The organism is Corallincola luteus, assembly GCF_004336975.1.
Lineage (GTDB): Bacteria > Pseudomonadota > Gammaproteobacteria > Enterobacterales > Neiellaceae > Corallincola > Corallincola holothuriorum.
In genome coordinates, this window is sequence record NZ_SJXE01000005.1 from 115,343 (window position 1) to 173,013 (window position 57,671).

At 50.1% G+C, this 57,671-nt stretch carries 52 protein-coding genes, 5 tRNA genes and 1 riboswitch (1 of these 58 cut by a window edge); of the genes, 20 read left to right on the forward strand and 37 right to left on the reverse strand.

The features are described from left to right. Positions 1-726: the final stretch of a putative bifunctional diguanylate cyclase/phosphodiesterase gene (locus EZV61_RS11605; RefSeq protein ID WP_165569590.1), read on the forward strand. Its footprint begins 864 nt before the window's first position; the window shows 726 of its 1,590 coding nt (coding positions 865-1,590); its start codon lies off the left edge, out of view; it ends in the stop codon at positions 724-726. Between the two features lie 19 nt (positions 727-745). Here the strand turns inward: EZV61_RS11605 and EZV61_RS11610 are convergent, their stop codons facing one another. Further along, complete coding sequence (locus EZV61_RS11610) at positions 746-1,141, reverse strand: hypothetical protein (protein WP_131415767.1); 396 nt, start codon at positions 1,139-1,141, stop codon at positions 746-748. A 243-nt stretch (positions 1,142-1,384) separates the two neighbouring features. Between EZV61_RS11610 and EZV61_RS11615 the strand changes: the two genes are divergently transcribed. From EZV61_RS11615 to EZV61_RS11630, 4 genes are all read left to right on the forward strand, one after another. Then, positions 1,385-3,292, forward strand: a complete 1,908-nt coding sequence (locus EZV61_RS11615) for a sensor domain-containing diguanylate cyclase (RefSeq protein ID WP_131415769.1) — start codon at positions 1,385-1,387, stop codon at positions 3,290-3,292. A gap of 209 nt (positions 3,293-3,501) precedes the next feature. Then, the gene (locus tag EZV61_RS11620; RefSeq protein WP_131415771.1) at positions 3,502-5,106 is read left to right on the forward strand and encodes an ABC-F family ATPase; all 1,605 of its coding nucleotides are present in this window, start codon (positions 3,502-3,504) and stop codon (positions 5,104-5,106) included. Positions 5,107-5,311: 205 nt separating this feature from the next. Then, entirely contained in the window at positions 5,312-5,974 is a 663-nt protein-coding gene (locus EZV61_RS11625) for a class I SAM-dependent methyltransferase (RefSeq protein ID WP_158538099.1), read from the forward strand. A 118-nt stretch (positions 5,975-6,092) separates the two neighbouring features. Beyond that, positions 6,093-6,335 carry an HP1242/YdcH family protein gene (locus EZV61_RS11630; RefSeq protein ID WP_114339508.1) on the forward strand — a complete coding sequence of 81 codons (243 nt, stop codon included), beginning with the start codon at positions 6,093-6,095 and terminating at the stop codon, positions 6,333-6,335. 127 nt (positions 6,336-6,462) lie between these two features. Here EZV61_RS11630 and EZV61_RS11635 read toward each other — a convergent pair whose 3' ends face one another. The 4 genes from EZV61_RS11635 to EZV61_RS11650 all read right to left on the reverse strand — a co-directional run bounded on the left by EZV61_RS11635 (position 6,463) and on the right by EZV61_RS11650 (position 10,498). Beyond that, positions 6,463-6,672, reverse strand: a complete 210-nt coding sequence (locus EZV61_RS11635; protein WP_114339509.1) for a cold-shock protein — start codon at positions 6,670-6,672, stop codon at positions 6,463-6,465. 330 nt (positions 6,673-7,002) lie between these two features. Further along, positions 7,003-7,623: a thioredoxin family protein gene (locus EZV61_RS11640; RefSeq protein WP_131415773.1), complete on the reverse strand. Its 621-nt coding sequence runs from the start codon at positions 7,621-7,623 to the stop codon at positions 7,003-7,005. Positions 7,624-7,627: 4 nt separating this feature from the next. Next, the gene (locus tag EZV61_RS11645; RefSeq protein WP_131415775.1) at positions 7,628-9,760 is read right to left on the reverse strand and encodes a protein-disulfide reductase DsbD family protein; all 2,133 of its coding nucleotides are present in this window, start codon (positions 9,758-9,760) and stop codon (positions 7,628-7,630) included. Between the two features lie 312 nt (positions 9,761-10,072). Continuing rightward, positions 10,073-10,498 carry a cyclic nucleotide-binding domain-containing protein gene (locus EZV61_RS11650; RefSeq protein WP_131415777.1) on the reverse strand — a complete coding sequence of 142 codons (426 nt, stop codon included), beginning with the start codon at positions 10,496-10,498 and terminating at the stop codon, positions 10,073-10,075. 364 nt (positions 10,499-10,862) lie between these two features. Continuing rightward, positions 10,863-10,961: riboswitch (guanidine-I (ykkC/yxkD leader) on the forward strand. A gap of 73 nt (positions 10,962-11,034) precedes the next feature. Between EZV61_RS11650 and EZV61_RS11655 the strand changes: the two genes are divergently transcribed. The 8 genes from EZV61_RS11655 to EZV61_RS11690 all read left to right on the forward strand — a co-directional run bounded on the left by EZV61_RS11655 (position 11,035) and on the right by EZV61_RS11690 (position 21,364). Beyond that, positions 11,035-12,084 carry a putative urea ABC transporter substrate-binding protein gene (locus tag EZV61_RS11655; RefSeq protein WP_205695375.1) on the forward strand — a complete coding sequence of 350 codons (1,050 nt, stop codon included), beginning with the start codon at positions 11,035-11,037 and terminating at the stop codon, positions 12,082-12,084. Between the two features lie 81 nt (positions 12,085-12,165). Further along, positions 12,166-12,996, forward strand: coding sequence for an ABC transporter permease (locus EZV61_RS11660; RefSeq protein ID WP_114339515.1), 831 nt, complete (start codon positions 12,166-12,168; stop codon positions 12,994-12,996). Then, positions 12,993-13,775, forward strand: coding sequence for an ABC transporter ATP-binding protein (locus tag EZV61_RS11665; RefSeq protein WP_130567264.1), 783 nt, complete (start codon positions 12,993-12,995; stop codon positions 13,773-13,775). Before EZV61_RS11660 ends, EZV61_RS11665 begins: the two co-directional genes overlap by 4 nt. A 14-nt stretch (positions 13,776-13,789) precedes the next feature. Then, complete coding sequence (locus EZV61_RS11670) at positions 13,790-14,557, forward strand: urea amidolyase associated protein UAAP1 (protein WP_131415779.1); 768 nt, start codon at positions 13,790-13,792, stop codon at positions 14,555-14,557. Continuing rightward, complete coding sequence (locus EZV61_RS11675) at positions 14,547-15,185, forward strand: urea amidolyase associated protein UAAP2 (RefSeq protein ID WP_131415781.1); 639 nt, start codon at positions 14,547-14,549, stop codon at positions 15,183-15,185. The genes EZV61_RS11670 and EZV61_RS11675 overlap by 11 nt, the downstream gene beginning before the upstream one ends. Positions 15,186-15,297: 112 nt before the next feature. Beyond that, positions 15,298-18,921 carry an urea carboxylase gene (gene uca, locus EZV61_RS11680; RefSeq protein WP_131415783.1) on the forward strand — a complete coding sequence of 1,208 codons (3,624 nt, stop codon included), beginning with the start codon at positions 15,298-15,300 and terminating at the stop codon, positions 18,919-18,921. Continuing rightward, a complete protein-coding gene (gene atzF / locus EZV61_RS11685; RefSeq protein WP_240695197.1) occupies positions 18,918-20,777 on the forward strand; it encodes an allophanate hydrolase in 1,860 nt (619 codons plus the stop codon). Before uca ends, atzF begins: the two co-directional genes overlap by 4 nt. Positions 20,778-20,941: 164 nt before the next feature. Then, complete coding sequence (locus EZV61_RS11690; protein ID WP_131415785.1) at positions 20,942-21,364, forward strand: Tse2 family ADP-ribosyltransferase toxin; 423 nt, start codon at positions 20,942-20,944, stop codon at positions 21,362-21,364. 228 nt (positions 21,365-21,592) lie between these two features. Here EZV61_RS11690 and EZV61_RS11695 read toward each other — a convergent pair whose 3' ends face one another. Continuing rightward, entirely contained in the window at positions 21,593-22,993 is a 1,401-nt protein-coding gene (locus tag EZV61_RS11695) for a hypothetical protein (RefSeq protein WP_131415787.1), read from the reverse strand. A 952-nt stretch (positions 22,994-23,945) separates the two neighbouring features. On the opposite strand from EZV61_RS11695, the gene EZV61_RS11700 reads away from it, so the two are divergent. Together EZV61_RS11700 and EZV61_RS11705 are read left to right on the forward strand one after the other, a co-directional pair. Further along, positions 23,946-24,470 (forward strand): P-loop NTPase family protein, encoded by a 525-nt coding sequence (locus EZV61_RS11700; RefSeq protein WP_131415789.1) that lies wholly within the window; start codon positions 23,946-23,948, stop codon positions 24,468-24,470. A gap of 414 nt (positions 24,471-24,884) precedes the next feature. Continuing rightward, entirely contained in the window at positions 24,885-25,355 is a 471-nt protein-coding gene (locus EZV61_RS11705) for a hypothetical protein (protein ID WP_131415791.1), read from the forward strand. A 119-nt stretch (positions 25,356-25,474) separates the two neighbouring features. On the opposite strand, the gene EZV61_RS11710 is transcribed toward EZV61_RS11705, so the two are convergent. After that, complete coding sequence (locus tag EZV61_RS11710) at positions 25,475-26,944, reverse strand: carbon starvation CstA family protein (protein WP_131415935.1); 1,470 nt, start codon at positions 26,942-26,944, stop codon at positions 25,475-25,477. A gap of 279 nt (positions 26,945-27,223) precedes the next feature. Between EZV61_RS11710 and EZV61_RS11715 the strand changes: the two genes are divergently transcribed. Together EZV61_RS11715 and EZV61_RS19680 are read left to right on the forward strand one after the other, a co-directional pair. After that, the gene (locus EZV61_RS11715; protein WP_114338931.1) at positions 27,224-27,514 is read left to right on the forward strand and encodes a YkgJ family cysteine cluster protein; all 291 of its coding nucleotides are present in this window, start codon (positions 27,224-27,226) and stop codon (positions 27,512-27,514) included. A 185-nt stretch (positions 27,515-27,699) separates the two neighbouring features. Then, positions 27,700-28,368, forward strand: a complete 669-nt coding sequence (locus EZV61_RS19680) for an acyl carrier protein (RefSeq protein WP_338068545.1) — start codon at positions 27,700-27,702, stop codon at positions 28,366-28,368. A 76-nt stretch (positions 28,369-28,444) separates the two neighbouring features. Here EZV61_RS19680 and lipA read toward each other — a convergent pair whose 3' ends face one another. The 13 genes from lipA to leuS form a co-directional block, all read right to left on the reverse strand. Next, positions 28,445-29,413 (reverse strand): lipoyl synthase, encoded by a 969-nt coding sequence (gene lipA, locus EZV61_RS11725; protein WP_114338932.1) that lies wholly within the window; start codon positions 29,411-29,413, stop codon positions 28,445-28,447. Then, positions 29,406-30,071: a lipoyl(octanoyl) transferase LipB gene (gene lipB / locus EZV61_RS11730; RefSeq protein WP_131415793.1), complete on the reverse strand. Its 666-nt coding sequence runs from the start codon at positions 30,069-30,071 to the stop codon at positions 29,406-29,408. Before lipB ends, lipA begins: the two co-directional genes overlap by 8 nt. A 76-nt stretch (positions 30,072-30,147) precedes the next feature. Beyond that, entirely contained in the window at positions 30,148-30,414 is a 267-nt protein-coding gene (ybeD, locus tag EZV61_RS11735) for a DUF493 family protein YbeD (RefSeq protein ID WP_240695203.1), read from the reverse strand. Positions 30,415-30,623: 209 nt separating this feature from the next. Continuing rightward, positions 30,624-31,808, reverse strand: coding sequence for a serine hydrolase (locus EZV61_RS11740; RefSeq protein ID WP_131415797.1), 1,185 nt, complete (start codon positions 31,806-31,808; stop codon positions 30,624-30,626). A gap of 90 nt (positions 31,809-31,898) precedes the next feature. Beyond that, positions 31,899-32,699, reverse strand: coding sequence for a septal ring lytic transglycosylase RlpA family protein (locus EZV61_RS11745; RefSeq protein WP_240695198.1), 801 nt, complete (start codon positions 32,697-32,699; stop codon positions 31,899-31,901). A gap of 1 nt (position 32,700) precedes the next feature. Beyond that, positions 32,701-33,669 (reverse strand): lytic murein transglycosylase B, encoded by a 969-nt coding sequence (gene mltB / locus EZV61_RS11750; RefSeq protein WP_131415801.1) that lies wholly within the window; start codon positions 33,667-33,669, stop codon positions 32,701-32,703. A 14-nt stretch (positions 33,670-33,683) separates the two neighbouring features. Further along, the gene (rodA, locus tag EZV61_RS11755; protein ID WP_114338938.1) at positions 33,684-34,811 is read right to left on the reverse strand and encodes a rod shape-determining protein RodA; all 1,128 of its coding nucleotides are present in this window, start codon (positions 34,809-34,811) and stop codon (positions 33,684-33,686) included. Between the two features lie 2 nt (positions 34,812-34,813). Then, the gene (gene mrdA, locus EZV61_RS11760) at positions 34,814-36,697 is read right to left on the reverse strand and encodes a penicillin-binding protein 2 (RefSeq protein WP_131415803.1); all 1,884 of its coding nucleotides are present in this window, start codon (positions 36,695-36,697) and stop codon (positions 34,814-34,816) included. A 6-nt stretch (positions 36,698-36,703) separates the two neighbouring features. Beyond that, positions 36,704-37,174, reverse strand: a complete 471-nt coding sequence (rlmH, locus tag EZV61_RS11765; RefSeq protein WP_114338940.1) for a 23S rRNA (pseudouridine(1915)-N(3))-methyltransferase RlmH — start codon at positions 37,172-37,174, stop codon at positions 36,704-36,706. Then, positions 37,171-37,500 (reverse strand): ribosome silencing factor, encoded by a 330-nt coding sequence (gene rsfS / locus EZV61_RS11770; RefSeq protein ID WP_130567281.1) that lies wholly within the window; start codon positions 37,498-37,500, stop codon positions 37,171-37,173. Before rsfS ends, rlmH begins: the two co-directional genes overlap by 4 nt. A gap of 310 nt (positions 37,501-37,810) precedes the next feature. Further along, positions 37,811-38,851 (reverse strand): DNA polymerase III subunit delta, encoded by a 1,041-nt coding sequence (holA, locus tag EZV61_RS11775; RefSeq protein ID WP_131415805.1) that lies wholly within the window; start codon positions 38,849-38,851, stop codon positions 37,811-37,813. Between the two features lie 9 nt (positions 38,852-38,860). Continuing rightward, complete coding sequence (locus EZV61_RS11780; RefSeq protein ID WP_114338943.1) at positions 38,861-39,355, reverse strand: LPS-assembly lipoprotein LptE; 495 nt, start codon at positions 39,353-39,355, stop codon at positions 38,861-38,863. Between the two features lie 147 nt (positions 39,356-39,502). Then, a complete protein-coding gene (gene leuS, locus EZV61_RS11785; RefSeq protein ID WP_130567284.1) occupies positions 39,503-42,088 on the reverse strand; it encodes a leucine--tRNA ligase in 2,586 nt (861 codons plus the stop codon). Positions 42,089-42,223: 135 nt separating this feature from the next. Here leuS and EZV61_RS11790 point away from each other — a divergent pair, with 135 nt between their 5' ends. Then, positions 42,224-42,727, forward strand: coding sequence for a zinc ribbon-containing protein (locus EZV61_RS11790; protein ID WP_114338945.1), 504 nt, complete (start codon positions 42,224-42,226; stop codon positions 42,725-42,727). Here EZV61_RS11790 and lnt read toward each other — a convergent pair. The 6 genes from lnt to EZV61_RS11820 all read right to left on the reverse strand — a co-directional run bounded on the left by lnt (position 42,702) and on the right by EZV61_RS11820 (position 48,589). Next, complete coding sequence (gene lnt / locus EZV61_RS11795; RefSeq protein ID WP_240695199.1) at positions 42,702-44,273, reverse strand: apolipoprotein N-acyltransferase; 1,572 nt, start codon at positions 44,271-44,273, stop codon at positions 42,702-42,704. The two genes, EZV61_RS11790 and lnt, sit on opposite strands and share 26 nt — an antisense overlap. Position 44,274: 1 nt before the next feature. Continuing rightward, positions 44,275-45,156 (reverse strand): CNNM family magnesium/cobalt transport protein CorC, encoded by an 882-nt coding sequence (corC, locus tag EZV61_RS11800; protein ID WP_114338947.1) that lies wholly within the window; start codon positions 45,154-45,156, stop codon positions 44,275-44,277. Positions 45,157-45,189: 33 nt separating this feature from the next. Then, positions 45,190-45,651 (reverse strand): rRNA maturation RNase YbeY, encoded by a 462-nt coding sequence (gene ybeY, locus EZV61_RS11805; RefSeq protein WP_114338948.1) that lies wholly within the window; start codon positions 45,649-45,651, stop codon positions 45,190-45,192. Next, complete coding sequence (locus tag EZV61_RS11810; protein WP_407642950.1) at positions 45,648-46,685, reverse strand: PhoH family protein; 1,038 nt, start codon at positions 46,683-46,685, stop codon at positions 45,648-45,650. The genes ybeY and EZV61_RS11810 overlap by 4 nt, the downstream gene beginning before the upstream one ends. A gap of 39 nt (positions 46,686-46,724) precedes the next feature. After that, positions 46,725-48,152, reverse strand: coding sequence for a tRNA (N6-isopentenyl adenosine(37)-C2)-methylthiotransferase MiaB (miaB, locus tag EZV61_RS11815; protein WP_114338949.1), 1,428 nt, complete (start codon positions 48,150-48,152; stop codon positions 46,725-46,727). Positions 48,153-48,295: 143 nt separating this feature from the next. Next, entirely contained in the window at positions 48,296-48,589 is a 294-nt protein-coding gene (locus tag EZV61_RS11820; RefSeq protein ID WP_131415809.1) for a hypothetical protein, read from the reverse strand. Positions 48,590-48,830: 241 nt separating this feature from the next. Between EZV61_RS11820 and EZV61_RS11825 the strand changes: the two genes are divergently transcribed. Then, positions 48,831-49,994, forward strand: a complete 1,164-nt coding sequence (locus tag EZV61_RS11825) for an FAD-dependent monooxygenase (RefSeq protein WP_205695376.1) — start codon at positions 48,831-48,833, stop codon at positions 49,992-49,994. Positions 49,995-50,051: 57 nt separating this feature from the next. Here the strand turns inward: EZV61_RS11825 and EZV61_RS11830 are convergent. The 4 genes from EZV61_RS11830 to EZV61_RS11845 all read right to left on the reverse strand — a co-directional run bounded on the left by EZV61_RS11830 (position 50,052) and on the right by EZV61_RS11845 (position 50,434). Next, positions 50,052-50,126: transfer RNA gene (locus tag EZV61_RS11830), tRNA-Gln, on the reverse strand. Between the two features lie 33 nt (positions 50,127-50,159). Further along, positions 50,160-50,234 (reverse strand) — tRNA-Gln (locus EZV61_RS11835). Positions 50,235-50,247: 13 nt separating this feature from the next. Then, positions 50,248-50,332, reverse strand: a tRNA-Leu gene (locus tag EZV61_RS11840). A 25-nt stretch (positions 50,333-50,357) separates the two neighbouring features. Beyond that, a tRNA-Met gene (locus EZV61_RS11845) sits at positions 50,358-50,434 on the reverse strand. Positions 50,435-50,698: 264 nt separating this feature from the next. On the opposite strand from EZV61_RS11845, the gene EZV61_RS11850 reads away from it, so the two are divergent. Continuing rightward, entirely contained in the window at positions 50,699-52,531 is a 1,833-nt protein-coding gene (locus EZV61_RS11850; RefSeq protein WP_131415811.1) for a M61 family metallopeptidase, read from the forward strand. A 15-nt stretch (positions 52,532-52,546) separates the two neighbouring features. Here EZV61_RS11850 and EZV61_RS11855 read toward each other — a convergent pair whose 3' ends face one another. The 7 genes from EZV61_RS11855 to EZV61_RS11885 all read right to left on the reverse strand — a co-directional run bounded on the left by EZV61_RS11855 (position 52,547) and on the right by EZV61_RS11885 (position 57,664). Beyond that, entirely contained in the window at positions 52,547-53,449 is a 903-nt protein-coding gene (locus EZV61_RS11855) for a hypothetical protein (protein ID WP_131415813.1), read from the reverse strand. Positions 53,450-53,461: 12 nt separating this feature from the next. Beyond that, a complete protein-coding gene (locus EZV61_RS11860; RefSeq protein WP_165419372.1) occupies positions 53,462-53,962 on the reverse strand; it encodes a GNAT family N-acetyltransferase in 501 nt (166 codons plus the stop codon). Positions 53,963-54,092: 130 nt separating this feature from the next. Further along, entirely contained in the window at positions 54,093-55,184 is a 1,092-nt protein-coding gene (gene ychF, locus EZV61_RS11865) for a redox-regulated ATPase YchF (protein WP_114338955.1), read from the reverse strand. A gap of 22 nt (positions 55,185-55,206) precedes the next feature. Continuing rightward, positions 55,207-55,797 carry an aminoacyl-tRNA hydrolase gene (gene pth / locus EZV61_RS11870; protein WP_114338956.1) on the reverse strand — a complete coding sequence of 197 codons (591 nt, stop codon included), beginning with the start codon at positions 55,795-55,797 and terminating at the stop codon, positions 55,207-55,209. 18 nt (positions 55,798-55,815) lie between these two features. Next, on the reverse strand, positions 55,816-56,454 hold the full coding sequence (locus EZV61_RS11875; protein WP_114338957.1) for a 50S ribosomal protein L25/general stress protein Ctc: 639 nt from the start codon (positions 56,452-56,454) through the stop codon (positions 55,816-55,818). Between the two features lie 164 nt (positions 56,455-56,618). Beyond that, the gene (locus EZV61_RS11880) at positions 56,619-57,560 is read right to left on the reverse strand and encodes a ribose-phosphate pyrophosphokinase (RefSeq protein ID WP_114338958.1); all 942 of its coding nucleotides are present in this window, start codon (positions 57,558-57,560) and stop codon (positions 56,619-56,621) included. A gap of 29 nt (positions 57,561-57,589) precedes the next feature. Next, positions 57,590-57,664, reverse strand: a tRNA-Gln gene (locus EZV61_RS11885). Positions 57,665-57,671 lie beyond the last annotated feature (7 nt).

Genomic DNA, 57,671 nt, shown 5'->3' on the forward strand with positions numbered 1-57,671 from the left:
GTGTTTCAGCCCCAAGTGGATCTGAAAACAGGGGAAGTGATTGGCTTTGAAGCGTTATTACGCTGGTTGCATGACGATGAACTAATCCCGCCAGGGGTCTTTATTGAGGTGGCAGAAGAGACCCGTTTAATTGAAACGATTGGACACTGGGTATTAGATCGCGCGATACAAGAAGCTAAGCCCTGGCTTATCGGTGACAGAGTCATCGCAGTTAATATCTCGCCTAAACAACTGCAACGCAGTGACTTTGTTCGCTCTGTGCAGATAGCGATCGAACAGCACGGCATAAAGCCAACCAGTCTAGAGCTTGAAATTACCGAGACCGCGTTACTCACGGACTTTGAGAACAGTGCGCAAAAACTTGCTGCACTGCAGGAGATGGGCGTCAAAATCGCCATTGATGATTTTGGTACGGGATACTCATCCCTTGGCCGGCTTAAAGACCTGCATGTTGATAAGCTGAAGATTGATCGAAGTTTCGTGGTTAGTTCAGATGCACGGAACACCAACCAGAAGATTATTCAGGCGACACTCTCATTAGCTGAAAACTTGGGGTTGCGAGTGATCGCCGAAGGCGTTGAAACACAAGAGCAAGTAGAGATGCTGCAACAGATGCATTGCCATCAAATGCAAGGGTACTATTTCGCTAAACCTGTGCCTGCCGCGGAAATAAGTGGTCTGGATTGCTTCGCGGAAAAACAATCGATTGCACCACTTAGCCAATAGATTGATTGCCTGCTAACTATCACCACCAGCCTTTTTTATTGACGCATATATCGAGTTGCTGTGAAGGGTAGTGCTGACACAGCTTCCACTCCTCAGAGTGTTCGAGTTGGATGACTAGATCACTAAACTCCAGTTCGGGTTGAATATCTGCATGTTCAGTGATGTATATACTGTCCGCTATTCGGGGCATGCTGTAGTTGGTTAACGGCTTATTGTCCTGGGAAATGACCACATAGAACTGTGGTTTCAACGCCAAGTGGTAGGCGACTACAGCCAATAACGCAGCAAGCCCCAACATAAACAGCGGCGGGCTAAAATAGCCGCCTAGGCGAACCCCCAGCAAAGCGGCCAACCCTATTAGAGTCACTCCGCCGGCAATTCCCGATAGCACTGCAATAATGATCTCTAGCCACATAGTGATTTGTAAACGCCTCCGTTTCAGTGACACCCTTGATGGCCGAAAATATGAGTGCGGTAGCCCTTCGGATGGAGCAGCTTTTATAGCTTACCACCGCCTTGCTGTTAAACATTCAATCTCGGTAAATTCGCTAGCTATCACAGATTAAACTTTTGTTACTTAGTTGTACTAACTTGGTTAAGTTTTAGCTAAACTTCTTAATGCCATACAGAATGTAGGTATATACGTGGGAGTTTATCAATGCCAACACCATTTCAGCCTGGAGATAATCTACCCACCAGCAGTAAAAAAAGTTACGTTATTCTCTCCCTTTGCTTTGTTGCGTTCGGTGCCGCGATCGCCATTTTGACCTCACTTATCAATTACCAATTACAGTTTTCAAATATTGATGAAGAGGTGCAGCGTCGATTCGTTATCGAAAGAAAAAACAAGGTAGAAGATCTGAGCCAAACGGTGCAATCGTTGGAAGTGATTGTCCGAGCGTTAGCAGAAAACCCATTGACCCAGGCATTCATCGACAACCCCAACAGTGCAACCCGTACCGCAGCGAAACATCTTTTTCTTGCCTCTGCCCACTCTCACCGTGGCTTTATGCAGGTAAGGTTTATTGATGCCAATGGTTTTGAACGTATTCGCGTTGACCGAAGCAAAGATGGCCAGCGGGTGGACGTTGTTGCTGATGAGAAAATGCAAAACAAGCGTAATCGTTATTATTTTACCGAAACGGCTCAGCTGCCTGCTCGTCAGTTTTGGCACTCGAAACTAGATCTGAATGTGGAGAATGGCGAGATAGAGCGACCCGTTCGGCCCACCTATCGTGTATCCACTCCGATTTTTTCCAATAACCAGTTCGCTGGTATGGTGATCATTAACGCTGAGGCTGAGCAGATGCTCAGTCAGCTGGTCTATTCCAATGATTTCGATATTTTTCTTATTGATGGTGACGGTGAGATCCTGTTTCATCGCGATGCTGCGCTGGCCTGGAGCCGTTATCTGCCGGGAAAAGAATCTTTCAAGCGGGTGATGCCTGATGTCGCTGCTGAGATTTTGGTCAGTCCTAATGCTGCGGTCGGGAATATACAGAGCTTTAGTATCGATGAGTACTACCGCAGTGGAGAGCGCTTGCAGGTGGTGATGATACCCAAACTTGAGGCTGTAGAGCAGTTGCAGAGCGGGAACATGACGGCGGCGACCGTGATCGCAGCCATCGTGGTATTAATTTCGTTCCCACTGTCATGGCTTGCGGCCATGTTTCCTGCGCGTTTGCAGTCAGAGTTACGCAGTGCGCTTGATGCTCTGCACCGAACCAACGAAGTGTTAGATCGCTACGTTATCAGTTCGACGACCAATACAGATGGTGTTATCACCAATGTCAGCTCCGCATTTAGTGAAAAGTGTGGCTATGCCTTGTGGGAGCTTGAGGGGAAGAGCCATAACGTCGTACGTCATCCGGAAACACCCGAAAGCCTGTATCAAGATCTTTGGGGTACCATCCGTTCCGGCAAAACCTGGCGGGGCGAACTGCATAATCGGAAGAAGTCAGGAGAAGATTTCTGGATCGACAGTGTCATTAGTCCAGAGTATGACGCCGACGGCCAGCTAACGGGGTATACCCAGATATCTCAGGATATTAATGACCGAAAAGCGATTGAAAAGCTGTTGGTGACCGACGTCCTCACGCAGGTGCACAATCGCCGTAAATTGGATGAAGTGTTAGCGACTGAGATGGAGCGCTTTAAGCGCTATCAGCAGACTTTCTCAGTGATTATCCTCGACTTGGACCATTTTAAACAGGTTAATGACAATTTTGGTCATCAGGCGGGAGATGCCGTGTTAACTCGTGTCGCTGAACTGATGAAGGAGACAGTCCGTAAGGCTGATTGTGTTGGGCGCTGGGGTGGCGAAGAGTTTATGGTGGTCAGTGCAGGGACGACCTTGAATGGTGCTGCTAGCCTTGCTGAAAAGTTGCGGCAACAACTACTCAGCCTAAGCTTCGATTATCCGATAAAAGTGACTGCTAGCTTCGGCGTCGCCCAGTGTCAGGTTGGTGAGGCACTCAATCAACTCATTAAGCGCGCAGACCAGGCGCTATACCATGCCAAAGAAACCGGTAGAAACAGGGTAATTTCTGCGCAGGAAGATAGCTGATACTTCAGGAGTCAGTGCGCCGATGGTGCACTGACTTGGCTCCATCACGTGGTTCTGCCGTTAACGACCAAGCTTAAAAACGTCTATTTAGCATACAATCTTATTCGACATAGCCGTCGCAAATCTCTATAGTGCGCACCCTCTCGCAGCACACTTCTCGCAATTTTGTGCGTTATGCCCGATACCGCCTTCTATCAAGGATATTCCTTTTGATCACCACCGCTAACATCACCATGCAGTTTGGTGCTGAGCCTCTGTTTGAAAATATCTCCGCCAAGTTTGGTAATGGCAATCGCTACGGCCTGATTGGCGCCAATGGTTGCGGTAAATCGACTTTCATGAAGATCCTAAGCGGTGAGTTAACCGCCACCTCGGGCAATGTTTCGATAACGCCAGGACTCACAGTCGGTACGCTTAGCCAGGATCAGTTCGCCTTTGAAGAGTACAGCGTAGTGGATGCGGTGATCATGGGCGATGTGGCTTTATGGAAAGTGAAACAGGCGCGTGATGCCATCTATAGCAAGCTCGAAATGAGTGAAGAAGATGGCATGGCGGTGGCAGAGTTGGAGACCCAGTTCGCTGAAATGGATGGCTATACCGCAGAAAGTCGGGCGGGTGAGATCCTGTTGCAAGCCGGGATTGAGGAGGAGCTGCATTTTGGCTTGATGAGTCAGATCGCACCAGGCCGCAAGTTGCGGGTTTTACTGGCGCAGTCACTGTTCGCTAATCCTGATCTGTTGTTGCTGGATGAACCAACCAATAACCTGGATATTCATACCATCAACTGGTTAGCTACCGTGCTGAATCAGCGTAAGTGCACCATGATCATTATTTCCCACGATCGCCACTTCCTGAACTCAGTCTGTACTCACATGGCTGATATTGATTATGGTGAGTTGCGCATCTATCCGGGTAACTACGAAGCATTTACTGCGGCTTCTAGTTTGATCCGCGAGCAATTGCATGCGTCGAACGCAAAGAAGAGTGCCGAGCTGGAGGAGTTGCAACAGTTCGTTAATCGTTTCTCTGCGAACGCATCCAAAGCCAAACAGGCGAGTTCTCGGGCTAAAAAGATGGATAAAATTCAGTTGGATGAAGTGAAATCATCCAGCCGTGTTTCACCATCGCTGCAGTTTAAGCAGCATAAGAAATTGCATCGTCAGGCATTGGTGCTGGAAAACTTCGGTCACGGTTTTGAGCAGCAAGCGTTGTTCAATAATGGCGATGTGATCCTGGAAGCTGGGGCGCGTTTGGCGATTATCGGTGAGAATGGCGCCGGTAAAACCACGTTCTTACGTTGCCTTGTTGATGAGCTGCAAGCCAATGTCGGCGAGGTTAAGTGGTCAGAAAACGCCGTTATTGGCTACTGCCCGCAAGACAGCAGTGCAGATTTTGACAACGATTTAACACTGTTTGAGTGGATGTCGCAGTGGCGTACGCCGAAACATGATGACTTAATGGTGCGGGGCATGCTGGGGCGCTTATTGTTCACTGCCGATGATGCCAACAAGAAAGCACGTGTTTGCTCCGGTGGTGAGAAGAACCGCCTGCTATTTGGCAAACTGATGATGATGGACACCAATGTCTTGATCATGGACGAGCCAACCAACCACCTGGATATGGAAGCGATTGAAGCTTTGAATTCGGCGTTAGCTGGTTATGAAGGCACACTGATCTTTGTTAGCCATGACCGTGAATTTGTTTCGTCACTGGCAACGCGGGTGATCGAGATTAAAGATCAGCAGGTGATCGATTTCCAGGGCAGCTACAACGAGTATTTAGCCAGTCAGCAACAAGCACTGAAAGTAGCCTGAGACCTATGATGGCGGCCACCGCTTTTGCCAGGTAGCAAAGTGGTGGTAGCGCTTTTCAGATAACAAGATGTCTATTTGCTCGCTTATATGGGATGGTAGCACTCATACCTGTCTAGATAGCGGTCAATATGTTGTCTCTCCTCCGTTTTGCCAGCCAAGGGATAGGTCAGGATCTTACGGTTATTCGACGCTTATTAAGCCGTCGATGAGTAATCTCCTGTGGAAAGAGAAGTGGAAGCGTAACGACATAGGCTTTCACCAAGCGGTTAGCCATCATTTGCTGCGCCGCTTTTTATCCCAGCTGAACCTGCCCGCGAATGAAAAGATCCTGGTGCCGTTATGCGGCAAAAGCCATGATATGGATCTGCTCGCCGATCTCGGCTATCGAGTGATGGGCGTCGAATTGAGCAGGATCGCCATCAAGGCCTACTTCGAATCCCGGCAGGTGAAACCCAGCCGCGAGAAAAGAGGACGCTTTATTATCTGGCGTGCGAGCAATATTGAGATCTGGTGTGGCGATGTTTTTGATCTGACCGCTAATGATTTGCATGGCATTCGCACGCTTTATGATTGCACATCGCTGACGGCGTTTGCCGCCGAGCTGCGCCCCCGTTATATCGAACACTTTCAACAAACCTTAGCGCAACCCACTCAGATACTGCTGATGACAACAGAATCAGCAGATGAAGCGGTGAGCAATTCTGCCTTAATGGTAGATGCAGAGATAGCAGCGCTATACCAAGCGCATTACCAAGTGGAGCTGCTGTATGGCCAACATAGTCTGCTCTATGATCCTGAAGATCCGTCAGCGCCGAAAAGTATGATGGATGAGAAGGTCTATCTGATGAGTAGCCACACCTCTGGCTAGGTGATTTCGGTTGAGCAATCGATCGATGCTCTAACCCACGGGTTAATCACCCGATAGCTGCTACATTTACTAACTCTAATAAATCAGATTTCGTCGTTGACGAAAGAAAGGGGTGTGTATGTTGGGTGAAAGCCATTCTCTCGGTCATGATTTTCCTAAATACCAAGATCTCATAGCAAAACTTATTGAAAGTGATGAATCTTTTGCGAAAGAGAATAAGAATTACAACGCCTTAGATAAAAAGATACGGGTACTCGAACTGAATGGTGCGCCGATTGATGACCTGGCGATGCAACAACTTAAACATGAAAGAGCGGAGATGAAAGACCAGCTATACCAGCGTCTGGTTGCAGCAGAGTAGCTGCCAGCGCATTATCTTATCAGCAGATGCCATAGCTCTTCCGCGAGCGGCGCAGTATCAATCCTGTTTTAAAGACAAAAAAAGGACAAGCCGTGAGGCGTGTCCTTTTTTGTAACTGAGAGGCAGCTTATACAGCTACGATGTTCTCAGCCTGTGGGCCTTTAGGGCCTTGAGTTACGATGAACTCTACCTGTTGGCCTTCAGCTAAGGTTTTGAAACCTGTGCTGGCGATAGCGCTGAAATGAGCGAATACGTCTGGACCATCTTTCTGCTCGATGAAACCGAAACCTTTAGCTTCGTTAAACCACTTTACTGTACCGCTTACTGTGTTAGACATAATAACATCCTGATATTTAAATATATTTGCGCCTATGGAAAGGCAATTTTAGCGAGAAAATAGACTGATACTTAGATACTACAGGGCGAGGAATTACGAATAAAACAACGTCATGGAGAATGTAAACAATAGGCTTTCTTTCGAGCTGCGTGCATAGTACAGAGACTGGATCTTAAAGTACAGCTGTTTATTTGACCAATTCCTACGTGCTCTCTATGCAAGGAAGGCAGCTCCATTCACTTGGCTTGCACTGAGCTTCTATCTCTATAGGGCAATACACCAACAAGCCGCTCCTGCAGAACATGTTGGCGTATTGCCTAACGTCTTAGGCTAGTACTTCACTGAACAGCCGTAGGGCTTGGTGAGTGGTTGAGCTACTGCTTTGCCTTGGCTGAGATCAGCCATCGCCAGCTGCAGGTAGTTGTCTGCTTTTGGAATATCGGCAGGATCGGCTGATTTGATGCTGTCGATGGCACCCATGTACGCCAGTTCACCTTGTGGTGTGATCACATAGATATGCGGCGTGGTTTTTGCGCCGTAAGCTTTGCCTACGTCACCACTGCTGTCTAGGAGCACGTGGGTTGGGTGGGCATTGCGACTTTTGGTTAACGTCATCGCTTCAGTGGCTGAAACGTTACCCTGCTTACCGGGTGCCGACGAGATTATCGATAGCCATACCACATCTTCGCCAGTGTATTGCTTCTGCAGTGCCTGCATGTTGCCACTGCCGTAATGTTTTTTCACGAAGGGACAATCATGATTGGTCCATTCCAGGACCACGTATTTTCCTTGGTAGTCCGATAGCTTCACAGTATCGCCACTGGCACTTGGTAGTGAAAAATCCGGTGCGGCCTGCCCAGGTTTAGCGGCAGCGAATGCCAACGAACTGCTCACTAAGGTAGCTATCATCAGGGCGTATTTGCAAAAGCGCGCGAGGGTGATTTTCAACATGTGATTACTCCACTGGTGGTTGTCGGTTTGGTTTCACTTGTACCGCTTTGTTTAACGAATCGATCAAAAGTGTCGGGGTTAGCAGCTGTGGTAACACCTGACTGTTACCTTGCTTATCGTAAAGTACATACAGGGGGACGCCTGCATGCTGAAATTGATCCAGGTATTGGGTGATATTGGCATCTCTATGGGTCCAGTCACCGACCAGGTAAGTGATACCCAGCTGGTTAAACGCTTCTTTTACCTTGCTATCAGCAAAGGTTATCCGTTCATTTACCTTGCAGGTTAAACACCAATCAGCGGTCATATTGACCAGCACCGCTTGGTTTGATGACAAGCTGTCGCTAAGCCGTTCCGCGCTATAGGCTTGTTCGGGCAGGGCTTGTTCTGATTGCGTTGCCGATAGAGTGAATTGATAGCTAATGCCAGCAGCGAGAAGCAACCCCAGACTCACAACAAAGGTACGATGCAACTGGCGACGGCGCATCCACACCAACATAGCCACAATCACCCATAGCAGTAGGGTCGCTATCACCGCCAATATTTGATGGTTACTGAGTAGCCAGAGCAACCACACTGATGTCAGCAACAGCGGAAAGGCCATCGCTTGCTTAAAGGTTTCCAGCCAAGGCCCCGGCTTGGGTAACATCGCTGCCAGTCGCGGTAACATGCTGATCGCCCACAAAGGCAGGGCAAGGCCAAAGCCCAATGCCAGCATGATTAGGATCATCTCAATGGCGGGCAAGGTCAACGCCGTACCGATGGCGGGTGCCATCAACGGCGTCATGCAGGGACTGGCGACCACCACGGCCAACACGCCAGAAAGAAACGATGCCTGATGGCCGCCACGGCTGATCTGCGCTTGGCCAACTGACATAAAACGTGCGCCCAGTTCAAACACGCCAAACAGCGCCAGAGCCATGGCGAGCATCAAGGACGCCAGTACCGCCAAAAACCAGGGATCTTGCAACTGAAAGCCCCAGCCGATCTGTTGCCCTGAGTATTTCAGTAGCAGCAGTAAGCCACTGAGTAGCAGGAGCGATGCTTGGATCCCTCCGAGATAGAGCCACCCATGCAAGCGGGCTTCGCGTTTCTCTTTGCCCCTTAACTTCATCAGGCTGACCGCTTTAATCGCCAGTACCGGGAAAACACAGGGCATCAGGTTAAGCAGTAAGCCACCGATCAGTGCCATCAGCATCAGGATCAGCAGTGAATGTGCGCCGTTCTGTGCAGATCCTGCGGGTGCGGTAACGGCTGTGTCCGAGGGGGCTGGCCAATCTCCAGCGGTTGCGCTGAACCGCAGGCGCTTATTATCCGGTGTGATCAATAACCAAGCGGTTTGTTTGGGAAGGGCTGTGAAGTAATCGTTTAGCGCCAGACTGGCCACTAGTGTGTCACCCTGTTGCTGCCAACGGGGCAATGCCGAAGCTTGTACTAAGGACTCTTGTTCGACAAACAGATCGCTGCCAGCCAGCATGGTCAATGATAAATCTGCTGATGCTTGCTGCAACGCGCTGCTGGTAATCGCCAATTGCAGCGTCCGTTGTTCAGCCTCAGCGGAGAGCACTCTGGTGTGTGCCGTCAGTGACAAGGGTGTTGCTGTTTGGCTTCTGGCTTGGCCAAAGGCTGCGGCAAACTCTGTCGGCAGCGGAATGTTGCCGTCCGGTTTTGCCAGCGTCATCTGGAGCGTCGCATTGCCGGGGATACAGCTCTCTTTACACACCAGCCAGCTCACGTCAGCGCGGATATTGATCTCGGGACTCTCTGCGCTGGGCTCGCCGGTCAGTGGCACCAACAGTAGGGTTTCTTCTTCAAAACCTAGGTTAATGATCCCCGCCGCTTCAATCCGCTCAGGCGTTGGCCAAACGATATCACCCGCCTCAACGCCATCTGGTAACGTCCAATTAATCCGTGTCGGTAAACCCGATTCTCCGGGGTTAACCCAGTAGGTGTGCCAATGGTGCTCAGGCCGCAAGACCACCGCCACCCAGTTGGGGGTATCCTGCTGCCAATGACTGAACTCGCTGACCAGCTGGACTTCGATATGGGGATGTTGTTGTGGTTCTGAGGCGGCTTGAGCATTGCTTAATGCCAACGCGTTGATAACAACAACGAATAGGAACAACCATCTGCTCATCTGTTAGGTACTCTCATTAATCATCTCTATGGCAATCTGTTGCAGTGCTCAGTGTAGCGCTGACCACTTACCGCTGACTATACGATCCAGATCGATAAAGCGTTCATTTTGTTTCAAGGACAAAACAGTGAACTTGAGAGCACTAGAATGACAGAGGAGCTTATGTTTTGGAGATGGAATAAGCCGATCTCCGCGGGCGCATTAAACACTACAGGTTGAGGGCTACTGCATGGTAACTGGGAGAACGATGTTTTTACTTAGAAAATAATCACTTATGTCGCTGCCGCAGAGGGGACTAGCCACATAACCTATTCATTTATTTATCACTCTTAGTATCGTTTCAGCACAAAGCATGGAGATGTTTTTGTACAAGGCTAAGGCGATCGCAGGTTCATTTTTTTCAAAGAAAGCAATATGTTCAAATTGCAACGATAGCATTTTTACAGGTTCAAGCACGCGGGCTTTCACCCCCGGGCTGCGTTTGAAAAGTAAACCAAATATACCGACAAAATAGGATTGGTAAGATTCCATCACTAATGATTCCGCCTCGCCTCGCTCTTGCCGGTAATAACCGACTTTACCCGAGAGAATGAGGCTTAGCCTGTCAAAGCAAACACCATCTGAAATCAATATCTCACCCGCTGGTATCTCTTCAATTACCGCGTATTTTGCCAACACAACATGTTGCCGGTGGCTTAGGTCTTTGAAGACAGCCAATGAATGCAGCAGCTCTATCATTTCGTTTTGTGTCATCGTGACTTTGCCCGAGTTTCTGTTGGCTCGTTATGAAGTTAGAAAACGTTGCTATGTCAAAAGCATAGCCTAATATTTCGCAACAATAATTGGAGTGAAGCAGCATTCTGTTTCGATGGTCGAGTATTGCTTTCTTAACTAGGTTGGGCGATGCACTCTAATTGCCCAATCGCAGTGATGTAGATCTCGTTGGCTGCCCCGTTTTGGGGCGGAAGTTTATCTGTCTTGAACTCTGTTTCATTTAATTAACTGTTTTATAAGTGCTTTATTGGTTGGCACAGCATTTGTATTAGTATTTGCAGCAGAAGAGTTGATGGCGTTGTTTGCCTTTACTGTTCCGACAATTTGGAAAATAGTTGGCTAGGGTTCCGGCTTGCATCGCAAGTGTCTGGTCCGAGAGCGAACGACCTCTTTCGAGGTTACACGGCGGGATAAAAGCCCGGGAGGATGAACCGAAGGCAGTGATGCCGTCGTCACCTTCTGCGCAAATAAAAAACGCCAATACGAAAGGGGTACGCTCAATGAAAATCAAAGCCACGGCACTCGCGCTATTACTGCTCGCATCTCCCGCTTCATTCGCTAAAGACAACTTCAAGATCTGTTGGTCCATCTACGTTGGCTGGATGCCTTGGCATTACGGCGAGGCGGAAGGCATCGTAAACAAGTGGGCGGACAAATATGACATCGAGATCGATGTTGTGCAGATCAACGACTACGTTGAGTCGATCAACCAGTACACCGCTGGCGCTTTTGACGGCTGTACCATGACCAACATGGATGCCCTGACCATTCCCGCCGCTGGCGGTGTTGATTCTACCGCACTGATTGTTGGTGATTTCTCCAACGGCAATGATGGCGTAGTGCTAAAAGAGGGCGCGTCACTGGCCGACATTAAGGGCCAACAGGTGAATCTGGTTGAGCTGTCGGTTTCCCACTATCTATTGGCGCGCGGTTTGTCGACCGTGGGTTTGAGTGAAAAAGATATTAAGGTGGTTAACACTTCTGACGCGGATCTAGTGGCTGCGTTTACGACGAAGGATGTGACCGCGGTGACTACCTGGAACCCGCTGCTGTCTGAGATCACGACCATGCCGAACGCGGCGAAGGTATTTGATTCTTCGCAGATCCCTGGTGAGATCATCGATCTGTTAGTGGTTAACACCGACACCCTGAAAGAAAACCCTGCTTTTGGTAAAGCCTTGGTGGGCGCCTGGTACGAGATCATGGGTGTGATGAGCACTGATGGCGACGTCGGTGAGAAAGCCCGTTACGCCATGGGTGTGGCTTCCGGTACCGACTTGAAAGGTTACGAAGCACAACTTGCCTCTACCAAGATGTTCTACACCCCCGCTTCAGCGGTTGAGTTCACCACCAGTGCACAGTTGAAAGACACCATGAAGTACGTGGCCGAATTCTCATTCGAGCATGGCTTATTGGGTGATGGTGCTGCCGATGCCACGTTTATCGGTATCGAAACCCCTGCTGGTGTTTACGGTGACGCAAGCAATATCCAGTTCCGCTTTGATCCCAGCTACATGCAGATGGCCGCTGAAGGCAAAATCAAACTGTAAGCCATTGGCTCATCGAACTCATCAGGATCTGGGAGAGCCAGCCGGTTCTCCCGCTTAGCCTTTGACACCGGAGTCCACGTCATGCGAATCGTGAATCGTCATCCTTCATCACCTATGCGCTGGATATTGGGGCTATTGCCTTTTATCTTGCTGTTGTTGGTGTATATGGCTGCATCAGAAGCGCGGCTGGCTGAAAATGCCAATGACAAGCTGCTGCCCGGCATCACCAAGATGGCTGATGCGATCCAGCGTCTGGCTTTCGAGCCGAGTAAACGCACTGGCGAGTACCTGTTCTGGCAGGACACGGCAAGTAGCTTAACGCGCTTGGCAATGGGTGTGGGTATCAGTGCTTTGATCGGTTTGATTATCGGTTTGGGCAATGGTGCGGTGCCGTTGATGCGCGCCAAGTTGTCGCCGTTAGTGGTCGCTATCTCCTTGATCCCTCCCATGGCTATTTTGCCGGTGTTGTTCATTATTTTCGGCCTCGGTGAATTGTCGAAAGTGGTGCTGATCGTCATTGGTATCGCGCCTTTTATAATCCGCGACATGCAGGCGCGAACCCTGGATATCCCCTCTGAACAGTTGATTAAGGCACAGACCTTGAGTGCCAATAGCTGGCAGTTGATCCAACGGGTGTTGTTGCCGCAGTTGTTACCCCGCCTGTTGGATGCGGTACGTTTGTCGTTAGGCTCAGCGTGGCTGTTCCTGATCGCGGCAGAAGCGATTGCCGCCACTGACGGTCTGGGTTATCGCATCTTCTTGGTTAGGCGTTATATGTCGATGGATGTGATCTTGCCGTATGTATTTTGGATCACCCTGTTGGCATTCCTGATTGACTGGGGTTTGCGTCTGATAAGCAAAAAAGCGTTTCCCTGGTATCACTCGCAACAGAGCCAAGGAGGCCAGTCATGAGCTACATCCAGATTAAAAATATTTGGAAATCCTACGGCGACAACGTGGTGCTTGAGCGGCTCAACAAGAACGTAGAGCAGGGAGAGTTTGTCACGCTGGTAGGGGCGTCCGGTTGCGGTAAAACCACCTTCCTGAAAATGCTACTGGGTGTTGAAATCCCTTCTAAGGGCAGTATCAAGCTAGAAGGGCAGCCGTTGAAGGCGGAGCCTGATGGCGAACGCGGTATCGTGTTCCAGCGCTATTCGGTGTTTCCCCATTTGACCGTGCGCGAGAACGTACTGGTCGGTTTAGAGCTGCAACAAAGTCGTTGGTTAGGTCGCTTATTTGGTGGCGCAAAAGCCAAGGCGTTACTGCAGGTGGATGCCATGTTAGATCGGGTAGGCCTTACGCCTGCTGCTCAGCGTTATCCCCATGAACTGTCCGGCGGTATGCAGCAGCGTTTAGCGCTGGCGCAGGCGCTGGTTGCTAAGCCGAAAGTACTGTTGCTGGATGAACCGTTTGGCGCACTTGATCCCGGCATTCGTGCTGACATGCATACCTTGGTGCGTGAACTGTGGCAGCAGGAAAACTTGACCGTGTTTATGATCACCCACGATCTGTCGGAAGCGTTTGCGCTGGGCTCGCGGCTTTGGGTGTTCGACAAAGTGAGGCACGACCCACAGGCGCCGAACGCCTATGGTGCCTCGATTACCTATGACTTACCGATCCATAAAGACAACCACGCAGACTTGGCACAGCAACTGGATCCCGAGTTAACAACTGTGCGTAAGCTGGCTTAAGTGAGAGTGCAACAATGAGTGAGCAAGAGAGTTACACCACCACCATCCCTGCGGCCAGTCACTGGTCGTTGCGGGTGCGTCGTGGCATGGAATTAAGGATTAAAGATATAGAGGGCGGCGCCAACCTAGGCATGTTGTTCTACAACCCGGAAGATCTGCTGGAGCGTTATAACGCGCCTGACACCCTGAAATGTCAGCACACCTTTAAGCTGACTAAAGGCAACTGTCTCTACTCTGATATGGGGCGTATTTTTTGCTCCATCACGGAAGACAGCCTGGGCTGGCATGACACCGTGTGTGGCAACTCAACCAAGGCCTCTATTGCGAAACGCTTCGGTGATAAAAACTACCAGCAAGCGGGCAACCAGTGGCACCAGAATGGCTACACCGCGTTTCTTGTGGAACTGGCGAAGTATGGCTTGGGTAAAAAGGATATGGCCGCCAATCTCAACCTGTTCAGTAAGGTGTCTGTGGATGATTTAGGCAACCTCAGTTACGTGGCGGATCACAGTCAAGCTGGTGACGAGATCGTGCTGCGCTTTGAGATGGACACGCTGGTATTGCTGCATACCTGCCCGCATCCTTTGCATCCGGCGGGTGAGTATCCGGCTAAGCCTGTGGCGATCACCTTGCAACAAGCCGGTGCGGTCGCTGATGACGATATCTGCTTAACCCACTGCGCTGAAAATGGCCGAGGCTTTAAAAACAACGCGCTTTATCTGGCTGGCGACGCCGGTTTTACATCTGCCACTGGCCATCACGGAGGCTGCCATGATCACTGAAAGTAAACTGAACGCCACTGAGGCGGTGATCGCCGATACTGTGCTCGCCGGTGACTACTACATGAAAGTGGTGAAAGCAGGGCAGACTATGCGTATTGTCGATCTGGAAGGTAATCAGGCCGCTGACACGCTGTTCTATTCCGCTGCTGATCCCAGTGAACGCTACAGCGCCATGGACACCATTCGAGAGCAGGGCAATGTGTTCCTGACTGCGGGCACGGTATTGATGTCCAACGAGTGTAATCCGATGTTGGAGATCGTCGCAGACACCTGTGGCCGTCACGACACTCTGGGCGGTGCCTGTGCGACGGAAAGTAATACCGTCCGCTATGATCTGGAGAAACGCTGCATGCACGCCTGCCGTGACAGCTGGATGCTGGCGGTGGCGGAGAATGAAAACTTCGGCATGACCAAGCGCGATATCACCCACAACATCAACTTCTTTATGAATGTGCCAGTGACTGCCGATGGCGGCCTGACCTTCGCTGATGGTATCTCTGCGCCGGGCAAATATGTTGAATTGAAAGCGGCCATGGATGTGATCGTACTGGTTTCCAACTGTCCGCAACTGAATAACCCCTGCAACGCCTACAACCCAACCCCGGTTGAAGTGTTGATTTGGGATTGAGTTAAAAACGCTTATATAAGCTAACTGTTCGCGCGCCAGCGCCCCTTTGGGACGACCCAGAGGTGAATGAATGATGATGGGACGACCCATCAGGCAAACAGGCAGTTTCTCTATGATAACCACCGTGCTCATTGCCAATCGTGGGGCCATCGCCACACGTATTATTCGTACCCTGAAAGCTCTCGGCTTAAAGTCTGTAGCAGTTTACGCAGAAGCCGATCGCGACTCTCTGCATGTGCAACAAGCCGATCAGGCATTTTCATTAGGTGAGGGCGCAGCCGCCACTACCTATCTGGATCAAGACAAGCTGTTCGCCATCGCCAAGCAGGCGGGCGCCGATGCGATCCACCCCGGCTACGGCTTTCTCAGTGAAAACCCCGACTTTGTGCGCCGTTGCGAGCAAAGTGATATCTGTTTTCTTGGCCCAACACCGACACAGATGGAAGCGTTTGGCTTGAAACACAGTGCCCGTGAACTGGCTGAGCAAAATGGTGTTCCGCTGGTGCCGGGCACAGACTTATTGACCTCACTGGATGAAGCGGTCGCCGCCGCGGATCAGATCGGATATCCCGTGATGTTGAAAAGTACCGCCGGTGGTGGGGGGATCGGCATGCAGCTGTGTGAAGACAAAGACACGTTGCTGCAAGCTTATGATTCAGTGATCCGCCTCAGTCAGAATAACTTTGGGAATGCCGGCGTATTTCTGGAGAAATATATTCAAACCGCCCGTCACGTTGAAGTGCAGGTGTTCGGTGATGGTGCTGGTCATGTGGTTACTTTGGGGGCGCGGGATTGTTCCCTGCAACGCCGTAATCAGAAAGTCGTGGAAGAGACGCCGCCTCCCTGTTTGCCTGCCGCGACCCAAGCGCAGATGGAAGCCACAGCAGAACGCCTGATGTCAGCCATCGCTTACCGCAGTGCGGGCACGGTGGAGTACATTTACGATGTGAGTGACGGTCAGTACTACTTCCTCGAAGTGAATACCCGCTTACAGGTAGAGCACGGTGTCACCGAGGCTATCTTTGATGTGGATATTGTTGCCTGGATGGTAAAACTCGGACAACAAACCCTGCCATCCCTGCCTGAATTGGCCGCCGGGCTTAGCGCCAAAGGCCATGCCATTCAGGTGCGCCTGTATGCCGAAGATCCAAATAAAGATTTCCAACCTTGCGCCGGGACGCTGAGTCAGGTGAGCTGGCCAGATATCCCTGAATTGAGGGTCGACCACTGGTTGTCTGCGGGGCAGTCGGTCTCGCCATTTTTTGACCCCATGCTCGCCAAGGTGATTGTGCATGGTGATGATCGCGCGGACGCCATCGCCAAGCTGCAGGCTGCGCTGGCAGCTAGCCACATCTATGGTATTGAAACCAACCTCAGCTATCTGCAACAGGTGCTGGCAAATGCTGATGTGAATGCCGGTAAGGTGCATACCCGTTTACTAAATAGCTTCAACTACCAGCCCCTGAGTATCGATGTGTTGATGGCTGGCACCATGACCACCATTCAGGACTTTCCTGCGCGGCAAGGCTATTGGGATGTGGGTGTGCCACCGTCAGGGCCATTTGACGATCGTTCATTCCAACTCGGTAACCGTTTACTGGGCAACGACAAAACTGCCGCAGGTTTGGAGATCACTCTCAGTGGCCCGACGTTGCGTTTTAACTGCGATCGCCAGTTAGTGCTTACTGGCGCGGAGATCGAGGCTCAGCTTAATGGTACGCCGATAGCGATGTGGCAGGTGATAGATGTTCGCGCTGGCGACACCTTGCAACTGGGCAAAGTGGCACAGTCTGGTAGCCGCAGTTATCTGCTCGTTGCCGGTGGCATAGACTGCCCCGATTACCTTGGCTCTAAATCCACATTCACCTTGGGACAGTTTGGGGGGCACAACGGTCGTGCTCTTCAGGTGGGCGATACGCTGCATCTGTGTGCCGTCGTGCCGGACGCGAGTCAGACAAGCACAGAGCTAGTGAACGAGCTAAAGCCCAAGGTCGGTAATCGCTGGACACTGCATGTGATCTACGGCCCCCACGGCGCACCTGATTTTTTCACTGCGGAAGATATCGAGATGTTCTTTGGCAGCGACTGGGAGGTGCATTACAACTCCAGTCGTACGGGGGTGCGCTTAGTCGGCCCGAAACCGCAATGGGCGCGCCGTGACGGTGGCGAAGCGGGGATGCATCCCTCCAATATTCACGATAACGCCTACGCCATCGGTACCATCGATTTTACCGGTGATATGCCGGTGATCTTAGGTCCTGATGGCCCGTCGCTAGGGGGCTTTGTTTGTCCGGCCACAGTGATCGCCGCAGACCGCTGGAAGTTAGGCCAACTGCGCGCCGGAGACAAACTGCGCTTTGTGCCAGTGTCTATTGAGCAAGCGGTAGCAGCGGAACAAGCGCAACAGCAGATGCTGGATACGCTAACGCCTCAGGAGTTTCTGTTTTCGCCCTGTTTACCGACCACACCGATAGTCAAAACCCTGAGTCAGGATGATGTCGGTATTGATGTGGTGTATCGCCCCAGTGGCGATAAATACCTGCTGGTGGAATATGGTGAGCTGGTACTGGATATTGAACTGCGTTTCCGCGTGCATGCGCTGATGTTATGGCTGCAGGAAAACTCCCTAGCTGGGCTAAAAGAGCTGACACCGGGCATTCGTTCGCTGCAGATCCATTACGATTCACTGACCTTGTCGTTGACCGAACTATTAGCCCACCTTGAATACGCTGAGCGTTCACTCACCGACTTAGAGTCAATGGAACTGCCATCGCGCATCGTGCATTTGCCGCTGAGTTGGGACGATGAAGCGTGCCGACTGGCGATTGAAAAATATATGCAGTCTGTGCGTCATGACGCACCGTGGTGCCCCAGCAACATTGAATTTATTCGTCGCATTAATGGCCTCGACGACATCGAGCAGGTGAAACAGATCGTGTTCGATGCCAGCTATCTGGTGATGGGCTTGGGTGATGTCTATCTGGGCGCGCCGGTGGCTACGCCGCTGGATCCCCGTCATCGCTTAGTGACGACCAAGTACAATCCGGCGCGTACCTGGACGGCAGAAAACTCCGTCGGTATTGGCGGCGCTTACATGTGTGTGTATGGCATGGAAGGGCCGGGGGGCTATCAGTTTGTTGGCCGTACCTGCCAGATGTGGAACAAACTGTTCAGCGAAGCGAACAGCAGCAAGGAGTTCAGTAAGCCTTGGTTGCTGCGTTTCTTCGATCAGATCCGCTTCTATCCGGTATCAGCTGCTGAGCTGAAACAGATCCGTGAAGATTTCCCCAAAGGCCGCTACCCGCTCAAAATCGAGCAAACCAGCTTTAGCCTGAAAGGCTACAAGCAGTTCCTTGCCGACAACAGCAGTGAAATCGACACCTTTGTCACCGCCCGTGACGCCGCCTTTGATGAAGAGCTACAGCGCTGGGAAGCTTCCGGTCAGATCAACTTTGAGTCGAGTCAGGACCTGGATGTTGCCGATGGCAGCGATGATTGCATGCCGGATAACTGCGTGCCGATAGACAGCCATGTGGCAGGCAGTGTCTGGCAGATGATGGTGGCCGAAGGGGACACCGTTGAAGCCGGACAAACGCTGGCCATATTGGAGTCGATGAAGATGGAAATTCAGGTGACGGCACCCATTGCGGGGATCGTTAATTCGCTACGCCGTAAGCAGGGCGCTCAGATCAACGCAGGTCAGTCACTGATCTGGTTACAGGAGTCATCGTCATGAGCAGCCCAGTAGAGATGAGAACAAACCGTATGCAACAAACCCATACCCGCAGTCTATTCGACTGGTCGCAGCTCGACATCACTATTGCCGGTTTGCAACGGCATTATCAGCAGGGTGACTTCACCCCGCGTCAGTTAGTTCAACACCTACTGACGCTGGAGCAGGTAGATAACCACAATATCTGGATCGAACGCCTGCAACTGCCGCAACTGGAGCGCTATCTGACGGCGCTGGAGCAAACCTCGCCCGACGCGTTGCCACTGTATGGTGTACCGTTTGCGGTGAAAGACAATATAGATTTGGCAGGAGTCGATTCCACCGCTGCCTGCGAAGCCTACCGTTATCAGGCTGATGCCAGCGCCACCGTGGTAGCTAAACTGATCGCCGCAGGGGCTATGCCGATGGGTAAAACCAATATGGATCAGTTTGCCACCGGCTTAGTGGGAGTGCGCTCTCCTTGGGGCGCAGGCAAAAATGCATTTAACCCCGACTATATCTCCGGCGGCTCTAGTTCTGGCTCCGCCGTTGCCACCGCCAAAGGCTTAGTCAGCTTTGCCTTGGGCACCGACACCGCCGGTTCGGGTAGGGTGCCTGCCGCATTCAATAACCTCATCGGCTTAAAGCCCAGCCGTGGCGTGATCAGCTGCAAAGGAGTGATCCCGGCGTGTCAGAGTTTGGATTGTGTGTCGATTTTCGCGTTAACCGTGGACGACGCCAATTTGGCCTTAGCAGCGGCAGAGGGACATGATCTGGCTGATCCCTACAGCCGCCCAAACCCGTTTGACAACAGTGCGCGGCGCTATGGCGCGCTGACTGACAGCAAAACCATTGCCATTCCACTGCCAGAGCAGTTGCAGTTTTTTGGTGATGACACCGCCGCCAGCCTATATCAACAAGCCATAGCGCAACTGCAAGCGCTGGGGCATCAAATTACCGCCCTAGACATGACGCCATTTCTCGATGCGGCACGTCTGCTGTACGAAGGGCCGTGGGTAGCAGAGCGGTATGTCGCCACCGAAGCACTGTTTAACCAAGATCCAGACGCTATGTTGCCGGTGATCCAAACCATAATTGGTGGCGGTGCTAAACCCACCGCGGCCGATGGTTTTAAGGCGATGTATAAGTTGCAGGCCTGCCGTCAGCAAGCAGAGCAGGTGATGGCAAAGGTAGACTTCTTACTGCTGCCCACCACGCCCACCTGCTTCACCATCGCCGCGGTAGAAGCCGATCCGATTAAGCTCAACAGCCAGTTAGGCACCTATACCAATTTTGTTAATCTGTTGGATATGGCCGCCATCGCTATACCGGTGGGCTTCCTGCCAATGGGCGTAGGCTTTGGCGTTACCCTGTTGGGCAAAGCGTTCAGCGATCGCCAGTTGTTGTCATTGGCGAACCAGTTCTGCCAGCACAGCCAACAAACCATCGGCGCGTTAGACAAGCCATTGCCAGCCAGCAGCGTAACCAGCCCCGCAGGCAAAGGGGTTGTCGATCTGGTGGTGTGCGGCGCGCACCTCTCAGGTATGCCGCTTAACTGGCAGCTGAGCGAGCGTGGCGCAGTTAAAATCGCAGAAGGTATTACTTCTGCCGACTACCGCCTGTTCGCCATGGCAGATGGCCGCCCAGCCATGGTGCGTGATGAACAGGCTGGCGCTGGCATCGCCGTGGAAACATGGCGCGTGCCAATCGAGGCATTTGGCAGCTTTGTCGCTGATATTCCAGCCCCGCTGGGCATCGGCAAAGTACAATTGGAGGATGGCGCTTGGTACACCAGCTTTATCGCCGAACCCCGCGCCGTTGAGGGTGCAACTGAGATCACCCACTTAGGTGGTTGGCGAGCGTATTGTGCCAAGGGATAGTTAGTATTTAAGCTGAACCCAAAAGGCGTCAGCGTGATTAACGCTGGCGGCTTTTTTTGTCGGAGGACACAGTAATTTAATCGGATGTGATGTTTTTAATAGGTTGTAACAGCGATCTGATTGGGTTAGCTTTTTAGCCTATCTAACGAACAAGGATGTTTGATATGCACACGCCGATTCAATTCTATGTCACTCTCCCCTTCGACTTGTTTCGCCTAGGGAGAAAATCTAAAGCAAAATTTGACTATATCCGAACCACGCCTCCCAGAGACTTTGAACAGACTTGGGATGTAAAGGTATATCAGAAAAATGGTGTCGATGTTGTCGATGCGAAGTCTGGTGGCTTAAGTCTGTTTAATTATCGTAATCCGCGATTTGGTTCTTTATGGTGGAAGTTGCCCAAGCACAGTAAAATGCCGAGTGGCTTGCACGTCTCACTTGATGATGGTGGGCGGGATGGTAAACACCATTTTACGATCCGTCCTCTTACCGATATGCCATTAAGTTTATATTTGTCAAAGCTACAGCAGTTAGAAACTTTGGCTCGACCTTGTTTCTTAGGTGCTACAGACTCTCAGGTAGGTTAAATATGTTCAGCCTTAGCGAACAGCGAATGATGATACAGATATTGAAGCACCACTTAGCGGAGGGACAAAAATCCTTGGCTGAACTTGATGAGGATTCGGATGAGTATATGGAGAAAGCAAATGACCTTATGCTTGTTGATAGCTTAATTGCGAAGCTTGAAAGGGGTTAAATTGGTGAGGGCGGAATACCCGCCCTGTGTAATGCCTAAATTAAGTTTTGTCCTAGTGTCATGCATTTTTCATATCTTCTAAACAGCTTAAGAATTCTTTTGAAGACAGCCCTTTTTTCAATGCGTTTTCCCAATCAAATGTGTATTTGCTTTCTGAAGTTATAAGTTCACTTTCGAGTACGCGAGATATATCTCTAATATCATACGCCCTGTTTAGATCTGGATTGATTGAGTTAGTATTAATGTCAAACAATCTTATCATCTTCAATAATGATTTGTATTTGCTTTCTTCAAATTCATAAAGCAAATTTAGTGAGTTTGACAGGTGTTTAACTCTATGTTCAATGTTGATTATCTGTACACCTTTTACAACTGTTGGAATACTAATGTGTTTAAGACCTATTTTGTCTTCTATCATTAATATCCTTTGTGTTATCGGGAGTATGGACTCATTTTTAAAACTATCTGTTTTAATCCAGGACTTAACAGACTCTTTCAATACTACATCTCGTAGCTTAGAAAATTTTACAAAATCAAATAACTCGTTGCCTGCAATGTCTTTCTCTGTGAAGGCATCGGTACCACCTCCTAGCTCTATAATGGCAGGAATAGCTATTTTTTTTGCATTCTCGGCTAGATTTTCAATTCTCTTTTGATAATTTTTAACCATAAAATAAAGTGTGCAGAACTCTCTGATTACTTCTCGATCAGGGAGATGATAAGGTGATGTTGATGTGTTTTTAGGGTATATAGCCCTGTAAGTTCGTAGTGGGTCTAATATATCATAACCAAAAATTTCTTTTTGTTTGCACTCTTCAATGTATTCAATGTATTCTTTTCTGTGGGTCAGCCAATAGTCCCTAGCGTTTTTATCTTCGGATAATTTTATTTGTTTTTGAGAGTTTGAAATTTGCGTTTCTGCTTTTTCTATTTGTGCTTGAGTTTGTGTGGTTCTGTGAAATCTGGCAACCATAACCGATGCTGGAATTATTACGTATAGAAATATCTTGAATGGTAATGACATCCTGTCAATGAAGTTGTCATAGCATTCGCTAGTAAAACAATATTCAGTATTGACAGATAAAGGGATTGAAAGGCCGAAAGCTATTGCTGCGGGCAGTGATATTACTAGCCAAAAAATAGGTTGGTGATGAAGTGCGTCCGTGGACAAGTTAAACTTGCTATCTCTTATTGAACAATACCTTAGGCAAAGAGTTGATGTGTATGCACTAACCCAAAAAAGGCCATATATTGATAGTAGTGGCTTTTTTAAAAGTATACTGAGCACTATAAATAAGACCCCTACAAAAAGCACTGTGTATACGTCTTTAACACTAAATGTTTTACCACCAAGTTTACGTAAAAATTTAAGAATAAAGAGAATTGATACTACTGTGATCACGGTAAGAATAAATGACCAAAGTAGAAGATTCGTTTGAATCCATTCAATGAATGGCATGACGTACTTTCCTTGATGGTGTGCTATATCTGTATCAGATAATATCTATAAGCAAGGATGCATACAATGCGTATCGTGCTGGAGATTAAGCCCATGAAGATTACAGAGGGAGCAGGGGACATCCATCTGAAGTGCTCCGAGGACACCCATCCGAAAATCTCGCTAACTGACTCCGATTTTGTGCCGTTTACTCTGCACCAGATAGGAGTCAGAAGCACTAGTCTAGATGATAAGGAATGGGTGTCCTAGCCCGATTTGCCGCAGTATGTGTCGTGCTTATCTTCCGGTGAAAACAGTCTAAAGCGAGTGCTCACGGACAAAAGCGGCTCTTAAACAATCTATCTGTTATGTTCTGCAACGAAGGCTGTTGTATGAAATCCGTTAGCGGGTGATGATTTAGACTATTGAATGTGCTCTGAGGGGACACCCACCCGAAAATCTCGCAAACTGACTTCGGTTTTGTGCTGTTCACTCTGCACCTGATAGGAGTCAGAAGCACTAGTCTAGAAAATGCTGATTGGTGTTCTAGCCCCAAGCTTAGCTGCGGTTCGTGCTACTGATATACCGCTAATCGTTCGTTACTCATATGATGATTGCCCTACAATCGCTCCATCCGTTTAATATCGTGCTTGGACGCAACACGCCCGTTCAGTTAACGACAGGCTAGTCGATTCAGGATGTGGTTGATCCGATTCAGCAGGCACCAAAGTCAAATAAGAGGTTTGAGTCGTCAGCTGGAGTTGCTCTATTTTCATACAAATGCGTTGACAGCTGGCTTGCCTTATATGAGAGTGGCTATATGACATTGAGAATAGAACAACTTAAAGAACGAATTATCATCATTCCTTAGGAATGGTGGGATCCTTGATGTGCTTTTGTTTATTGAACCCACCCGTAAAGGTGGGTTTTCTGTATCTGCCTTATGGGAAGTCTCTCATTCGGAGAAGTTCACATGAAGAAGGTTGCAGTTTTTGGTAAGCCGGGCAGTGGGAAGTCGGCTTTAAGCAGAGCGCTTGCTTTGGCGACAGGTATACAGCTTCATCATCTAGATTCAATTGTTTATAAACGAAATGGTGAAGTTGTTGAGCGCGAGGTTTTTAATCAAACACATGAAAGCATATTGAGCTCAGAGAGCTGGATCATTGATGGCTTTGGGCCTATCGGTTCATTCAATAAACGTTTGGAAGCGGCAGATACCTTGATCTATATAGATCTTGCCTACCCCGTTAGTTACTGGTTTGTAACGAAGCGCCTAATCAAAGCCCTATTTGTTAAGCCTGAAGGCTGGCCAGATGGTAGTTCAGTACTTAAAGGCACATTAGAGAGTTATAAGGTCTTAAGGCTATGCCCCAAGTTTTGGAATGATGATTTTTTGTCTAGGCTCACAGAGCTATCGAGTAGCAAAGAGGTTCACGTGATTAAGACTGTCACAGAGTTGAACAACTTTGTGCTTCAGAAAGCCAATCGCTTTGTCTGAATATGCTCTGAGGGGACACCCACCCGAAAGTTCTCAGGGGACACCCACCCGAAAATCCAGCTAATTGACTTCGGTTTTGTGCTGTTTACTCTGCACCGGATAGAAATAAGAAGCGCTAGTCTAATGGGGGCTAGCCAAGCGTCGCAGTTGTACAAGCATTTGGTGTAGGATTTGAACTTTGTGCATCCCGATCGCCTCCGTGCAGGGTGAGATAGGATTAGTTTTTGGCGAAATAAATTAGATCAAACCACGGAGTGCGCTTCTACTTTTATGAATTTCCTAGGGATTATGAGGGGGTTCGCTAGATTGCGGCGCTGGAGGATCCCCTCGTAAATCCTCCAGTCCGTTGAGAAATAGACCTGTTCAGCGATATCTTTGCCATGTCTAACTTGAGTTCTATATAAGTATGAAAAAATGAAAATTGCCCTTCTAATTACCTTTTTTATATTTGTCTCGGCAGGGCCGGTTTGTGCGATCTATTTTCTTTCTCTTACTGAAACGGATTGTCTGGAGATTGACCAAGTCAGAGTGATACTCGATAAATCTCGGCAACTTGAAGAACAAGGGCTGCTGCAAAGTGCCAGGCAGGGGTATAAACAGATCGACCTCTATGCTTGCCGCCGCAGCGATGAACAGCGTTATGCTATTGATAGGATGATGATGCTTGGCAAGAATATTCATCAAGCTTATGACGTTACCATGGAATTGATCGCCATTTATCATCAAAAGCATGGTGAGTATCCATCTGATCTTGGTGATATAAGAGCGTTTGTGCCTGACAACTACCTTCAGGCATTTAATGGCTTCCGATTGATAACTAAAGACGATGGTACAGTAGATATTGTTACGGGGTTGTATGGTTCGGTGTCTTTTCGTTTGAATTAGTGCACCACACTATCCGTTTCCATGGGTACCGGAGCCACTGACAAGTCACTCCATCTCAGTCATTGAAAAAGGCGCTAATTCAGCGCCTTTTTCATGTTTTGCTATCGGTCACTTAGCTTCTAAGGCACCGCTGGCAGCTCTCTTCTTTTGTTTAGGAATATCAGAGCCGTTAAGCAGATCACGCCAGTCGCGATCCCTGCGGGTTGACTCATCGATTGCGGTAATCCAAGGCCGATACCTGCCGTTAAGATGTAAGAGACGGTGACACAGGTGCCGACGATTGCAGGCAAGCTGACAATCCAGTGGAATGCGTTTCGGTCGAATAGATACTTAGTCGCCAGCCACAATACGCTGGTGGAAAGCAGCATGTTTGAGAACGCGAAATAGCGCCAGATCAGCGAGAAATCAATTTTAGTCATAAAGTAGGCGATGATCAGGATAGGTAAGGCTAGCAGCAGTCGATTGCGAATGCTTTGTGGGATCTTAAACGCATCAATGATGGTTAGACGCAGTGAGCGGAACGCAGTATCGCCAGAGGTAATAGGAAAGACTGCCACGGCGATAATTGCCATCACACCACCAGCAACCCCTAGGTAGCTGGTCGCCACTTGATTCACTACTAAACCGGGACCTCCTGCGTCCAGAATGCTCTTCAGTTCAACGTAGCCACCTGGGAAAGCAGCGATGCCCGCCGTTGCCCAAACACACGCGACGAGCCCTTCCGACATCATTGCGCCGTAATAGACCGGGCGAACATATTTCTCATTGGTTAGGCAGCGAGCCATGATCGGTGCCTGTGTTGAATGAAAGCCGCTAATGGCCCCGCAGGTGATGGTGACAAAAAGCAGTGGCCAGACGGGTAGGCCATCGGGATTGGGCTCAAGTAGATCGCTGTTGTAGTGGCTGTGATCGAAGTAAGCAAAGATGTCACCCACCTCCGGCAGTTGCGGGGCGCTGATCAGCAGTGCGGCTGCAATAGAAACGGTCATTACGATCATCAGTAACCCAAACAGGGGGTAAAGCTTGGTGATGATCTTGTCGATGGGGAGTAGGGTGGCTAAAAAATAGTACCCCAGAATGACTAATACCCAGAAGGTGTTGTTGGCAAATATCGTACCTTCAAAAAACTCCAGGTTACTCAGCAGGCCGGCTGGGCTCATGATGAATACGACACCTACAAAAAACAGTAGCATTGCCGTAAACAGCAGCATGACGCCTTTGAAATAGACGTTAAAATAGTGTCCGGCAATTTCCGGTAAGCTCTTACCTTCCTCTTTAATACTCAATACACCAGAGAAATAGTCATGTACGGCACCACCAATAATATTGCCCAACACAATCCATACTAAGGCGATAGGTCCATAAAGCGCGCCGAGAATAGGGCCAAAAATTGGCCCAACCCCAGCCACGTTGAGGAACTGGATCAGGTAGGCTTTCACTGGGTGTACGGGCACGTAATCAACCCCATCACTAAATCGTGACTGGGGTGTTTTGGCGTTGATATCAATACCCGCCTGCTGTTCTACAAAGGGGCTATAGAACTTGTATGCCAAGAGTAGTAACGCGATACAGATAAAGAAGATAAACATGTTTTGCTGTCCATGCTGTTTAATAATTATCCCTTGAGTGTCATTCACACCGATTGCTTGGTCAAGCTTTCTCCTATTAGACCAAGGTCGGGGTTGTTAAGCCGGTATGATGGTGATAACCAACTGAAATAATTCGATAGTTAAAGTGACACTTTGTTTTGCAACTAGGCACACGATGCAGCCCGTGGGGCGATAAGCGCTGGCGCGGTGTAGCAAACCTTTGCTCATGGTTGCGCTATTTGGCGTATGATGCGGTAACTGAATTGAGTGCAGATAGACGTGACGATAAAGATTAAAAATATAGCTGAGCCTGAGATCACCTGTGCCAATTGCCAGGCTTGCTGCTGTCGTTTAGAAGTGATGCTAATCACCGACACGGGTGTTCCTGCTGAGCATATTTCGGTTGATCAGTTTGGTAGCGAAACCATGCTGCGTCTAGCTGACGGTTGGTGTTCCGCGTTAGATCGTGAAACCTTGATGTGCACCATCTACGACAATCGCCCCTGGATCTGTCGCGAGTTTGAGATGGGCTCCTATGAGTGCATTGTTGAGCGTACTGAAAACATGTAACGGACTTGTCGTTGCTATTAGCGAAGCAGATAGGCTGAATGTCGTATTGGCATTTCCGGTGTGTTAAGCGAAGCGTGCGCGAAGGTGATGATTTGTGCCTATTCCATAGAAAACTAACGTGTTTGTAGAGCTGTTTAGGAGAATACCGCTGTCTTCAGGGATCGAAATATGACGAGGAAGTATGTATGGGGTTAGATGCTGTTGAGCTGGTGATTGCATGTGAAGATGAATTTGGTATAGCAATACCGGATGAGGCGGCAGGAAGTATTACCACGCCTGCCATGCTTACTGATTATATTTATAAGCGTCTACGAACAGCTGAATCCTCGTTTTGCCCGTCACAGCATGGTTTTTATCATGTTCGACAAGTGATGATGAAGTCCCTCGGGGCGCGGCGGGAGCTGTTGCGCCCTGATTCGGAAATGAAGGCGTTTCTAGCTGGCGATATCGATATCAAGTCTGTTTGGCGGCAATTGTCTAAAGCACTGGGTGACGCGGATTTGAGTCCCTTGGAAATCAATCCAAAAGTCAGAATGACGCTGTTTTGGTTGTTCCCAGTGTTACTGGCAGGAACCTTGTATTTATGGAATACCTCTTTGCCGCTGAGCGGTGTCGTTGGCGTTATTTACATGATGGTTGCTGCACTGATTGCGCAGTGCTTTAGGGATACTATCCCGCAAAAATATCAGTATCTGAAGGATTTCATCCCTTACGTGACATCATCGAATGAGAAGCTTTGGCAAAGAGGTGATGTTTTGGCTCGGGTGATGGAGTTGACCTCTGAACAATCAGGTGTGCCACTCGACCAATTTTCTGAGTCTTCTCATTTTATCGACGATATCGGCTTAGGTTAGGCACGCTTTCGTCAGTAAACAAAAAGCCCCATCATTTGACGGGGCTTTTGCTATTCAATCACGCAACAGCGAAGGCTTACTTCACCTCTTCACCGGCTGCCTGGCGGTCAGCGTGGTAGCTGGAGCGTACTAATGGGCCACATGCGGCGTGGTCGAAGCCCATATCATCGGCTTTTTCACGGAACATGCTGAACTCATCAGGATGGACGTAGCGTTCTACCCGCAAGTGATGGCGGCTAGGTTGCAGATACTGGCCGATGGTCAGCATCGTGGCGTTGTGCGCCCGCAGATCCGTCATTACTTCAAGGATCTCTTCGTTGGTTTCGCCTAAACCCACCATCAGACCTGATTTGGTTGGTACATTAGGGAACATCTCACCAAAGCGCTTCAATAGAGTTAACGACCACTGATAATCCGCACCGGGACGCGCTTGCTTGTATAGGCGTGGTGCGGTTTCTAGATTGTGATTGAACACATCTGGTGGCGCTGTTGCCAGTGCTTCCAGCGCACGATCCATCCGGCCGCGGAAGTCTGGCACCAAAATCTCAATTTTTATCTGTGGGCTGAGGGCGCGAATTTCACGCACGCAATCGGCAAAATGCTGGGCACCACCGTCACGCAGGTCGTCGCGGTCAACCGAGGTGATTACGACGTACTTTAGTTTCATGTCGCGGATGGTTTCCGCCAGTTTTTTCGGCTCTTCTGGATCTAAAGGCAACGGTTTGCCGTGGCCAACATCGCAGAATGGGCAGCGCCGTGTGCAGATAGCTCCCATGATCATAAAGGTGGCGGTACCGTGGTTAAAGCATTCCGGCAGGTTAGGGCAGGCAGCTTCTTCACATACGGAGTGCAGGCCATGGGCGCGCATTGCGCCTTTTATCTCTTCGATGCGTTGACTGGATGCGGGGAGCTTTACCTTCATCCAAGGTGGCTTGCGCAGCATCTCTTCTTTCTCAGTCGGGATCACTTTGACTGGAATGAGCGCCATTTTATCGGCATCACGGAGTTTTACTCCGGCTTCGAGGCGACGTGGTTTTTCACTCATAAGTTTTATCTGACTCGTCTATGACTTCTATCTGCTCGGCGGTTAAGCCCAGCTCGTCAGCTAATGCGTTAATCAGCACTGGCTGCAATTCATCTATGTTATCCGTGCCACCTAAGTCGGCGACCTGGGTCATCAGCAGTCCAGCATAACCACAGGGGTTGATGCGCTGGAACGGTGATAGATCCATATTGACGTTTAGCGCCAATCCATGGAACGAACAACCTTTGCGGATCCGCAACCCGAGGGATGCGATCTTATCGCCACTAACGTATACACCCGGCGCATCGGCCTTGGGATAGGCATCGATATCATACTGCTTGAGTGTATTGACGATGGCTTGTTCTATCTGGGTAACGAGTTCACGTACCCCCAGCTTTTTCCTGCGCAGATCCAGTAGGATATAGGCAACCAGCTGCCCTGGGCCGTGGTAGGTAACCTGACCCCCTCTGTCTACCTTAATCACCGGGATGTCACCGGGCGCCAGCAGGTGTTCTGCCTTGCCTGCCTGCCCCTGAGTAAATACTGGCGGGTGTTCTACCAGCCAGATCTCGTCAGTGGTGTCGGCGCTGCGGTGATCAGTAAAGTCACGCATCGCATCCCAGGTTTGCTGGTATGGGCGTTGGCCTAACTGACGGACGATAAGAGATGGGTTATTCAAATTGCAACTGCCTGCGTTGAACTGCAGGCATTATACTGGCTGGAGGGGCAAATACCAGCCAGCAAACGTAGGGGTATTAGAGGACGTGCTTAACGCCTTCGATCTCACCGAGTGCTCTATATAATGCTTCGATATGGGTTTGGCTGGTGACCGTGACGCGGATAGAAACCGCGTGATAGTTGCCTTTGCTGCTAGGGCGAACCGTTGTGGTGTAATCACCGGGGGCATGTTTCTGTACCGCACTAACAACGCGCTCTGGCAATTTCGGATCCGCTAACCCCATTACTTTGAATGGAAAAACTGAAGGAAACTCGACCAGTTCATCAAAATTGACTTTCATTATCGCTCGCACCCCGTATCTGCTGCTCGGAACAGGTTTTCTAAGGGCGGCTATATTAGTGGTTAGCAATTGCGCAATCAAGTTTTGTGACTAAGATCGCCATCTTGCTTTGGGGTGCTGTCTTGCTGATGATGGCGTCGCGGCGGCCGTTGTAGCCGCTAAGGCCACAAAAAAGCCACCGTTAACGGTGGCTTAGTTGGTTTTAAAACGGGTTATTCAAACCAGCTCATCACTAACTGTGTTAGGTAGTCGACGAGTTTGCTGAACCATCCGCCTTCTTCAATATCCTGCAGGGCAACGAGGGGGTATTCAGCAACTACTTTGCCATCTAGGCTAAATTGAATGCTGCCGACCTGTTCGCCTTTGCTGAGTGGTGCTTCTAGTGGGCGTTCTAAACCGAAATCAGCGCTGAGCTTATCAGCCTGGCCGCGGGGAATGGTAACTACGACATCATCCAATACACCCAACTCGACGTTTTCTTGGCTACCGTACCAGATACGTTGATTGACGATCGCGTCTCCCGCTTTTTTCGCGGTGACAGTTTCAAAGAAACGGAAACCATAATTCAGCAGCTTTTTGCTTTCTGCTTTACGGGCTTGCTCGCTGTTTGTACCCATTACGACCGAGATCAAGCGCATACCATCTTTGGTACCCGAGGTGACAAGGCTGTATCCCGCTTTCGAGGTGTGGCCAGTTTTAATGCCGTCCACATTCATGCTTTTATCCCACAGCAGGGAGTTGCGGTTGTACTGCTTGATGCCGTTGTAGGTGAACTCTTTCTCGGCGTAGATCGCGTACTCTTCTGGTACATCGCGGATCAAGGCTTGCGCCAGGGTCGCCATGTCCCGTGCGGTAGTGTAGTGATCTTCATGGTGCAGGCCATGACTGTTCATAAAATGGCTGCTACCCATACCGAGTTGTTCAGCATAAGAGTTCATCAGTCCGGCGAAGGCGTCTTCGGAGCCGGCAATGTGCTCTGACATAGCGACACACGCATCGTTACCTGATTGGATGATGATACCGCGATTAAGATCCGAGACTTTGACGTAGGTGTTAACCTCGATAAACATCTTTGATGAATCGGGGAAGTTCTTCGCCCAAGCATTTTCACTGATCAGTACTTTATCGTCTGGCGAGATATTGCCGCTGGCGATCTCACGGCCGATGATATAACTGGTCATCATCTTGGTCAGGCTGGCGGGCGCTAAGATCTCATCTGCGTTACTTTCAACTAACACTGCGCCTGAATGGTAATCCATCAACAGGTAGCCTTTGGCTGCAACATCTGGCGCTTTAGGCACAACCGCAGGTGCCGCGTTCGCGACAGAAAAAAGACCCACAGTAACTAATGTGGCGGAAATAAGCAGACGAGAGGAGAGTTTTTTGATTTTTCCCATGATGACGACTTGTGTTGTTAATCCTTGTTCGGGGGATACCCCATGAATGTTGGCTACTATATCAGAAAGTTAACTCAAATCTGAGATAACTCACTCGTTTGGCCGAATAAGAAAGGCATTAGGAAATGCCTCCGCTCTTAATTTTGCCAGTAGCGCTTCTGCTTGCTGAACATTGTTTAGTGGTCCGAGACGTAATTTATGTAGACCATCTTTTTCTAGGGTCAGGCTACCAACGTTAAACTGGTCTGACAGTTGGCTGGCTAATTGGTTCGCTTTGCCTTCGTTGCCAGTGACCAACACTTGCACAAAGTAGGGCTCGATTGGATCTGGGTTGACTGGCTCTGAGCTATCTTCAGTGAGCGTTATAGCTTCAATTTTCACCTGCGCAGTGCCTGATTTGAGCATGTCTAACTTGTAGGCCGCGGCATACGAGAGATCAATGATACGGCCACCGTGGAACGGGCCACGATCGTTAACCCGTACGATCACCTGCCGCTCATTTTTCAGATTCGTTACGCGGACATAAGTCGGTAGTGGTAACGATTTATGGGCGGCACTGAGGCTGTACATGTCATAAATTTCACCGTTGGAGGTCAAGTGACCGTGAAACTTAGCGCCGTACCAAGAAGCTTCGCCTTCAGCGCTAAAGCCATCAGCGCTGTCCATCACCTGATATTGTTTGCCACGCACGGTATATTTTTTCATATTGCCCTGGCGGCTCTTCGGCTCATAACGCGGCACAGGGTCGCTGATGGCATCCAGATCCGGCGGTGAGCTGGGCGTGTGATCGTTGGCTATTTGATAACGTTGGCCGCTGCTACTGCCACATCCAGGCAGTAGCAGGCTACTAAGTACTAAGACGATGGCACCATGCCATGTTTTTAGTTTCACCTTATTTGGCCTTTGCTTTTGCGATCTCTTGGCTGAGTTGATAAACGGCCATGGCGTACAAGGGGCTATGGTTATAGCGCGTGATGACATAGAAGTTATGTAACGCGATCCAATACTCGTGACCCTCTTCCAACTCAAACTTTAACAATTTGACCGGCGCAGGAAGTGTGGTTTTTGGCAGTTCGACTCCGTGACTAGCCAATTCTGCGGGTTGATGCCTGGGCTTTAGCGCCTTTTCTAGCAACGCTTGATACTTTTCTCCAGACACACTGGTGGCATAGGTGACGGCCTCGCCAGATTTCCAGCCATGCTCTGAAAAATAGTTGGCGACACTGCCGATAGCATCGGTGGTGTTGTTGAACAGATCGCGCTTGCCGTCACCATCAAAGTCGATCGCGTAATGGCGGTAGCTTGAGCTGATGAACTGACCTAAGCCCATGGCGCCAGCATAGGAGCCCATTGGTTGGGTGATCTCCCAGCCCTCTTCGCGGCTTAAGATCAGGAACTGTTCTAGTTCACTGCGAAAGAATTTGGCGCGTTTGGGATAGTAGAATCCCAGGGTGTAGAGTGCATCGAGAACGGGGTAAACGCCTTTGTGCTTACCATAAAATGTTTCGACCCCAATAATGGCGACAATGATCTCGGCTGGCACCCCGAACTCTTTTTCGGCTTTTTCCAGTGCTGCCTGATTCTCTTGCCAGAACTCAACGCCTTGGTCGATACGTGTTTGTTTAATAAAGATTGGACGGTATTGATACCAAGGTTTTGCTTCCCAGGGGCGAGCGATGGCATCGAGGATCTTTTGATTTTTACTGGCACCCGCTAATGCGTTTTCGATATAGCCAGCTTCAAACTGGTGTTTGCTAACCATTCGCTGGGTAAATTCTTCGAACTGAGTGTCGGCAGCAGCAACGGGTAAGCTTAAAAAAAAGCCGCCAACAAGGGAACAAAACGATCGGTATAGGGACAAAATGACAACTCCGGTCAAGTGGCAATAAGGCGCCGATGTGTATGAATAGCCATCAGAATGCCAAATCCTGCCATCAGAGTCACCATTGATGTGCCACCGTAACTCACTAAAGGCAGTGGTACACCCACCACAGGGAGCAATCCTGACACCATACCAATGTTTACAAACACATAAACGAAGAAGGTTAGGACAATACTCCCCGCCAGCAATCGGCTAAATGCCTGTTGCGCTTGAGAGGCGATCATCAGGCCACGAATAATTATAAATAGATAGATAGCTAATAGCGCCAGTACACCCATGAGGCCAAACTCTTCGCTGAAAACAGCAAAAATAAAGTCGGTGTGACGCTCAGGTAAAAACTCCAACTGTGATTGCGTACCATGACACCAGCCCTTGCCCCATAAACCGCCGGAGCCGATGGCGATCTTAGATTGAATGATGTGGTAGCCACTGCCTAAAGGATCGCTTTCCGGGTTGAGGAAAGTGAGTACCCGTTGGCGCTGGTAGTTATGCATGAGAAAGAACCAGAGCACGGGCACGAAAGCACCGATAGCGGCAAAAAAGAAGCTGATCAAGCGCCAGCTGGCACCGGCCAAAAATAGTACGAATATCCCTGAAGCGGCGATCAGTAGCGAGGTGCCCAGATCGGGTTGTTTGGCAATAAGCAGCGTGGGAAGAAGCACTAGCACGGCACCGACAGTGAGATCGCGCTTACGTGGCGGCAGTGGTTGCCTGGAGATAAACCAAGCGACCATTAATGGTACCGCCAGTTTCATGATCTCAGATGGCTGAAATTTCATCACCCCCAGGTCAAGCCAGCGCTGTGCGCCTTTGCCTACATGGCCAAAAACTAATACGGCGACTAATAGCCCTATACCGCAAGTGAAGGCGGGCAGAGCCCAACGCTGGTAACTCAAGGGGTTAATCTGCGCGACAATAAACATCACGACTAATCCAATACCTAGGCGGGTGACTTGGCGTATCACCAAGGCTTTTTCCTGTCCCCCGGCACTGTAAATAACCAGTAGACCTATGGCCATCAATAGCATGAGGCCAATTAAAAGCGGCATATCAATATGCATACGAAACCATATTGATTGTTTACTTTGGGCTCCCTGGGTTTCGTTAGCGCTGCCTAGCATGGTTATAGCTCCGGCTTAAATTCAGGCAATAGGGAGGTGTTGTTCATATAGTAATCCATCAAGCGGCGGGCGATGGGCGCCGCATTTGAGCTACCGCCGCCGGCATTCTCAACGGCGACCGCGACCACAATGCGTGGCTCATTTACCGGTGCAAAGCCCATATACATCGCATTGTCGCGGTGCCTTTCATCGATTTTCTCGGCGTCATACTCAGCATCATCGGCGATCCCGATCACCTGTGCCGTACCGGTTTTACCTGCCGACTGGTACCAGGCGTCAGCAAACACTTTAAATGCCGTGCCTTTGATCTTGTGGTTAACGCCATACATGGCATCGATGACGGGCTGCCAATTACTTTCCTGCTTCAAAACCAAGGGGGGCTGCTCGTCCTTGGGGACGGCCAAGGTGCCGGTTGGTGTTTGGAATGATTTTAAGATCCGAGGGTTATAATGCTTACCCCGATTGGCCAAAATAGTAGTTGCAGAAGCAAGCTGGATTGGCGTCGTGGTCCAATAGCCCTGACCGATACCCACCGAGATAGTGTCACCTAAGTACCACGGTTGGTTGTAACGTGCGCGTTTCCAGCCCCTGGATGGCATGGTGCCGCGATTCTCTTCATGGATATCGATACCACTGTAATCACCGAAGCCGAACTTGGTCATAAAGTCGCTGATCTTATCGACACCGAGCTTATGCGCTAACTCGTAGTAATAGGTATCACAGGACTGACCGATGGCATGTTCCATGTCGACCCAGCCATGCCCCCACTTTTTCCAATCGCGAAAACGTCGATTCACATTCTGCGGCTGGTACCAGCCGGGATCCCAGATGCGGGTGGTTGGGGTGACGATATACTCTTCTAACCCGAGCAGAGCCAAATGGGGCTTAATGGTGGAGGCTGGTGGGTAAGTTCCCTGGGTGGCGCGGTTGATCAGTGGTCGATCTTTCGAGTCCAGCAGCTCACGGTATTCACGGCTGCTGATCCCATGGACAAACAGGTTGGGATCGTAACTCGGGGCGCTGACCATGGCGAGCACGGCACCGTCACGGGCATCCATCACCACGATGGCACCGCGGGAGCCAGCCAATGCCTGGTGTGCCAGTAGCTGTAGATTAATATCGATATTCAGGAACAGATCCTGCCCCGCAACTGGCTCCTGGACGCTCAAGGTGCGTAAGATCCGCCCGCGGTTATTTACTTCCACTTCGCGATAGCCGACCTGACCATGGAGGAAGCGTTCGTAATATTTTTCTATGCCCTGCTTACCAATGTCCCGGGTGGCTTTATAGTTAGCCAGATCGCCTGATTGTTCGATACGTTGCAGGTCTTTACGGTTGATCTTGGCGACGAACCCCAGCACATGCGTGAGCACATCGCCATAAGGGTAATAACGGGTAGGGCGGGCTTCAATATAGACGCCGGGAAAACGATGTTGGTTGACGCTGAATATGGCGACCTGTTGCTCATTCAGTCGAGCTTTGATCGGAATGCGTTTGAAGCGTCGGCTAAAGCGACTACTTTCGAGAAATTTTTCCTGCTCTTCGACCGTGATCGGTAGCAGCTCGGCTAAGCCAGTGACGGTTTGCTTAATATTATCTACCTCTTCAGGGACAATTTCTAAGCTGAACACGGGGCGGTTTTCCGCTAACAGCACACCGTTTTTATCGTAGATAAGGCCGCGATTGGGCGCTATCGGTAGTAGGCGGATACGGTTGTCATTGGAGCGCGTTTTGTAAGTGCTGTATGAGTTGATCTGCAGATGATAAAGATTGGCTATCAGCACGAACAGTAGGACGATAACAGAGAATAACGACACCATGGCTCGGCGAGAGAACAGGCGCCCCTCTGCCACCGCATCATGAATTGCTACCCGTCTTCTCATCATCGATGGTTACTCTCGATGGTAAGGGTGGTTGGCTGTTACGCTCCAGGCGCGATATAGCGCTTCCGCGAGCACAATGCGAACCATGGGGTGGGGGAGAGTCAGTGCGGACAATGACCAGCGCTGTTCCGATGCGGCGATGCAGGCGGGAGCTAAGCCTTCCGGCCCGCCAACCAGTAGACTGACATCACGACCATCCAGCTTCCAGCGGTCTAACTGCTGTGCCAGTTGCGGCGTTGTCCAATCTTTGCCAGTCACCTCAAGGGTGACGATACGGTTACCTTTGCCGACAGCGGCAAGCATTTGCTCCCCTTCACGTTCGAGGATCCGAGCAATGTCGGCGTTTTTGCCACGCTTACCTGCCGGTACTTCGATCAGTTCGAATGCCATCTCGCGGGGAAAACGACGGGCGTATTCGTTAAAGCCCTGTTCTACCCAACCTGGCATTCGGCTACCGACGGCGACCAACTGCAGCTTCATTCGCCGTTACGGCCCCAAAGCTTTTCCAGTTGATAGAAATCGCGGGCTTTTTCCTGCATCACGTGCAGCACTAATTCACCCAGATCCACTAAAACCCATTCGCCTTCACTTTGTCCTTCGACGCCTAGCGGTTTCATACCGGCATGTTTGGCTTCGGTCGCCACATTTTCAGCAATCGACTGAACGTGACGTTTAGAGTTACCAGAAGCGATGATCATGGTGTCAGTGATAGTGCTCAGGCCTTTAACATCAAGGACCAGAACGTCGCGTCCTTTCATATCATCAATTTTGTCTAATACAAATTTTGTTAGTTCTTCAGCTTGCAAAGTCAGTTTCTCGTCGAGGTTTTGGCAAAATAATCGCTGATCATACCATGAGCAGGTGGCTAGATAGAATCTTCACGCGAGATATAAGTTGATGTCGTTCACTGGCGGCGATAATGGCCGGTGGTATCCGGCACCGAGTACTTTAGTCTGCTTTGGTTGTTCGCCCATATCACCGGATGGTAAGGCGGTTAAGTTCTGGGGTGAGCGGCGGATGTGTGGGGCGTCGTTTGGGGCTTGCCAGCGAGGCTAAAGGGTAAAACGGTAATCAAGCAAACCCGTTGTCATCACTTAATCGCTCCTAGCGTGGCGATCATTGTGCTAATTCGGCATCACTGATAAACAGCGGTTCTTGTTGCCATGGTTGACTAAACATCAAGCAAAGGTGGGCCAGCCACGTCCAAGGGTGCTGTATGGTTCCGCCTTTGAGCCCCTGGTCGAGCTCAGCGCAGCGATTGACCATCTGCCTTATCTGCTCCGCCGAGAGACGTTTTAGCGCCTGCTGAAACAGCGGCTGACGCTGTTGCCAGATCCCTAAACGCATCATGCCTCGACTATCTCCGGAGGGGAGTTCAGCCACTTTTTGCAGCAATAGCACCTCTTTACTTAGTGCCCAACTAATTATCACGGGCTCCAACCCTTCGCCCTGCAGACTGTCGAGAATCTTCAGACAACGGGGAAGATCATTGGCCAGCAACGCATCACTTAACTGGAATACATTATGTCTGGCGTGATTGCCTAAGCTGACTTGCAGCTGTTCCAGTGAAACTGGGGTATTGCCATAGAGCAGAGCCAGTTTTTGTAGCTCTTGATCGGCCGCTAATAGGTTGCCTTCGCACTGCTCCATTAAAAACAGCTTGGCTGCGGGTTGTAAAACCGCTTGGTGGCGCTGACAACGTCCCTCTAGCCAGCGTTGCAGTTGCTGCCCACTGAGTGGGTTGACGGTAATGCTGAGAGCCGCGCTTTGTAGTGCCTGGCACCATTTGGCTTTCTGTTTATCTTTGGCCAGTCTGGGGCCATGAACAATCAGGATCTGATCAGGCGTTGGTTGCGATACATACTGTTGTAGCCATTGCCCGCCATCACGCCCCGGTGCCGCAGTAGGCAGTTCTAACTCTATCAGTTCACCCTGTGAGAACAGAGACATTGTCGCCCCGGCGGCGTTGAGCTGTTGCCAATCAAAGCCATTGCCAGCAACGAAGCGTTGGCCATTATCAAAACCGAGTTTGGCGGCGGCTTTCCGGATCTCTGCGATCGCCTCATGCTTTTGCAATGGCTCATCGCCAAAGATCATGTAGATTGGCTGCAGCCTCTGCGCTAGCTTGGCTTGGAGTTGTTCCGGGTAGCATTGCATCAGCAGCTGCTATCGACTGTGGCTGGAGGAGATAATACGCAAAATACGATCGGCAGCTTCCGCTCGCATCTCACTGACCAGTAGCCGTTTCTCTTTCTCTTTTGCCAAGGCCCGGTTAGGGTCATCTTGATACTGGCGAACCACTTCTATGTTGTGTTGTACAGGATCTTTATTGGGCTCAATCAGGTCGAATTCAAAGCCGTATATCAACTGATATTCAGCGACCTGACCATCAGAAAACAGTGAGAGGTTACGTTCATTCAGATGATCGCGTTTCAGCAACAATATCGGGTGTTCCTGACTTGGATCTTTAAGTATTTCAACACTGTTTACCTTGAGTCTATCTTCGACCAAGCGGGTAAGCTCAGCGTATTCGTCCCAGCTGGCGATATGTACTTGTGTCATATTGGCGGGGATATCATAGCTTCCGCGCAGCCGGAACCCGCAGCCAGTGGATACTAGCGTGATGGTGACGCAGAGTAGCAATGTCAGAATTCGATTCATAGGGATAGCTTTGGGCTTTGTTTGATTACAGTAAATGGTAACCCGACACGCTTTGCAACTGTCGGCGGTTTAAAGTGAGAGAGCAGTACCTATGCAGGTGCTGCTCTCTATGGTCACTTGGCCTGCTATGACCTTGTATGCCTTAGCTTAGTTGGCAACAATGTTAAGCAATTTACCTGGCACATAAATCACTTTACGCAGGGTTTTACCGTCGGTGAACTTAGTGACATTCTCTTCACCCATAGCAATGGCCTGTACTGCGTCCTGATCGGCGTCTGCTGCAACGGTAATACGGGCTCGTAGTTTGCCGTTCACTTGCACGATAATCAGCTTGCTATCTTCTACCAAGGCGTTGGCATCAGCCTTCGGCCACTCGGCATCAACCACATCACCTTCATGGCCTAACTGAGTCCAAAGAACATGACTGGCGTGAGGGGTGATCGGGGCTAGCATCAAGGTCACCGCGGACAGTGCTTCTTGCATCAGGGCTTTGTCCTGATCGCTCTCTAGCGGTGCTTTGGTCAGCTTGTTCATCAACTCCATGATGGCAGCGATAGCCGTGTTGAAGGTTTGACGACGGCCAAGATCATCACCGACTTTGTCGATGGTTTTGTGTAGATCACGGCGCAGATCTTTTTGTGCGTCATTCAACGCTGCGACATCTAACTGCGGTGCTGAGCCATTACTCGTGTGAGTATGTGCCAACTTCCAGAAGCGCTTGAGGAAGCGCATTGAGCCTTCAACACCGGACTCTTGCCACTCCAATGTCAGTTCAGGTGGCGCAGCAAACATCATGAATAGGCGCACGGTGTCGGCGCCATAACGTTCAACCATTAAGCCGGGGTCGATACCGTTATTTTTTGATTTTGACATTTTGCTCATGCCAGCATAAATCAGCTCGCGACCGGTTTCCCGTTCGGCGGCAGCGACAATACGGCCTTTCTCATCGCGCTTAATGTCGACATCCACAGGGCTGACCCAGTTTTGCCCGCCACGCTCATCTTCGTAATAGAAGGCGTCGGCTAATACCATGCCTTGGCAGAGTAAGCGCTTGAACGGCTCGTCACTGTCGACCAGACCCTCATCACGCAGCAGCTTGTGCATGAAACGGGCATACAGCAGGTGCATACAGGCGTGTTCGATACCACCGATATATTGGTCAACTGGCAACCAGTAATTCGCTTTGGCCGGATCCAGCATTGCGTCATCTGTGTGTGGTGAGCAATAGCGGGCGTAATACCAGCTCGATTCCATAAAGGTATCGAAAGTATCGGTTTCCCGGGTGGCTGGTTGACCTTGGTATTCAGTTTGTGACCAGCTGAGGTCGGCTTTGATTGGGCTTTTTACCCCATCCATCACCACATCTTCTGGCAACACAACCGGAAGGCTGTCGGCCGGAGCTGGCACTGTGTCGCCCGCTTCGGTGGTCAACATTGGGATTGGCGAGCCCCAGTAGCGCTGACGGGATACGCCCCAATCGCGCAGACGGAAGTTCACCGTCTTTTGGCCTTTGCCTAAGGAGGTTAACTTAGCGGCTATGGCATCCAGTGCCGCTTCAAATTCGAGGCCATCAAATTCACCCGATGCGAACAGTACGCCTTTTTCTGTATAGGCGGCTTCGCTCACGTCTTGGTCGCTGCCATCGGCTGGCTTAATCACCTGCACGATATCTAAGCCATATTTGCTGGCAAACTCGTAATCACGCTGATCATGGGCTGGTACGGCCATCACCGCGCCGGTGCCATAATCCATTAGCACGAAGTTAGCGACCCAAATTGGCACCTGTTTGCCGCTCAACGGATGAATAGCATAAAGGCCGGTTGCCATGCCTTTCTTTTCCATGGTCGCTAAATCTGCTTCAGCCACCTTGGTGTTTTTGCACTCTTCGACAAATGCTGCCAGTTCGGGGTTATTCTTCGCCGCTTGTTCTGCCAGTGGGTGCGCTGCAGCGACACCAACATAGGTTACTCCCATCAGGGTGTCTGGGCGGGTGGTGTAAACAGTGAAGTTCTGTTCGCTGTCGGCAACATTAAAGTCGATCTCGACACCTTCAGAACGGCCGATCCAGTTGCGCTGCATCGTGCGCACCTGATCCGGCCAACCACCCAGCTTCTCGATTTCGTCGAGCAACTCTTGGGCGTAGGCAGTGATTTTAATAAACCATTGCGGGATCTTCTTCTGTTCGACCAAAGCACCTGAACGCCAACCGCGGCCATCTACAACCTGCTCATTGGCTAGTACGGTTTGGTCAACCGGATCCCAGTTGACTGTGGCCATCTTTTTGTAAACCAGGCCTTTCTCATACAAGCGAGTGAAGAACCACTGCTCCCAGCGATAGTATTCAGGACGACAAGTAGCGAATTCACGACTCCAATCGTAACCAAAGCCCAGCTCATTGAGCTGACCTTTCATGTAGTCGATATTTTCGTAAGTCCATTTGGCTGGTGCGGTTTTGTTTTTAACCGCGGCGTTTTCTGCTGGCAGGCCGAACGCATCCCAACCAATGGGTTGCAGTACGTTTTTACCTAACATGCGCTGATAACGCGCGATCACATCACCAATGGTGTAGTTCCTCACATGGCCCATATGTAGGCGGCCACTGGGATAGGGGAACATCGACAGGCAATAGAATTTCTCTTTGCCCGGCTGCTCCGTGACTTCGTAGGTTTTATTTTCTTCCCAGTGAGCACGCACCTGAGGTTCGATTTGTTGCGGATTATATTGTTCTTGCATGCTAATTCGGCGCTGTCTTATGTGGCGTTAAAATTGAGATATCCCCATAGGATACCGCATCAGTGATCAAGCCAACAACAGGCGTTGTGCAGCTGACTATAATGAATTTGAAGATCTGGTGTTCAGGAGCGGACCATGAGTGACGAAAAAGCCCCCCATTCCGGCTATCAAAAGCTAGTTGACGAGTTGAAAGCGCAGATGGAAAAAGCTGAAAAATTCAGTGAAGAGGAGGTCCATGAGTGGGTTGAGAAGGCCACGGCTTACCTGCAAGCCGCGGGAGAGCTGTCGAAAGACGAGTTGCAACTGATGTCGACTTACCTGAAACGGGATTTTGCTACCGCCGCTGAGCGGATGAAGCATCTGCCTGATTCGTGGGGCGAAGGCCCGGCATTGGAATCATTTAAACAAAGTGCCTGGCGATGGATGTTGGAACTCACGGACCGAACGCAACTGGAGTGGTCTGAAGTTGCCGATGATTTAAAACATCAGGGAGTTTACAAAGTCGGGGAATGGATCAGTTTAGGGATCTTGATCTGCCATGATTGCGGCAAGGCTCAGGAGTTTTCGCACCCGGAACAGATTGATGCCTGCCCACATTGCGGGGGCGAAGCGTTTAATCGGCAGCCTTTCGATCCTTAAGTTGCACTAAAGCGACAAGGGCAAAGGTCAGCATGATAACTAGCCAAACAGGCCAATGACCCAATTGGCTAAATGGTGTTACCCCTGTCATCCGTTGTATCGGTAATCTAAGCACGTCTGCGCTAAACATAGGCAGGCGGGCGATCTCTTCACCATACGCGTCTACCGCTGCCGTCACCCCAGTATTGGTGGCTCTGAGTAATGGCCGCCCTAACTCTTTTGCCCGTGCCCGGGCAATCTCCATATGTTGCTGTGGGCCGATGGAGTCGCCAAACCAAGCGTCGTTACTGACAGTAAGGAGAAAGTCAGTTTGTTCATTGACGCTACGGCGTAGTTGCTCGGGGAAGGCTATTTCGTAACAGATCGCAGGGGCGATGGTGTAGCCGTTGGCGATCAGATTGGCTTGCGTATAGTCGCCACGAGAAAACGATGACATCGGAAGATTAAATAGCGGTGCAATTGGTCGCAATAGCTCTCCGAAAGGGACAAACTCACCGATCGGCAGCAGGTGGTGCTTTTGGTAGCGGTTAGCGCTGTGATAGCGATATTCGTAAAGCGGTTTCTGCTGCTTGCCCAAAACAATTAAGGTGTTGTAGAACTGCCTAGTATCAAAGTTGTAGTCGACGATACCTGAGACGACCGTGGTGTCATTGTGCGTTGCGACATAGTTGAGGTTATCCAAGTACTCTTGTGCCATTGGTTCTACCGCTGGCACGGCGGCTTCTGGCCAAATGATCAGGTCAGCTTCATAGTGAGGGCGAGTTAGATCCAAGTACTTCAACATCGTCGGCCACTCTTGATCAGGCTGCCAACGCAGTGATTGTTCTATATTCCCTTGTACCAGAGCGACGTCAACTGGGTCGCCGTTCGGGCTAATAAATTGGATAAACGAAAGGCTAAAGCTGCCACCCAGTGTGCACAGGGCAAGTACCGCCGCAGGCCACTGCCTTTGAGCGACAGTAAGCGCTAATGCGCCGGCAACAATGGTTGTCACTAGTGAGACTCCAGCGACACCGCTGAGAGGGAACCAGGCTGAAAGCAGACCATCTAGCTGGCTGTAACCTAATGCTAACCACGGAAAACCGGTAAGCAGATAGCCGCGGGCAAATTCACCTAGAACCCAGCAAGCGGCGAATAGCAGGATCTGCAAGTAGGGGTTACCGCAGCGGAACTTGCGAGATAACCAACATGCCAGGGCAGGGTAGAGTGATAGGTAAGCAGCCAGTAGCAACATTAAGGTCAGGGATACCGGTAAGGGCAGCCCACCAAACTGATCGATACTGATATGCACCCATGCGATGCCCACGGCAAATAACCCAAGGCCAAAGGCATAGCCCTGTCTGAATGCTTGTTTAGGCGTACTATCGTGCAGACAAAATGCGAGCACCGCCATGGATAACAACGCGGTTGGCCACCAGCTCCATGGGGCAAAGCCCAGCACAGAGAAGGCGCCAGCCGCTGCTAATAACAGTGGCTGGCGTAAGCGTTTTATCCAGCAGTTAAGGCGTGATTTTGAGTCCTTACTGGTGGTGACTGCATCTGCCACGTTAGAGCTCCGCTGCTTCACCACTTTTGGCATGGGTTGGCATGCGGACTTGCAGTTGGCGAATACGTCGTTTATCAGCTTGTACAACCTTAAACTGAATACCGTTGAGCGTGATGGTTTCGCCACGACCAGGCATGTGGCCGAACGCATGACTTAACATTCCGCCGACGGTATCAAACTCGTCATCACTAAATTCGGTGCCGAAATAGTCGTTAAAATCGGCAATTGGCGTCAGCGCCTGAATAGCAAAAACTTTGCGGTTGATTTGGCGAATATCATGCTGATGGTCATCAGCGTCAAATTCATCTTCAATTTCGCCAACAATCAGTTCAAGAATATCTTCAATAGTGACCAGTCCTGACACGCCACCATACTCATCAATGACGATTGCCATATGGTAGCGTTTGGAACGAAACTCTTTCAGTAGAATATCGACACGTTTGCTTTCCGGCACGACCACTGCTTTGCGCAGTATCTTGGTAAAGTCGAACTGTTGATCGGTTTTTTTATAGGTGTAGGCGAGCAGATCTTTGGCGTGAAGAATGCCCTCGACATGATCTTTGTCTTCACCTATTACCGGAAACCGGCTGTGGGCACTGTCGACCACCAATGGCAGCAGCTCTTCTAACGGCTGACATATTTCAATGGTGATCATCTGCGAGCGCGGGATCATGATGTCTCTGACCCTGAGGTCTGATACTTCAAGAACGCCTTCAAGCATTTGACGGCTGTCCTGATTAATCAGGTTCTTTTCCTGAGCATGTTGTATTAACTGCACCAGGTCTTCGCGATTCTGCGGCTCTTCCTTAAATAGTTGGCTGATCTTATCAAGCCATCCTTTCTTGGAAGCGCCGTTACTAGAGTGAGGGTTGTCTTCGCTCATAGCGCCTTTTGTGGTTCCTTTGCCACTATTGAATTAGTTGTCCAATTCTTTGTAGGGATCATCATAGCCGAGCTTAGCAAGGATTTGCGTTTCTAATCCTTCCATTTCATCGGCTTCCTCATCATCAATATGATCAAATCCAAGTAAATGCAAGCATCCGTGCACCACCATATGCGCCCAATGGGCTTCAGCCGCTTTATTTTGTTCCTCAGCCTCCCTGGCGACGACGGCGCAACAGATCACCAAATCACCCAGTAGCGGCAGCTCAATATGCTCAGGAACGTCAAATGGAAACGACAACACATTGGTCGGTTTGTCTTTACCACGATAGTCGTGGTTCAACTGTTGGCTCTCTTCGCTCTCAACTAAACGAATGGTGAGTTCGCTCGGCTCGTTGCGCATGGCTAGTGCTGCATCTACCCATTGCTGAAACTGAGCTGCAGTGGGTAGCTGCGCAGCGTCCGCGGCATATTGCAGCTCTAAGGTGACACTCATTGGCTGTCGGTTCCGCTCAACGCTGCACGTTTGTCGACTTCCAGCTTTTGCTCGAAATCTTCGTATGCCTGCACAATTCGTTGGACAACTGGGTGACGGACGACATCGGCGGCTTGAAACAGGTTAAAGCTGATGCCGTCGATCTCTTTCAATACTTCGATGGCATGGCGTAAGCCGCTTTTTTGCGAGCGCGGCAGGTCGATCTGGGTTATATCCCCGGTGATCACCGCTTTCGAGTTAAAGCCTATTCGGGTCAGGAACATCTTCATCTGTTCCACCGTGGTGTTCTGCGCTTCATCGAGAATGACGAAGGCATCATTGAGCGTACGTCCGCGCATATAAGCGAGAGGGGCTACTTCGATGACATTTCGTTCAATCAGTCGTTCAACCTTTTCAAACCCTAACATCTCAAAAAGTGCGTCATACAGCGGGCGTAGGTAGGGGTCCACTTTCTGGCTCAGGTCGCCGGGTAAGAACCCGAGCTTCTCGCCAGCTTCCACCGCGGGGCGTGTCAGCAAAATACGGCGGACATCCTGACGCTCTAATGCATCCACTGCGGCGGCAACGGCGAGGTAAGTTTTACCGGTACCGGCGGGGCCAATGCCAAAACTGATGTCGTTGAGTAGAATGTTTGCGACATAACTGTTCTGGTTGGGGTTACGAGGCTTGATAACACCGCGTTTGGTTTTGATAAACAGCTCTTTGGCCGGGCTGACCATCTCTTTTGGAGTGATCTGCTCAACAATACGGCTTTCTTGGATCGCTAGATGTACCTGATGGGCATCCAGTTCCGAAAGTTTGCCTTTGACTGTTTGGGTTTCGACGTAGAGCTTTTTCAACAGCTCGCCCGTAGCCACAGCGGTACTCTCGCTGCCAATAACGCGAAAGCTGTTGTCACGGTAGCTGATCTCGACACCGAGGCGACGTTCAATCTGCTTCAAGTTGTCGTCGAAAGGGCCACAAAGGCTAGAGAGGCGCTTATTATCGGCGGGCTCTAATGTTACGTCATGGGTACTAATTTGAGTGCTCAACATCTACCTCCTGACCGGCGCTTAGCGTCGGCCAGTTTGGAATTAGTTAGGGGTGAAGGTCGCAACGCCCAGCTCATCCACGCCATTACCCTGGCGTATGATCTCTGCGGGTGAAACGTCACTACGCAGAGACATTTCTGCTTCAGTGCGGATCAGCTCACCGCGGAGTGAATTGGGCAATACTTCGGTGATCTTGACGTCAACAAATTGCCCGATAGAGGAGTGTGGCCCTTCAAAGTTGACCACACGGTTGTTTTCGGTACGGCCGCGTAACTCCATAGGGTTTTTCCGTGATGGTCCTTCCACCAGAATACGCTGTTCGCTGCCGATCATGCGGCGACCGATCTGTTGTGCTTGTTGCGTGATACGGTTTTGTAACAGATAAAGACGCTGCTTCTTGGTCTCTTCGTCGATATCGTCAATCATATCTGCTGCAGGTGTGCCGGGACGCGCGCTGTAGACAAAGCTGAAGCTTAGATCGTAGCCAACGTCCTGGATCAGGTTCATGGTGGCTTCAAAATCATCAGCGGTTTCGCCGGGGAAGCCGATGATAAAATCTGAGCTCATGCTGATATCTGGGCGGATCTTACGCAGACGTCGGATCTTCGATTTGTATTCCAGTGCGGTGTGCCCACGCTTCATCATGGTCAAAATGCGATCGGAGCCACTTTGAACCGGCAGATGTAGGTGGCTCACCAATTCCGGCAGTTCAGCGTATACGTCAATCAGATCATCGCTAAATTCGACCGGATGAGAGGTGGTATAGCGAATGCGATCAATGCCATCGATGGCGGCAATGTAGCGCAATAGATCGGCGAAATGGCAGATGTCACCCTCATTAGTGTCACCGCGGTAGGCGTTAACGTTTTGCCCTAGCAGGTTGACCTCACGCACACCTTGGTCTGCCAGTTGCGCCACTTCGAACAAGACATCATCCAGTGGTCGGCTGACCTCTTCGCCACGGGTATACGGTACAACACAGAAGGTGCAGTACTTTGAACAGCCTTCCATGATAGAGACAAAAGCCGTTGGACCTTCAGCTCTAGGCTCTGGTAAACGGTCGAATTTTTCAATTTCTGGGAAGCTAACATCGACCACGGGTGCACTGTCATTCTGCACGCTACGGATCATTTCAGGCAGGCGGTGCAAAGTTTGCGGGCCAAACACGATATCTACATAGGGAGCACGTTGGCGCAGCGCGTCACCTTCTTGGGACGCAACACAACCGCCAACACCAATCACCAGGTTGGGGTTTTGCTCTTTTAGTTCGCGCCAGCGGCCAAGTTGATGAAATACCTTTTCTTGAGCCTTTTCCCTGATTGAACAGGTGTTTAGCAGTAGAAGGTCGGCTTCTGCCGGTTCTTCCGTCAGCTGATAACCGCCGATCGAATTGAGTAGGTCTGCCATCTTTGACGAGTCGTACTCGTTCATCTGACAACCCCAAGTTTTGATATGCAGTTTTTTGCTCATGTGCCGCCTAACCTATTACGAAATTGCTTTCCCGAATTCGGGGGCAGGCATTTTACTCTGAATGGGCGGCAGTGGCTAGAAAAAGGCCGCTCGGGATTGAGCGGCAAGCTATGTTTGCCATGAGCGGCTGGGAAAATCAGTCGTTAACCGTTGCACTCCGTCATCGGCAGTAAAGCAGCTTCCGGCAGTTGCGGTGCCATTCTGGCCTGCATCTCTTGGGATGGCTGTTGATGGCTAGCCACTTCGGAAGTCGCAAAACTTTCTGCCAAAGCCAGCTGGGCACTGTGGCGGATCTCTGTTTTGAGCTGTTGTTGCAGCGTTTGCTGGGTTTGCACCATCAATGCTTTACTTTCAGTCATCTTCTCTGCTGCTTGCACGGCGCTGGTGTGGCTTAATAGCAGTGCAGTTAGCGTGGCGACAATTGTTTTGCTAACCATGATTTCAACTCCATATCCTTTGGTGGCACCGGTTTTTGCCAGAGCTTTCCAGTGCGTGATTAATGTGAGTTGAAGAGTAGTCCTATAGATATGTCAGTGTTGTGCAAGATGTAAGCAACCTTGTCTGTGCGGCGGAACTATCATGTTTGCTTACAATTGTAGAAAAAATAAGCAGTGAAAACCGTGGTTATTCTTGGAAAAAAGTTCGCGTACACTGTCTAGTGTTAATCAAGGAGCTGTTATGGAAAGGTTTGAGCTGATAGTTGTGGGCGGCGGCATGGTGGGCGCATCGTTGGCGTTGAAAGTCGCTATGAGTGGCGTGCGAGTAGCCTTGATAGAGAAACGACCGCCAGCAGAGTTTGAACCTAGCAGTCCTTGTGGTTTACGGGTTTCCGCACTTAATCGCAGCTCTGAATCATTGTTAGATACGGTGGGGGCCTGGCCTGAGCTGATGGCTATGCGCAGCCACTGTTATCGGCGTTTGTCGGTGTGGCAGCAGGGGGGAAGCCGGACTGACTTTGATGCATCGGAGGTAGGCGAAGCTCACTTGGGCTACCTGGTAGAAAATGATCTGATTCAGCGCGCGTTGTGGAACGCGCTGGAACAGAGCAATGTCGCTCTTTACACACCAGACTCCGTTGTTGAGTTAGCGCAAGAGAGTAGCGCTTGCCATCTCAAGTTAGCGAGCGGGGCGGTGTTGCAAGGGGCGTTAGTGGTGGCGGCGGATGGTGCGGATTCTAAAATGCGTTCGCTGGCCGGTATTGGGGTTACTGGATGGGATTATCAACAACACGCCTTGGTGGTGGCCGTTAAACTGCAGCAGCCTGCCCCTGATATTACCTGGCAATCTTATGTTGAGAGTGGTCCTAGAGCGTTCTTACCATTGGCGGACGAGCAAGCATCATTGGTGTGGTACCACTACCCGCATGAAGTGAAGAGGTTGCGGTCGATGGCGCCACTGAAGTTAGCGGAGGCGGTCCGAGAAGCATTTCCAGATGATCTTCCTGAGTTTGAGATCCTGAACCAAAGTAGTTTTCCCCTTAAGCGGCAACATGCTAACCATTATGTGTCCGGGCGAGTGGTGCTGGTGGGGGATGCGGCTCATGTGATTAATCCGATGGCGGGGCAGGGGGTTAATCTGGGATTTCAAGATGTGATCGCTTTGTCTGAGCAGCTAGCTGCAGTGCAGCCTGAAGAGTGGCCACAAGCGACGCAGACCTATGAGCGCAAACGGCGCGGCGCTAATCTACTGATGATGAGTACCATGGATGGCCTGTATGCGACGTTTGGTAGCGATAAGATGCCGCTGCGGATATTGCGTAGTGTTGGATTGTGGGCAGCCAATAGAGCAACGCCGTTGAAGGCTTCAGCGTTGCGCTATGCCATGGGGTTGCCACTTATTTGAGTGGTTCTGTGAAGCAAAACTAAAAAAGCCCAGCATTAGCTGGGCTTTTTTAGTATATGGCTGGGATACCAGGATTCGAACCTGGGAATGGCGGGATCAAAACCCGCTGCCTTACCGCTTGGCGATATCCCAATTGTTTGGTGTGGCTTGCTCAGCCAGAGAAAATGGCTGGGATACCAGGATTCGAACCTGGGAATGGCGGGATCAAAACCCGCTGCCTTACCGCTTGGCGATATCCCAACAAACAATCACATGGTGCGGAAAGAGAGACTTGAACTCTCACACCCTAAGGTACTGGAACCTAAATCCAGCGCGTCTACCAATTCCGCCACTTCCGCATTCTTACTGTGACATTAGAAAATATGGTGGCTATGGCGGGACTTGAACCTGCGACCCCAGCATTATGAGTGCTGTGCTCTAACCAGCTGAGCTACATAGCCACTACTATCTTCTAACTTTGCCCCTTTCGGGTGGCGCGTATTATGCGAATAGGCCCCTACCTCGTCAACCCCCAATTTCGTTCTTTTTTCTATTTGCACATACTCTGAACAATTTGAACGAATTGTCAGCGTTAAAATCCCCATATTGTTAGCTCGAAACCTATTGTTTTCGTTTGGCATTGCGATTTTGCCATTAATGCAGATGGTGATGACGAATAGGGCTGGTTAGAATAGCGATGAATTCATTACAAAACACAGGTCGTTATGTCGTTTAACCGTATCGGATTGATTTTAGCTTTTTGCTTTACCCTTTCTTTTTTCACTACGTCAGCCGGTGCCGCCGAGGCTGATGTGAAATATTCGATAACCATGACCGATCCTGCTCATCATTTGGCTGTGGTCTCATTGACCTTGAATGCCGACGCTGGTGCCTTGGATCTGTACTTGCCGGTGTGGCGGAGTGGTAAGTATCGAATTTTGCCGTTAGCCAATGGTATTCGACAGTTTTCCGCTGTTGATGCGAAGCAACAACCATTGAACTGGCAAAAAGTAGATAAAAGTCATTGGCAGGTGAAAGTGACGCAAGCCAGTAAGGTTACGGTGAGCTATCAGCTATACGCTGACATGTTAGGTGACAGAGTTCGTCATATTGACGACAGTCATGCCTTTCTCGACGCTTCTGGTGTGTTTATGTACTCGCCAAATCACCGGGCAAAGCCGCTGAGTGTCGAGCTGCAGGTACCGGAGAACTGGCAATCCCGCAGTGGCATGAAACAGCTCTCGCCCCATCACTTTGTTGCTGCTAACTATGATGTATTGGTTGATTCACCAATTGAAACGGGGATCCATGAATACCATGAGTTTAGTATGGGAGATCGTCACTACGGCTTGCTGTTTTGGGGTAAGGGCAATCACGACAGTAACCAGGTAATTACTGACCTGAAAAAACTAGATAAAGCGGCTGGAGAGCTGTGGGGGGATTATCCGTTTAAGGATTACCTTTATATGGTTCATGGCACCAGTGGTGCGCGTGGCGCCACTGAGCACTTGAACTCGACTATCATACAATTTCCTTGGTATGCCTTTCATGAACGTAAGGACTACATACGTTTTATTTCAACCTCGGCCCATGAATTAATCCACACTTGGAATGTGAAAGCCTATCGCCCGAAAGGGATCTCGCCCTATGCCTACCAACAAGAAAATTACACCCCTTTGTTGTGGATCGCTGAAGGCTCAACCAGCTACTACGATCTGCTATTGCCTGTTCGTGCCGGTGTGATCACTGAGAAAGAGTTTTTAGAGTTGTTTGCCAAAGAGCTACAAGCGTATCTGGATAGACCTGGTAAGTCTGAGATGTCTGTGGCTGAAGCCAGTTTTGACTGGTGGATCGAGAGTGGAGGTGATCGCGGACACAACCATAGCGTGAGTATTTATGGTGAGGGCGCATTGGTTTCATGGTTCTGGGATGTGCAGTTGCGGGAAAGCAGTGGTGGTGACGCCAGTTGGGATGATCTGCATCGCGCCCTGTATCAGACATTTTCTGTGAGCAAAGGCGAAGGCTATGAGGTCGCTGATGTTCAGCTGATCCTAGGCGAGCTCAGCGGCGATGATGTTTCTCATGCTTGGGCTATGTATGTCGACGGTACGGAGTCGTTAGAGATCGATCTGCTGCTTAAACACTTTGGTTTGAAAACAGCTTGGCAATATGAGGACGCGCGCGCTGATGCTGGGTGGCAACTGAAAGAGGAAGCGGGGCGTTGGTTAGTCAAACAAACCAGTCGTGGTAAAAGTGCCTGGACGGCAGGTTTGGTTGCCGGTGATCAGATCCTGGCGATTAACGGTCAACGGCTGTCGCAAGGGTCGTCAAAGAGTGCTTTGACGCAGTACCAGCCGGGTGACAGTGTGGTTGTGCACTACTTCCGCCGGGACCAGCTGCTTCGTAGCACCATGGTGCTGGGCGAGAGCTTTGGCAAGCTGAAGCTAGTTAAAGATAAAACGGCATCACCGATGCAGAAAAGCCAATATGAAAGCTGGACCGGGCAACCATTCACTCCTCTTAAAGTTGCGGTTAGCCCGGAAACATCGTCTAAGTAGCATCTTTATGCCTACCTATAGCGAGCAACCGATCGGTTGCTCGCTTAACACGATGTTGTCGATAAGGATCCCAGCTTCACTGTGCTGACCATGGTGATAGAAGCCCATGGCAACCCGATTAAGTTTTAACTCGTCAGAGCTTCGTAGCCAGAGGTTTTGCCACGGCCCCAAAGATTGGCCATCAATGCTGAGGTTCATACGCCCATTTGCGCCATTCGTTGAGGGAGTGGGTGTACCTAGATCAACCATCAATTCAACGCAATACCATTGGTTTGTTGTCAGTTGTGGTAGTCCTGGTGCGGGTCGGTAGCTTGGATCTCGGCAGTAGCGTCGTTGATCGATAAAACATGGCAGATGATCCCCCCAGCACTTACCATTAGGATCCCGACAGTCCATCGACATTCCGGGGTAATAGGCATAAAGATAAGGTGCTGGCTGACCGTTCGCTAAATTGATGCCGTGATCAACTTTCACTGAAAACCAGTCATTACCTTTAGGTCTGAAGCCGGCTTTACCGCGACTTTGGGTCGCCATAAGCCCTTGACCATGAAAACGGGCAGAAAAATCAAATCCCGTTTGATAGAGGATAAACCAGCGTAAGTGCAGTTGTTGGTAATCCTTCGTTAGTTTACGGTTGAGCCCTGTTCCGCCCTTGCCGGGTGGTAGGCTCAGCTGGAGTACTTGATTTTGTTGCGGGCTACCTATTGGACCTGGGAACGTGACAATCTTTGCATTATTGTCTTGGTCTCCCTTTTTCCACTCTTTCAAGCCAGCATTATTCTCGAAATCGGTACACCAAATAGCGTCTTGTTGGCCACAGTTATCAGCTTTTATAGCAACGTATACGCGACCTATCGCAAAACCGCTGAGCATTAATATCAGCGCGTTCACCGCGACCCATCGTCGTTCTATCTTCACTAATGCCGCCTTTTACGAGCTGCCGAGTGAGGGGGACAAGCGCGCCATCATATAGCTGTCGCAGTATTCACCATTTTTAAATGCATCCGCTTTTCTTAAACCTTCAACTTCAAAACCATACTTTTTGTATAGAGCAATGCCGGCCTGATTATCAGCGAAGACCACTAATTCGATCCGTAGCAGATTTAGCCAGTTGTCAGCTTGTGCAAGTAGCAGGGCTAGCATTTGGCTACCAATGCCCTTGCCCTGCCATTCTGGGGCAACCGTGATCGCCAGTTCCGCGCTGTGCTTACGGCGCGGATTTTGATTGGTCAGCAAGCTGCCAGTTGAGACGAGATCTTCACCGGAATAGGCCACCAAGTGGGTATGTGAGAGGTCGGCGAATAGTGGCGCAATCATCTCTACTGAGTTGTAAGGTTGGCGGGTGGTATTGGGGAATACCGCAGGCGAGGATAGCATCTTGGCTAATGCTGGTAGGTCTGTGGGGGCATACGCACGTATATCTAAGTCCATCTGATATCTTCTGTTTTGCTCTATATCGTCATTGCAAACCATAGTGCGACGGTGGACGGGCGATATCAAGCATGAATTACAGGCATAAAAAAACTCGGCGCTGCCGAGTTTTTTGCAAGCACGAGGAGATCTATACGTTAAAGCGGAAGTGGATCACGTCGCCATCTTTAACGATATATTCCTTACCTTCCAAACGCCATTTACCCGCTTCTTTTGCTCCGGATTCACCGTTGTTAGCAATATAGTCGTCAAAGCCAACGATCTCTGCGCGAATAAAGCCTTTTTCGAAATCGGTATGGATCACACCCGCCGCCTGTGGTGCGGTAGCGCCGACTTTTACCGTCCAAGCACGTACTTCTTTTACGCCGGCGGTAAAATAGGTATGCAGATGAAGCAGTTCATAGCCTGCACGGATAACACGGTTTAAACCTGGCTCTTCAAGACCCATCTCTTCCATGAATTCCGCTTTATCTTCATCGTCGAGCTCAGCAATTTCTGATTCAATAGCGGCACACACGGGCACAACAACGGCATTTTCTTCTGCTGCAATCTCACGAACTTTATCTAGATATGGGTTGTTTTCGAAGCCATCTTCATTGACGTTGGCAATGTACATGGTTGGTTTGCCGGTGAGGAAGTTCATGTAGCGGATAGCGGCTTGCTCTTCCTTGGTAAGATCCAAGGCGCGCACCATTTTACCCTCTTCGAGGTGGGCAAGGACCCGCTCAAGAACTGGCATCTCGAACTTGGCTTCAGCATCGCCACCTTTGGCTTTTTTAGCCACACGCTGAATGGCGCGTTCACAGCTTTCCATATCTGATAGCGCTAATTCGGTATTGATCACATCAATATCATCGGCAGGATCGATACGCCCTTCGACGTGGACGATATCATCATTTTCAAAACAACGAACAACGTGGCCGATGGCATCGGTTTCACGGATGTTGGCAAGGAACTTATTACCCAACCCTTGGCCGGTGGAAGCGCCTTTGACGAGTCCGGCGATATCGACGAACTCCATTGTTGTCGGCAATATGCGCTGCGGATCTACGATCTTAGCCAGTTGATCCAAGCGCAGATCTGGAACGGGTACCACGCCCGTGTTGGGCTCGATAGTACAAAACGGGAAGTTGGCTGCTTCGATGCCAGCCTTAGTCAGTGCATTAAATAGGGTAGACTTGCCGACGTTAGGCAAACCAACGATGCCACATTTAAAACCCATTTTGATTATCCCCAGAAGTTAATTACTCGGCTTTAAAGCCGTGAAGTCTGTTCATGGCTTTGACTAAGCCATCTTTGACCAGGATGTCGGTGCAGCGCACGGCTTCATCAATGGCCTGATCTATCTGATCCTGCTCTTTACTCGGTGCTTTACCCAGTACATAGCCTGTGACCAGATTTTTGTCGCCGGGATGGCCAATACCGATCCGCAGACGATGAAAGTTCTTATTGTTTGCCAAGCGGGCAATAATATCTTTTAGTCCGTTATGCCCACCATGGCCACCGCCTTGCTTAAACTTGGCGACTCCGGGTGGCATATCCATCTCATCATGGGCGACTAACACCTGTTCAGGGGCTATACGATAAAAATTCGCCAATGCGCCAACGGCTTGACCGCTGCGGTTCATGAAGGTCGATGGAATTAACAGACGAACGGTTTCGCCGTTCAATTGGATCTGGGCAGTGCGCCCATAGAACTTGCTTTCCGCCTTAAGAGTTGCGCCGTGGCTCCGGGCAAGTTCTTCAACATACCATTCACCGGCGTTGTGGCGGGTTCTTTGATATTCGGGGCCTGGATTACCCAGGCCCACAATCAGTAGGATATCTTTGCTCAAGTGTGATTACCCGGGCAATTATTCCTCAGAGGCTGCTTCTTCAGCATCGCCAGCTTCAGCTTCGTCGTCAGCAGCAGCGCCTTTCGGTGCAGCAATACCAACCAATGCTTGGTCGTGACCTTCGCCTTTGCCCAGTTCAACTAAAACAACGCCTTCTGGCAGTTTTATGTCGGACAGGTGCAGAGTTGAGCCTTGCTCCAAGTCAGCAACATCAACTTCGATGAACTCAGGCAGATCTTTAGGCAAACAAGCAACTTCTACTTCAGTGATGTGGTGAACAACAACGCCACCCGCTTTCACTGCTGCTGAAGTGTCTTCGTTAAGGAAGTGAACTGGTACTTTAGTGTGAATTTCGTGAGTCGCATCAACGCGCAGGAAATCCAAGTGCATGATCTTTGGCTTATAAACGTGACGCTGAACATCTTTCAGCAAAGCTTCAACCTTCTCACCGCCGATGTTCAGGGTCAGAATGTGGCTATAGAAACCTTCATTTTCAGACGCTTTGAATACCTTGTTATGGGCCAAAGTCAACGAAACGGCTTCTTTGTCACCGCCATAGAGGACTGCAGGAACTTTATCCGCGTGACGTAGGCGGCGGCTCGCACCTTTCCCCAGGTCTGTACGGATTTCTGCATCCAGAGTGTAGAGATCAGACATGTGTGTAACTCCAATTAAGTAATTTTTGCCCGTCTTTTGCGACCAAAGAACGGACCCTGCCTTCAAAAGGCGCGGTATCCTAACACTTCACACCGACACGCTCAATTTAAAAAGCAAGAAAGGAGCCTAAAGGCTCCTTTCTTTTCACGAAGACAGCGAACAGATTAACTAAACATCGCTGAAATCGATTCTTCATTGCTGACGCGACGGATCGCTTCAGCCAACAGACCGCTCATGGTGAGCTGGCGAACATTAGGCAGTTTTGCCATGTCTGGGTGCAGCGGAATAGTGTCTGTGACAACGACTTCATCAATCACTGAGTCACGGATGTTGTCGATCGCACTACCTGAAAAGACAGGGTGAGTTGCGTAGGCAAATACACGTTTAGCGCCGTGAGACTTCAATGCTTCGGCTGCTTTACAAAGTGTGCCACCGGTATCGATCATGTCATCAACTAAGATACAGTCGCGGCCTTCCACATCACCAATGATATTCATCACTTGAGACACGTTGGCTTGTGGGCGACGCTTGTCGATGATCGCGAGGTCGGTTTCTAACAGCTTCGCCATGGCGCGTGCGCGAACAACGCCACCAATATCGGGAGACACAACAATCGGTGCTTCAAACTGCTTTTGCTTGAGATCGTTGAGCAAGATAGGTGTACCGAATACGTTATCAACAGGGACGTCGAAGAAGCCCTGGATCTGCTCAGCATGAAGGTCAACGGTTAATACGCGGTCTACACCAACGCTAGACAGGAAGTCAGCAACCACTTTGGCTGTGATAGGTACACGTTGTGAGCGTACGCGACGATCCTGGCGGGCATAACCAAAGTAGGGGATTACCGCAGTGATTCGGCCAGCTGAGGCGCGACGCAGGGCGTCAACCATAACAATCAATTCCATGAGATTGTCATTGGTCGGTGCACAGGTGGATTGGATAATAAAGATATCCAGACCACGGACGTTTTCTTTAACCTCTACGCTGATTTCACCGTCACTGAAACGGCCGACAGTGGCGGAACCCAGTTTGATGTAAAGACGTTCGGCAATCTTTTCTGCGAGTTCCGGTGTAGCGTTTCCGGCAAAAAGCTTCATATCAGGCACAGGCTGACCCTCGGAGCATTAAAAGTAAGTGGCTGGGATACCAGGATTCGAACCTGGGAATGGCGGGATCAAAACCCGCTGCCTTACCGCTTGGCGATATCCCAATAACAT

Coding starts and splice junctions, on each gene's coding strand:
- EZV61_RS11610 (WP_131415767.1), bottom strand. CDS start 1,141: ATGTGGCTAGAGATCATTATTGCAGTGCTATCGGGAATTGCCGGCGGA.
- EZV61_RS11615 (WP_131415769.1), top strand. CDS start 1,385: ATGCCAACACCATTTCAGCCTGGAGATAATCTACCCACCAGCAGTAAA.
- EZV61_RS11625 (WP_158538099.1), top strand. CDS start 5,312: ATGAGTAATCTCCTGTGGAAAGAGAAGTGGAAGCGTAACGACATAGGC.
- EZV61_RS11630 (WP_114339508.1), top strand. CDS start 6,093: ATGTTGGGTGAAAGCCATTCTCTCGGTCATGATTTTCCTAAATACCAA.
- EZV61_RS11635 (WP_114339509.1), bottom strand. CDS start 6,672: ATGTCTAACACAGTAAGCGGTACAGTAAAGTGGTTTAACGAAGCTAAA.
- EZV61_RS11640 (WP_131415773.1), bottom strand. CDS start 7,623: ATGTTGAAAATCACCCTCGCGCGCTTTTGCAAATACGCCCTGATGATA.
- EZV61_RS11645 (WP_131415775.1), bottom strand. CDS start 9,760: ATGAGCAGATGGTTGTTCCTATTCGTTGTTGTTATCAACGCGTTGGCA.
- EZV61_RS11650 (WP_131415777.1), bottom strand. CDS start 10,498: ATGATAGAGCTGCTGCATTCATTGGCTGTCTTCAAAGACCTAAGCCAC.
- EZV61_RS11655 (WP_205695375.1), top strand. CDS start 11,035: ATGAAAATCAAAGCCACGGCACTCGCGCTATTACTGCTCGCATCTCCC.
- EZV61_RS11660 (WP_114339515.1), top strand. CDS start 12,166: ATGCGAATCGTGAATCGTCATCCTTCATCACCTATGCGCTGGATATTG.
- EZV61_RS11665 (WP_130567264.1), top strand. CDS start 12,993: ATGAGCTACATCCAGATTAAAAATATTTGGAAATCCTACGGCGACAAC.
- EZV61_RS11670 (WP_131415779.1), top strand. CDS start 13,790: ATGAGTGAGCAAGAGAGTTACACCACCACCATCCCTGCGGCCAGTCAC.
- EZV61_RS11675 (WP_131415781.1), top strand. CDS start 14,547: ATGATCACTGAAAGTAAACTGAACGCCACTGAGGCGGTGATCGCCGAT.
- uca (WP_131415783.1), top strand. CDS start 15,298: ATGATAACCACCGTGCTCATTGCCAATCGTGGGGCCATCGCCACACGT.
- atzF (WP_240695197.1), top strand. CDS start 18,918: ATGAGCAGCCCAGTAGAGATGAGAACAAACCGTATGCAACAAACCCAT.
- EZV61_RS11690 (WP_131415785.1), top strand. CDS start 20,942: ATGCACACGCCGATTCAATTCTATGTCACTCTCCCCTTCGACTTGTTT.
- EZV61_RS11695 (WP_131415787.1), bottom strand. CDS start 22,993: ATGCCATTCATTGAATGGATTCAAACGAATCTTCTACTTTGGTCATTT.
- EZV61_RS11700 (WP_131415789.1), top strand. CDS start 23,946: ATGAAGAAGGTTGCAGTTTTTGGTAAGCCGGGCAGTGGGAAGTCGGCT.
- EZV61_RS11705 (WP_131415791.1), top strand. CDS start 24,885: ATGAAAATTGCCCTTCTAATTACCTTTTTTATATTTGTCTCGGCAGGG.
- EZV61_RS11710 (WP_131415935.1), bottom strand. CDS start 26,944: ATGTTTATCTTCTTTATCTGTATCGCGTTACTACTCTTGGCATACAAG.
- EZV61_RS19680 (WP_338068545.1), top strand. CDS start 27,700: ATGGGGTTAGATGCTGTTGAGCTGGTGATTGCATGTGAAGATGAATTT.
- lipA (WP_114338932.1), bottom strand. CDS start 29,413: ATGAGTGAAAAACCACGTCGCCTCGAAGCCGGAGTAAAACTCCGTGAT.
- EZV61_RS11740 (WP_131415797.1), bottom strand. CDS start 31,808: ATGGGAAAAATCAAAAAACTCTCCTCTCGTCTGCTTATTTCCGCCACA.
- rodA (WP_114338938.1), bottom strand. CDS start 34,811: ATGCTAGGCAGCGCTAACGAAACCCAGGGAGCCCAAAGTAAACAATCA.
- mrdA (WP_131415803.1), bottom strand. CDS start 36,697: ATGATGAGAAGACGGGTAGCAATTCATGATGCGGTGGCAGAGGGGCGC.
- rlmH (WP_114338940.1), bottom strand. CDS start 37,174: ATGAAGCTGCAGTTGGTCGCCGTCGGTAGCCGAATGCCAGGTTGGGTA.
- holA (WP_131415805.1), bottom strand. CDS start 38,851: ATGCAATGCTACCCGGAACAACTCCAAGCCAAGCTAGCGCAGAGGCTG.
- EZV61_RS11780 (WP_114338943.1), bottom strand. CDS start 39,355: ATGAATCGAATTCTGACATTGCTACTCTGCGTCACCATCACGCTAGTA.
- leuS (WP_130567284.1), bottom strand. CDS start 42,088: ATGCAAGAACAATATAATCCGCAACAAATCGAACCTCAGGTGCGTGCT.
- EZV61_RS11790 (WP_114338945.1), top strand. CDS start 42,224: ATGAGTGACGAAAAAGCCCCCCATTCCGGCTATCAAAAGCTAGTTGAC.
- corC (WP_114338947.1), bottom strand. CDS start 45,156: ATGAGCGAAGACAACCCTCACTCTAGTAACGGCGCTTCCAAGAAAGGA.
- ybeY (WP_114338948.1), bottom strand. CDS start 45,651: ATGAGTGTCACCTTAGAGCTGCAATATGCCGCGGACGCTGCGCAGCTA.
- EZV61_RS11810 (WP_407642950.1), bottom strand. CDS start 46,685: ATGTTGAGCACTCAAATTAGTACCCATGACGTAACATTAGAGCCCGCC.
- miaB (WP_114338949.1), bottom strand. CDS start 48,152: ATGAGCAAAAAACTGCATATCAAAACTTGGGGTTGTCAGATGAACGAG.
- EZV61_RS11820 (WP_131415809.1), bottom strand. CDS start 48,589: ATGGTTAGCAAAACAATTGTCGCCACGCTAACTGCACTGCTATTAAGC.
- EZV61_RS11825 (WP_205695376.1), top strand. CDS start 48,831: ATGGAAAGGTTTGAGCTGATAGTTGTGGGCGGCGGCATGGTGGGCGCA.
- EZV61_RS11850 (WP_131415811.1), top strand. CDS start 50,699: ATGTCGTTTAACCGTATCGGATTGATTTTAGCTTTTTGCTTTACCCTT.
- EZV61_RS11860 (WP_165419372.1), bottom strand. CDS start 53,962: ATGGACTTAGATATACGTGCGTATGCCCCCACAGACCTACCAGCATTA.
- ychF (WP_114338955.1), bottom strand. CDS start 55,184: ATGGGTTTTAAATGTGGCATCGTTGGTTTGCCTAACGTCGGCAAGTCT.
- EZV61_RS11875 (WP_114338957.1), bottom strand. CDS start 56,454: ATGTCTGATCTCTACACTCTGGATGCAGAAATCCGTACAGACCTGGGG.